The sequence below is a fragment of the Pseudomonas sp. CCI4.2 genome, assembly GCF_034350045.1.
Classification (GTDB): Bacteria; Pseudomonadota; Gammaproteobacteria; order Pseudomonadales; family Pseudomonadaceae; genus Aquipseudomonas.
On sequence record NZ_CP133781.1, the window covers coordinates 4417740 to 4475410 of the forward strand.

The following is a 57671-nucleotide window of genomic DNA, read 5'->3' on the forward strand; positions in this document are numbered from 1 at the left end:
TCTCGCCTCCACCGCATTTTGTCGAGTTATCCGCACGCTGGAATGGTCCACTGAGCAAAGCTCATCGAGCCAATGCGCTGGCGCAGGTATCTGCCTTCGGCATCCAATTTGGCGTATGCCACAGTGAATTCATCCTCACTGCCGACGGACCCATGCTGGTAGAAATCAATTACCGCAGCATCGGAGATGGCCGCGAATTCCTTCTCGACCGCTTGCTGCCACAAGGTTGGTTCGACCGCATTCTTGGTATTCACCTCGGCGAGAAACTGCTCGATGCCGAGCCGGTTCACGCCCAAGCGCTTGTTCACTATGTGGTCGCCGACACACCCGGGCGCCTGCAGCAGGCACCCGCCAGCTTCAGTGATCTGCAAGACAGCCACTGGCGCGATTACCGGGCCTTGCGAGAAGTGGGCGACGAGATTCAGCTCAGCCATTCAAATAAGGATTATCTGGGTGTTTTGCGCATGATTTCGCCTGACGCTACCAGCCTCGATGCCCGCTTCGCCGCCGCGCTGGATGACCTGCGCTGGGTGATGGCATGAGCACCTTGCCCCTCGACGCCGATCAAGCAGCCATCAGTCAGCGCATCATTGATTGCTGCCTGAGGGAAGACATTCGCGGGCTACTGAGCCAAGGTCAGGTGCAGACCTTGCCTGGCGAATTGCGCCCAATATGGCCCGAGACAATCAGTGAGCACTGGCTGCGTATCAGGCATTTGAGCGCTGCGCAATTGTGGCTACCGGTTCACCCCTTCGCGCCTTTACAAGCCTGGAGCACCTCCAGCCCTGCATGGATTTGCCGGCAGGACGGGCAGACGTTTATCGAGCACGGCTATCGACGCTGGCTCGAGCACTTGGGCAACGGGCTGGACGCTGACAGCCTTGAGTTGTTTGCAGCCTATAAAGAAGAAGCGGATTGCGCCGTGCAGCATCGCCGCCTGTGCCAAGTCGCTTATCAAGAACATGCCCCCGCGCTGGGCGCCATTCTTGACCATCCCTCCTGGGCACAACGGTTGATCGGGATCGATCAGTTGGCGAGCTACCTGGACCACCCCTTTTATCCCACCGCACGGGCAAAGAGTGGCTTTGACCGCGCAGCACTTGAACGCTATGCGCCGGAATTTGCACCGCGTTTCTCGCTGAACTGGCTAGCGGTGCCTAAAACGGCCATGACGACCAGCAGCCCACCGCCCACGCACTGGCCCAGTTTTGTCGAACTGGGCCTCAAGCAAAGTCTTAACGTAAGTCACCACTTGATGCCGGTGCATCCGCTGACGTGGCACGCGCTGGAACAGTACGGGCTTCCCGAGGGCACGATAAAGGCACCGCTCAGCGCCATGGAGGTCGAGCCCACGCTGTCGGTACGCACCGTGATGTGCGTCGAGCACCCCCACTGGCATCTCAAGTTACCGTTATTGGTCACCACACTGGGTGCGCGCAATCTGCGCTTGATCAAGCCCAGCACGTTGTACGACGGTTATTGGTTCCAGATCACCCTGCAGGCATTGGCGCAGCGGGATCCACAACTGGGCAAACGCTACTTGCACGTCGACGAAGAACATGGCGGCCATGCCGACGAAAGCCATCATCTGGCGTACATCGCCCGTCACTACCCCGCACAACTGGGGACGACTACCTTGGTGCCGGTCGCCGCATTGGCGAGTCCACTGGCAGACGGCCGACTGTTTGTTGAGCCGCTGATTGAACACTTCTACGCAGGTTCAATGCAGCATTGGCTCGACGACTATCTCGACCTGCTGTTACAGGTGCACTTGCGCCTATGGCAGGGTTACGGGATTGCCCTGGAGGCCAATCAACAAAATGCGGTACTGATTTTCGAAGCCGGACGCCCGCTACGCCTGCTAATGAAAGACAACGACGCCGCTCGCCTCTGGCCCGAACGCTTTGCAGCCGCGTGCCCGGATCTTGCGCAACGCCCTTTGCAATTGCTCGACGAGCGCATTTGTGTCAACGATCCGCAGGCGCTGGCCGAGATGTTCTGCACCATCACGTTGCAGTTGAACATTGTTGCCGTGCTCGAAGCGATCATTGGCGCAGGCCTGGCACCACGCGAAGCGCTCTACACAACCTTACGCCTGCGCCTGCTGGGCTGCCTTGAACAGCTGGAAGATGAAGGTACCGATTGCTCGCAGGCTCGACGCTGCTTGCTGGACAGCCCTACGCTGCCGGTGAAATACCTGCTGAGTGCTGGCAGTTTGTTTAGCAAAACTCACTCCGGCGCCCAAGACATCAACAAGTTTTACGGTTATAGCGCAGCAAACTTCTTACTGGAGGGAAGTTCATGCGCCGCAGATTGATCGCCAGTGTCCTGCTCGGCCATTACCTGTCGGCGTTTACCGCCCTTGGCATTCCCCTGTACTTACCTCGTATCCTTGCCGATCTGGCGCCTAACACGCCGGGGTGGAGCATTGGCGTGCTGTTTGTACTTCCCACCTTGTGTACGGCGTTGGCCGCGCCGCTTTGGGGGCGATGGGCAGATCGACGTGGTTGCCGGCTGTCGCTGCTGCGGGCCCATGCCGGTTTGTTTGCAGGCTTTTTATTAGCGGGGTTCAGCACCAACCTGCCCATGTTCGTGCTGGCACTGATGATTCAAGGCACCTTTGGCGGGGCGATGGCCGCCTCGAATGCGTATCTGTCGACCCAGTTTAAAGACGGCGACCTGTCGCGTGCCCTCAACTGGACGCAGTACTCGGCCCGTTTGGCGATGATCAGCGGCCCTATTCTATTAGGCCTGTTGACGACCCAAGGATTGGGCTTGGAGTTATACCGGTATTTGGTTTGGCTACCGCTGTTGGCGTTTGTGATGATCTTGCCTCTGCCGGCCGATACCCCGCGCCAAACAGTGCGTGCAGCGAACGCTGCAGATTCTCTGAGTCAATTGCCAACCGACCTGCCGCGCCTGCTAACGGTGCAGTTCCTTTTCAGTTTCGCCATGGTGGTGACGTTTCCCTATTTCGTCCCATACGGCGAAGCATTGGGCATTGGCAACGATGCGGTGATCGGTTTGCTCTACAGCCTGCCGCATCTGGTTTATCTGTTTGCCCTGCCGTGGGTCCAGCGGCATACCGCCAACCTGCTGCTGCCTGGGCTGGGCTTGCTTGCTGTCAGCAATGCCCTGCAATTCTGGAGCACTCAGGCTGAACCGTTGTTCGCCCTGCGGCTACTCAGCGGCGTCGGCATGCTGTTGAGCTTCGTCGGTTTGCATCGCTGCTTGAGCCTGCGCAGTCGCCAAGGCAGCGCCGGCCGTCTGTTCGGCTGGTTTGACGCCAGCGGAAAATGGGCCGGCACCGCCGCAGGTGTCACCGCCGGATGGGTCAGCCAGACCTGCGGCATCGCATCACCCTTCCTCGTTGCTTGTCTGGCCGCGGTCGCTGCAATGGCTGTGGCCCGCCCCCTACTTATGACCTCGCGGGAGATTCCAGCATGACCCTTGCTCTGACGAATGCTTCATTGCATGAACACGCACTCGATGGTGAGGCTGAACGCCATGCCATTGAATGCCTACTCAACTGTTACCTGCGCGAATACGCCTTGCCACGTAACGAAGCGAGCCTTGATGACCGCACTCAAGACCTGCCGATGAGCCTGCGACAGCATAATGGCCAATGCATCAGCATCCGCTTGCCCAGCGGTCGCCTCGCGGTACGGGTCGACCGCGCCAGTGCATTGGGCCGCTGCCACTTTGTCAGCGCCCCCTACTTTAAGGGCAGTGCTCAAAGCTGGCATCCCCTGACCGCCACTGAATTGGCCCGGCTACTGTGCGTGCCCTTAAGCAAGCCAGAACGGGTGGGTGAAATGCTGCAGCAGGTCGATAACAGCCTGCAAATCACCCGCACCTTCCTTCGGCACGCCACGCATTACTCGCCGAGACCGAAAGACAGTCTGTTGAACTCCGAACAACACCAGATATGGGGCCACGCCCTTCACCCTACCCCGAAGAGCCGCGAAGGTATTTCGCAAGCAGCCCTGTTGGCGTGCTCACCGGAAGTGGGCGCATGCTTCGAACTGCACTGGTTTCGTGTTGACCCGGCGCTGATCCAGCATCAAGGCGACGACCCACGCGCCACCCTGCAACACCTGAATGGCGGGCGAGCCGATCTTTACCCGTGCCATCCTTGGGAAGTCGAACGCATCCTCGCCGATCCGCTGGTCAAACGTGCGCAACAAAAAGGGCTGCTGGAATACCTCGGGCCGCAAGGGATAGCGTTGTACCCAACGTCCTCGGTGCGCACTCTTTACCATCCGGACCTGGCGTATTTCCTCAAGTTTTCGATGCATGTGCGCCTGACCAATTGCGTGCGTAAAAACGCATGGTACGAGCTGGACAGCGCGGTGGCCTTGACTCGACTACTTGCCCCGGTCATGGCCGAACTCGCCACTACAATGCCCGATTTTTTGCTGATGCCAGAACCCGCCGCCACTACCCTTGACCTCAGCGCATTTGGCACGCTTGAGCAGGCCCGGGAAGTGACTGAATGCTTCGGCATTCTTTACCGTCAAAACCTTGATGAAGCCACCCGCACACGCTACCAACCACAAGTCGCCATGGCGCTGTTCACCTGGGATTTACAAGGTCGCAGTGTTTGCCAACGCCTGGTTGAACAGTGTTCCAAACAACTCGGTATCAACCAGGCCGAAGCCACGCTGCGCTGGCTGGATGGTTACGCTCGGCAACTGCTCGGCGGCGTCATGCAGTGTTTATTTCGTCAGGGTGTGGTGCTGGAGCCGCACTTGCAAAATACAGTCATTGGTTTCGACAACGACGGCCTGCCTTGCCGCGTCTGGATTCGTGACCTGGAGGGCACCAAACTCGTTGCGAGCCATTGGCCCGCTGAACGTCTCGGCGAGCTAAACGAGCGCACTCGCGCCTCCCTTTACTACGACCAGGACAAGGCGTGGCAGCGGGTGGCTTATTGCGCGCTGGTGAACAATTTGGGCGAGGCTATCTTCCACCTGGCCTGTGCCGATTCGGTAGTGGAAAGCCGTCTGTGGTCACTCATCGGCACGCTCTTGGAAACGCAACAGGCACTGCTCGATAACCCTTCGCAACTGCGTGACTTATGCGCAGGAGCGCCGCTGCCCAGCAAGGAAAACTTCATGACCCGCCTAATGATGCGCGCTGACCGAGAGGCTGGTTATACCGCGTTACCCAATCCGCTGGTCAGTATCACAACGAAGGTCATTGCATGACCCTGCCCGTGCGTGTCACCACTGCCATCCGCCAACTACGAGAGCAACAGCAGTCACCGCTATGTGCTTACGTCTACGACTTAGTGGCCCTTGAACAACACGTTCAACAGATGCGCAAAACATTGCCCGCCAACTGCGAACTGTTCTATGCGGCCAAAGCTAACCCGGAGGCGCCCATTCTGCGCACGCTAGCGCCACTGGTAGACGGTTTCGAGGCCGCGTCTGGTGGGGAACTTCGTTGGCTGCACGAGCAGTGCCCGGGGCAGCCGCTGATTTTCGGAGGCCCTGGCAAGCTCGATAGCGAACTGGAAATGGCCATGGACTATCAGATATCGGCGTTCCATGTCGAAAGCCTGAACGAGTTGCGCAGCCTGGCGAGAATCGCGGCCCGTCGCGGTCGAAAAGCACCGGTACTGCTGCGGTTGAATCTGACGCTGGTTGAAGCCCCTGAGAGTCGGCTGGTGATGGGCGGCAAACCGACGCCGTTTGGCCTGGATGAAGCAGCGCTGCAAGAGGCACTGGTTCTATTGCGTAACGAGCCATGGTTGGAGTTGCGGGGTCTACATTTCCATCTTCTGTCTCATCAACTTGATGTAAATGCCCACTTACGATTGATCCGCAGCTATTTCAAAACCTTCCGCCAACTCTGTACCGACCAACGGTTTTCTCTGCCACTCATTAATGTCGGGGGTGGAATGGGCATCAATTATCAAGATCCGCAGCGGTCTTTCGATTGGCCCTTATTCTGTAAAGGCCTTGATACACTAATCGTCGAAGAAAACATGGACACTACGCAAATACGTTTTGAAATAGGGCGATTTATAAGCGCCGCGTGCGGCTATTACCTGATGCAAGTGCTAGACATTAAACGTAACCATGGTCACTACTTCGCGATTGGCCGGGGCGGCACCCACCACTTTCGGACACCCGCTGCCCAAGGCCACGACCACCCGGTCGTCATACTGCGTGGCCCGCAGCCACCACAGGTAATCAATGAGTCGGTGACCTTAGTTGGCCAACTCTGTACACCAAAGGATGTCCTGGCAAAACAGCAACCAGTAGCTGAATTAGCCGTCGACGATCTTCTAGTATTCCCATTGGCTGGGGCCTACGCTTGGAACATTTCGCACCGAGACTTTCTCATGCACGAGCCACCGCGCATGTTGTTTTTAAAAAAGTAATTTAAGTACCGGTGCCATCACTGATCTCCGCTATAAAAACAATACACATCAGAACAAGTGAGCATAAGTACCTACAGCAAGGTACAAAATAACGCATTCTTTCACTCATTATGGGAACTCAACGCGCGCAGTGGCTCTAACCCCTGTACCCTCCTACTTTGTAAACGGCAGCGGCAGGCACAACTGGCCGTTATCCTGTCGTGTAAAGTTTCCGGCGAAGCACTTCGACCACCGCGATGCTCGCTTAGCAGTTTGACCTGCATGTCGCCGTCGTCGAGGCCGCAGCAAGGGGTATCCGTATGTCATTTCTCTTTTAAATATTGACTTGCCCGTGCGCTTGAATTTACCCCTCAGCGCATAGGCACCGGTTCATGTTTCGACGATGGATGACGCATTTTCGATTTATCGCTTCGTCTCCTGGAGTCCGCGATGAAGACTGCTCCTATCGCCTATAACCGGCGCATTTTGATCATCGATGACAGCCCATCGATACATCAGGACTTCCGCAAAATTCTCTGTCCCGAACTGGACAGTGAACTGTCTCTGGCCTCCGCCGAGGCCGCACTGTTTGGTACCGTGCCCCCCCCCGTAAACTCTTTGAGCTGGATTCGGCCTATCAGGGCGAAGAAGCGTTGGCCATGGTCGAACGCGGTTTGACTGAGGGCCGTCCGTATTCCCTGGCCTTTATCGACATGCGCATGCCCCCTGGCTGGGATGGCCTGGAAACCATCGAGCGTCTATGGAACGCCGATCCGAAGTTGCAAGTCGCGTTGTGTACCGCCTTTTCTGATCACTCATTGGAAGCTATGACAGAGCGTCTCGAATTTGGCGATCAATTGCTGATCCTGAAAAAACCCTTCGACACCCTGGCCATCCGCCAAATGGCCAGTGCGCTGACCGTCAAATGGCAGTTAGCGCAGGAAGTTGCCGCGAAAATGCTTGGGTTGGAACAAACCATCGCCGAACGGGTACAAGAGGCGCTGAAAGTTTCACACCTTTTCCAATACGACGTGCTGACCGAGCTGCCAAACAGCACCCTGCTGACGGGCCAACTTGCATTGGCCCTGGCCTTATCCAAACGTCACAATTTGCAATTGGCCGTATTTTTCATTGGTCTGGATCGCTTCGAGCGAATCAATAACGCCCTCGGCTACCCTACCGGCGATGAAATGCTCAAACAGGTTGCCCATTGCCTGGTCAGTACAGTGCGCCAATCCGACGCGGTCTTTCGTTATGGCTCCGACGAGTTCGTGCTGCTATTGGCCGACATCCACCACCCGCATCAAACCACGGGCATCGCGGAAAAAATATTAGCGGCGCTACGAGTGCCGCATTACATCGCCGGACATGACCTCACCGTGACCGCGAGTCTGGGTATCAGCATTTTCCCGGACGATGGCGTGGAGCCCGTCGAGCTGATCAAAAAAGCTGAAAACGCCATGCGCAACGTCAAACTTATGGGTCCGGATAACTTCTGTTTTTTTGCCGACAACCTCAATGAACGCGCGCGGGCACATCAATCCATCGAGTCGGGCATTCGACTTGCACTGGAGCGGGATGAGTTCGTGCTGCATTACCAACCCAAACTCAATTTGAAAACCGGAAAGATAGTTGGTGCCGAAGCGTTGATTCGTTGGTTCAAACCCGACCACGGCTGGGTGTTTCCGTCCGATTTCATTCCAGTGGCCGAAGACAGCGGTTTGATCGTACCGCTCAGTAAATGGGTGTTGCGTGAGGCGTGCCGCCAAGCCTGCGCCTGGGAAGCCGCCGGATTGCCGGCCATTCGTGTGTCCGTAAACATCTCTGCCACGGAGTTCCGTCAGAAAGGTTTTCTCGAAAGTATCCGCACGGTTCTGGATGAAACCGGGTTGAGCCCTGACCAGTTAGAGTTGGAGATAACCGAAGGGGTGCTGATGCAAAATGCCGACTCAACCGTCTTGGTGCTGTTGGCCATCAAGGAAATGGGCATTCATCTGGCCATCGATGATTTTGGCACCGGCTATTCCAGCCTGAGCTATCTGCGCCGATTCCCCATCGACGTCTTAAAAATCGATCAGTCGTTTATCCGTGCGCTGGGAACCGACAGTAATGACGAGGCGTTGGTCGACGCGATCATCAGCCTGGGTGAAAGTTTGAAGCTGAATATTATTGCCGAAGGCATCGAGACCCAGGCACAACTGGACTTTCTCCGGGAGCATCAATGCGAAGAAGGCCAAGGCTATTTCTTCAGCCGCGCGATTGAACCTGCAGCCTTCGCCGAAATACTAAGCGCCGGGAAGATGGAAGCGGTCTTTCAAGGGCCTTCAACATCAAGTTGCTAGCCAGCAAGGAATCAACCGTGCGCATGATTACGGCATTGGCGTTGCTGCTGGGCCTCTGCAGGCCGGCGATATCGGCGCCGCTGAATGAGCCGCTCAAACCACTTCCGGATGTGCAAGTACATGATTCTGCCCAGGTCGAATTAGGCCGTCGGCTGTTCAATGAAAAGAGTCTCTCGGTGAACAATTCCGTGGCGTGCGCAAGTTGCCATCAACTGCAAAAAGGTGGTGCCGACGACGTTGCATATTCCATTGCCGCCAACGGCAAGCCGACGGACGTCAATACGCCCACGGTCTTGAATGCGAGTCTGAATTTCAGGCAATTCTGGAATGGCCGTGCCGACTCTTTGGAGGCACAAATTGACGAATTCATCAGAAGTCCCATGGCGATGGGAAACACCTGGGCCGCTGTTATCAACACCCTGTCCCACACCCCTGATTACCGCTCCGCGTTCAACCACGCTTACCCGGACGGTCTCACTGCCGCCAACGTACAAAACGCTTTAGCCGCCTATGAGCGAACACTGCTAACCCCCAACTCACGCTTTGATCTCTATTTAAAGGGCGACACAGACATCCTGACTCAAGACGAAAAATACGGTTATCAGCGCTTCAAACAGTACGGCTGCATCGCCTGCCATCAAGGCGTGAATATTGGCGGCAATATGTATCAGAAATTCGGCGTAATGAACGATTACATGAATGATCGTGGCCACCCGACTGAGGCTGATCTGGGGCGGTATCTGGTGACTAAGGACGAGGCAGACCGCAACGTCTTTAAAGTTCCCAGCCTGCGCAACGTGGCCCTGACGGCACCTTACTTCCACGACGGATCCGCCAAAACGTTGGATGAGGCCGTCGCAGTGATGTTTAAGTATCAGTTGGGGCGCACGCCCTCAGCGCTGGATAAAAGCCTGATCATCGAGTTCCTCAAAACCTTGACCGGGGAGCTGGCAGGTAAACCTTTATGAAGCTGTCCCGTCGACTGATCTCACTGTTGCTGGGGGGCCTGACGCTGATGCTCGCCTCTACTCTGCTGTTTCTCTATATCAAGTCCAGTACCGACAACACCACCAACTACATCGAGTCGCGGGACTTGATTAGCCAAATCAAACAGCTGAACGCCCAATGGGAAACCGCGATTTTGAAAGCGCGAATCACCGCCAATCAAAATTACGACGAACTGGTCGAGCCCTTGACTGCTATCAACCAACTCTGGGAACAATTCGTCCCGCTGGAGCTGGGTCGTACACGTCATACAGTCATTGATTGGCGTAATGCAGGTGAAGCTTATCTGGATGCAATTACCGAAAAGACCCGGCTGGTGGAGCAATTCAAGTCGCACAACGCGATCCTGCACAACTCCTTAGCCTTTCTACCCCTTGCCCAAGACGACATCCAGTTTCAATTTCAGCAATTGGACCGGAGCACACCGCTGCTGCAACCCACTTTGATCGATATGTATGATTTGCTGCTGGACTGCCTGGAGTTCTCCCAAGTTATTTCTGATGAAAAAGCAGCGGATATTCAGGTGGGACTAAACCAACTGGAAGTGGACAAGGAACGCCTGCCTCCCAAGTTGCACCTTCCGCTGGAGATATTGCTCAGCCATGTGCGATTGATTCTTCGTGAGCAACCGATGGTCAATGACCTGGTAGAACGTATCGGCGCTGTTCCGGTCGCGGCACGCCTGGACGACATTAATGTCCTGCTTAACGGTTATCAGGAGCAAGCGGCTGGCGTCGCTCGGATGTACCACCTCTGCCTACTGGTCCTTTCAGCACTGATGTTCGTGCTGATGCTGTACCTCGGGTTTCGTCTGCTGCGCAGTTACGCCGAGATCAACCGCCGCATCAATAGCGCCTTGCACGCCGCCAATGAAAACCTCGAACAACGAGTCGAAGAACGTACCCGCGAACTCAAAGACACCCAAAGCGAGTTGTTCGATACCGCCCGCCAGGCGGGCATGGCCGAAATCGCCACCAACGTGCTGCATAACGTTGGCAATGTGCTGAACAGCGTGAACATTTCCGCTGAACTGGTCAGCCGTACGGTGGCAGGCAGCAAGGTCATTGGTCTGGGAAAAGCGGTGCAATTGATCAACGAGCACGCCGACGACCTTGGCGAGTTTATTAGTCGCGACCCCAAAGGCAAGTTGCTCCCGAATTACCTCAACCAGCTGGACAAAGCCTTGCTCGCAGAGCAACAGAGCATCACCGAGGAGTTGGCGCGCCTGACCCGCAGCGTCGATCACATCAAGGACATCGTTTCAACTCAGCAGTCGTACGCGGGCATTACCAGCCTTGCCGAAAGCTTGAACATCAACGACCTGCTCGAAGACGCCCTGCGCATGAATTCGGGCGCGTTGACTCGCCATCGCGTCAAGGTCATCAAGGACTTCAGTAATGTTCCCGATATTCTGGCCGACAAGCACCGGCTGTTACTGATCCTGATCAATCTGATCAGCAACGCCAAGTACGCGATGTGCAACATGGATGAGCGCGCCAGGAATATGACCGTGGGCGTTAAATTCATCGACAACACCGTCTTGCGAATCAGCATAAGAGATGAAGGAGAAGGCATTCTTCCCGAAAACATGACCCGTATCTTTGCCCACGGATTTACCACGCGCAAAGAAGGCCACGGCTTTGGCCTGCACAGTTGCGCCCTCGCCGCCATCGAAATGAAAGGACGCCTCAGCGCCCACAGCGACGGGCCGGGCAAGGGCGCAACGTTCGTCCTTGAGCTGCCGTTAAACATTGCCTCAGATGAGAGCTGAAGCGAGGTGTGAAACCTTTATCGCCGCAGTGGTTTAAAGGCCGTCGGCAACTACGACCATCACGAGCTGCGCTGGGTCACCCATTGGCAATGCTTGGTTTCGTCAAATACTGGTATTCGTTTATACCTACCAGGACCCAGATTTCATTAGGCTGATCCCTGCCAGACAAGGCCGAACTAAAACAGTATTACGGTGAATGCCAATGAAAAATATTTACGACTTTTCCTTTGCCAAACGCGGTGCGGTAGCGCCGACCAAGGGTAAAAGGCGCATCACAATCATGCTCAACGATGCCGTCATTCACGCTGCTCGGGGCCAAGCGAATGAAAAAGGCATCGGCTACCAAACCCTCATCACAGTGTATTGCGCGACGCGTTGGGCGTTACCTCAACGAACAGCGGTGCCCGGGTTTGAGTGCAGGCTCAGCGCCCGAAGTAACCAGGTTGAGCCGTCAGAATGTTGAAGCACTTGAGGTCCAGTTGCATGCCATGGCCAAGTCGCTGCATGCGCGTCTGGACGATGACACCGATGCCTCCAGCTGAAGTTGCACGCGATTTACAGAGCCGCCAAGCGCAGTGCACAGAATGGTACACATCCCGTCATCATTTAACGTGATCATCTAAATCGTTAAATGGAATTATTTATTTGTTCGCTGACAGAGGAAGATGGCGCCCTATTTAATCGCGCGGATCTAAAGCACATGTACCTCAACCTTGCCATTGCCTGGACCATCGTCATTTCGTTTTCCATCGCATTGCTGCATCTCTGATTCACGCCGGGCAAACGCCCGCAGCCGACGTGCTAACCTTCCCGCCCCCAAAGCTCTACCGCGTAATCGACAAAACGCCTGAGTTTCGGTAATCGATAACGGTCCTGTGCGTACACCAGGTGCATCGGCCGACGCGGCAGTTGGTAATCCTGCAACAGCGCTACCAGTTTGCCGTCGCGCAGATCCTGACTGATCAGCAAGTCGGGCATCATTACCACGCCCATCCCGGCGATCGCTGCTTGGCGCAAACCGGGTGTGCTGTTGATTGCCATTGGCCCGGAAACCGGAATCACCACCTCACCTTCCGCACCTTTCAAGATCCATTGCTTTGCAGCGGAGCGCCATTCATCGCCCGCCGGATAAGCGAATGCCAGGCAGTCATGCTGCCGCAGGTCTTGGGGTTTGAGCGGCGTACCTCGGCGCTGAAGATAGGCGGCCGAAGCGCACATGGTCAGGGTGTAGTCCTGCAAAGGCCGGGCAATAAGACCTGACGGTTCCAACGTGCCCAACCGTATCGCCGCGTCGAACCCGCCGTCGATGAGATCAAGGACCTGATTGGTCAATTCCACGTCCAGCTTGACCTCGGGAAAGCGCTGCACAAAGCCGCTCATGGCCGGCGCAAGGCATTCGACGCCAAAAGCAGGCGGCGCGGTGATGCGCAATAACCCGCTCGGCACGCCCTGGGCCTGTTCGGCCAAACGCTCGGAGTCGGCCACTAACCCAAGCACTTCGAGGCAGCGTTGATAATAAGCACTGCCGAACTCGGTCAGGCTTTGGCGCCGTGTACTGCGTTTGAGCAAACTGACACCGAGACGTTGCTCCAATGCGCGCAAATGATTCCCGACCATGGTGGTGGACATCGAGCACTGCTGCGCGGCGGCGGTCATGCTGCCCGCCTCCACCACTTTTACGTAAACGGTCATCGATTGGAACAGGTCCATTATCAAGCTCAGCTTTAAATTGATTGAAATAAACACACATTTATCCAACACGCGTTATTAACGATACTGCAGATCTGAACGAATAAGGAGCTCAATATCATGACCACCGCGTGCCTGATGACCACCTACCAACCCTTACCCATCAGTTTTGTCCGAGGTCTCGGCACGCGATTGTGGGATCAAGAGAATCGTGAATATTTGGACGCTGCGGCCGGTGTCGCAGTGACCAATGTCGGTCATTCCCATCCGCGCATCGTCGCTGCAATCAGCGAGCAGGCCGGTCTTTTGCTGCACACCTCGAACCTGTACACCATCGATTGGCAGCAGTGCCTGGCGCAAAAACTGACTCGACTGTCGGGGCTTGACCGGGTGTTTTTCAACAACTCAGGGGCCGAAGCCAATGAAACCGCGCTGAAGCTGGCGCGGCTGCATGGCTGGCAAAAGGGCATTGAGCGGCCGTTGATTGTGGTTATGGATAACGCGTTTCACGGCAGGACACTGGGCACGCTGTCAGCCAGTGATGGACCCGCTGTGCGCTTGGGGTTTCACACGCTGCCGGGGGATTTTCTTAAGGTCAAGTTTGGCGACAGCGCGGCACTCGAGAAAATCGCCGAGACCTACGGTGACCGAATTACTGCCGTGTTGATGGAGCCGATTCAGGGTGAAGCTGGTGTGCAAGTAGCGCCCGCCGGTTACCTCCAGGCAGTGCGCGACCTCTGTAGTCGTCGAGGCTGGTTGCTGATGCTCGATGAAATCCAGACCGGCATCGGCAGAACAGGTCTGATGTTCGCCTTTGAGCACGAACGCATCGTGCCCGACGTGCTGACCTTGGCCAAAGGCCTGGGCAACGGCATCCCGATTGGCGCCTGCGTGGCCCGGGAAAAAGTCGCGAAACTGTTCACTCCCGGCAGCCACGGCAGCACGTTCGGTGGCAATCCATTGGCCTGCCGGGTGGGCTGCACCGTACTGGACATCATCGAAGACCAAGGGCTGTTGAAAAATGCTGAACGTCAGGGCCAACAACTACTTGCCCGCTTACGCGCAGTGTTGGGCGACCATCCAAACGTGATGGCGATACGCGGATTGGGGTTGATGATCGGCCTCGAACTGGCCACGCCCTTGCGGGATTTAACCTTGATCGCAGCGCGCGAACACAGGCTGTTGATCAATGTCACCCGTGGCCAAACCATTCGGTTATTGCCGCCGTTGATTATCAACGATGACGAAGTGGAGATGATCGTAAGCGGGATTTGCCAGGTATTGAACCGGCGCTGAAAGCCCGCGTTAAAGCGGGCTATTGAGCATTTCCAGCAGCCCTAACCCAGGGCGACGCTTGACAGGTATCAATGAGCTAGGGGACCAGGGGATAGGGCCGATCCAGGTTAACGTCTCGGCAGCATGCGCTCTAGCGTGTTGTCTTTTAATAAATAGTGATGAGCCAGACCTGCCGCAGCATGCAAGCCGATCAGCCAATAACCGGCATTGCCGAGCAGTTCGTGCCAGCCTTTGAGCTGCTTGGCAAACACCGGGTCAACCGCCACAGGCGCAGGCAAGAAAAACTCAAAATACGGCACTGGCTTCCCTGATGCTGCAAGCATCAGCCAAGCAAGTATCGGCGTCGCAATCATCAATACATAAAGTGCCAGGTGCATAAGATGAGCACTGCCTGATTGCCAGCGGGGCGGCGGAGGCGAAATGCTCGGTGCAGGACTCAAGCGTCCCAGTAAACGAATCCACACCAGCGCAAAAATCGACAGTCCAAATACTCCGTGCAGCCCCAGAAAAACGCCTCTTAGCGAGTTGCCTCTTGGGAGCAAGCCTTTGAGTTCAATACAGCCATACACACCAACAAATAACGCCAGCATTAACCAATGCAGAGTCATTGATAGCTTTCCATAACGTGGTGACACTAAGGATTGCTTCATGAACGAGACCCGTAAGTAAAATGTAAATACAGTTTAACCGCCCAGTCTTAAGGCAATCTGAAGGCAATCTTAAGGCCGCCTGAAGACCGGCCAGATCGTTTTTTCCACCTTCAGACTCCGTTAAGAAACCGCATCGATACTCCCCCTCTCGCTGGCTGTAGGGGGGAACCTTACCAATGTCTGATCTCAACTGGAATATCTGTTTGCCGCTGAATTTCGGCGGCGCCAGGGCACCCGCTCTGACACTTATCCGTGCACTGCCGCAAGAACCTTTGCGCGATGACTTCGAACTATTTATTCAGGAGCGCTTTCGCAAGGCTCACAACGCCGATGTCCAGCACTTCATGCCGGAGCTGTTCGGCCTGATCGACAGTACTGGCACGCTTTGCGCTGTCACCGGTGTCCGCTTAGCTGTTTCAGGAAAGCTATTTCTAGAGAACTATCTTGATGAGCCCATCGAACATCAAGTTCACGTCGCTGCGGGACGCCCTATTGATCGGCAAAGCATCGTCGAAGTCGGCAATCTCGCTGCCAGTAGCCTGGGCAGCGCGCGACTAAGCATTATTACCATCACTTGGTTGCTGGCGATGGGCGGACTGGAGTGGGTCTCTTTCACCGGCAACACTGGCCTTGTGAACAGTTTCAATCGCCTTGGTTTGCGTCCAGTCACCTTATGTGAGGCAGATCCATTGCGCCTTGGGGATGAACGTTACGCGTGGGGCAGTTACTACGAAACTCAGCCTTGCGTTCATGTGGGCGACATTCGGTCCGGCTTCCTGCACCTCAGCAGCATGGGCATCTTCGAACGCTTCGGTCTTCCGCTGACTCTGGAGCAACGCTGCTATGTCGCTTGAACGTGAAGCCTTCTGGCTGCGGCTGTCGAGTTTCGCCAATGAACAACCACAAAAAACCGCCTTATGGGGCGATGACCTAAAGTTGGATTATTCGGCGCTTCTGGCCGAAATCGAGTTACGTCGACAGCTGCTTCGCGATGCCGACGCGGGTGTAGTGGCGCTCATTCTGGACAACGGCCCCAACGCTTTGATCTGGGACTTGGCAATCCTGTTCGAAGGCTTGACCTGCATAGCATTGCCCATTTTTTTAGCGCCAGTCAGCGGCTGCACTGCCTGGAGCAAAGCCATGCCGACCTAGTCATAGCGGAGCGTGCCTATGACGCGGAACTTGAAGCGGCGCAATACGAAGTATCCAGGCAGTTCTGGCGGCGCACGTTTTCCAGTTCTAGAAACATGCCGCCGAAAACTGCCAAGTTAACCTTTACCTCAGGAACCACCGGTGCCCCTAAAGGCGTTTGCCTCAGTGCTGACAACCTCTTGACCGTTGCTCGGGAGCTGTACGAGGCCAGCCAGCCGGTTCGGCCGGTGCATCACGTGACACTGTTGCCATTGGCGATCCTGCTGGAAAATATCGGGTGCTACGCGGCGTTGTATGCCGGCGCCAGCATCAGCCTTGCGAGTCAGCAAACGCTGGGTATTCAAGGTGCCAGCGGTGTCGACACCCCGCGCTTACTGGCGTATCTGAACCAGCGACGTCCAGACAGTATGATTCTGGTACCGCAACTGCTGTTGCTGATGGTGACGGCCTGCGAGATGGGCGCCCTCGATTCCACGATGCTTCGCTTCGTCGCTGTGGGAGGTGCCCGTGTCAGCCTTGAATTGCTGCTGCGCGCCCAAGCGGCGGGCATCCCGATTTACGAAGGGTATGGCTTGTCGGAATGTGCGTCAGTGGTGGCCCTCAATCGTCCAGCCGCGCACCGGGTGGGCAGCGTGGGCAAACCGCTTCCCCATGTTCAGGTGCGATTGGCTGAGGATGGAGAGGTACTCATTGGTAGCGTGCCCATGCTCGGTTATCTAGGCGATACGCAACCTATACCGTCTTGGTGGCCGACAGGTGATCTCGCTGAGTTCGACGCCCAAGGTTATCTCTACTTAAAGGGTCGCAAAAAAAATCAATTTGTCACCAGTTTTGGTCGCAACGTCAATCCTGAATGGGTAGAAGCGGAACTCACCCAGGGTGGGCGAATCGCGCAGGCTTTCGTCTACGGCGAGGCCATGGCTCACAACCACGCGCTGCTCTGGCCATATCGCGCAGAAATCACTGATCTTGAGCTCGACGACGCCGTCGCCCAGGCCAATCTGACGTTGCCCGACTACGCCAGAATTCATAGTTGGACAAGACTCGAACAACCGTTCAGCACCACCAACGGCCTATCCACAGCCAATGGTCGACCGCGCCGGGACGCAATCCTGAATCAGTACGGTCATCACTTCATTTCATCGAACCCAGTCAAAGGGCTTTCATCATGAGTTTTTTTCAGACATTGCAAGACGCCACCCGCGAAGAACGTGAAACCCTGTTCAATCTGCCGATCATTCATCACGCATTACACGGCCAAGTCAGCCTGGAAAGTTACCGGGCGTTCCTGTCACAAGCCTATTACCACGTGCGTCATACCGTGCCACTGATGATGGCTTGCGGTGCGCGCTTGCCCGCGCATCTGGAATGGCTGCGCGCCGCAGTATGCGAGTACATCGAAGAAGAGTACGGCCATGAGCAATGGATACTCAATGATTTGAGCGCGTGTGGTGCTGATGCAGATGCAGTGCGTGATGGGCAACCCGGAATGCCTATAGAACTGATGGTCGCGTTCCTTTATGACCTGACCGCACGCGCAAACCCGGTGGGTCTGTTTGGCATGGTCAACGTCCTTGAGGGCACCAGCATCGCGCTGGCGACTCACGCCGCAGACAGCATTCGCCAACGACTTGAACTTCCACCTACAGCTTTTAGCTATTTAAGTTCGCACGGCAGCCTCGACATTGGCCATATGGAAACCTACCGAAAGCTGATGGACCGGGTAGACGACCCAAACGATCAAGCGGCGGTGATTCACGCGTCCAAAGTCGTTTATCGCTTATACACGCAGATGTTTCGCGAGCTGCCCGGCGCTCAGGCACACCTTCTTATGGACCCAGCTCATGCGGCTCGCTGAAACAAGGGTAGTACTCACGGGTGCCAGTGGTGGTATTGGTTTGGCCATCGCAGAAGCACTGTGCAGCGGGGGTGCCGAGGTCTTGGCAGTCTCTCGGCATAGGGAGCCGCTGCTGCCGTTGTTGGTGCTATATCCGCATCTGCTGCATTGGGTGCAAGCGGACTTATCAACTGAAGATGGCCGTAGGCACGTTCTGATGTACGCGCAAGCGCGAGCCCCACACGGCATCAATATGCTAATCAATGCAGCTGGCACCAACCAGTTCGCGATGCTGGAACAGTTGCCGGCCAGCGAGATCGATTCGATGCTGACGATCAACCTGCATGTGCCGATCCTATTGACCCGCTTGATGCTGCCCGTTCTAAAGCAAGCAAAAAAAGCCATGATCGTGAATGTCGGCTCGACCTATGGCTCCATCGGCTATGCAGGGTACGCAACTTATTGCGCCAGCAAATTTGCGTTACGCGGGTTTTCTGAAGCGCTTCGCCGTGAGCTGGCGGATACCCGCATCGGCGTTCTGTATGTGGCGCCAAGGGCTACCCGAACCGCTATGAATAGCACCGCCGCCCAAGCGTTGAATGATGCGTTGAAATCCAACGTTGATGACCCCCATCACGTCGCTAAGGCAGTTCTTCACGCGATCGCCGGTGACCAGCGAGAGCTCTATCTAGGCTGGCCGGAGCGATTTTTTGTTGGGATCAACAGCATTTTGCCAACCTTGGTCGACCGAGCACTGCGTAAGCACCTGCCTTTAATTCGTCGCCTGAGCGACGTACCGTCAAAAGAGAAATAACACCATGAAAAGAATCGCACTTGCTCTTTTAGGCATGTTTGGTCTGCCCCTTTGGGCGATGGACGCTACTGACCAACAACGTCTCGTCGCCATCCAGCAGGATTGGGCGCGTATTCAATACGAGTTGCCGCAAGAGCAACGTGTCGCTGCTTTTGAAGCACTGTCAACGCAGGCTTTGGCCTTCGTTCAGGATCGTCCGAATACAGCTGAAGCGTGGATCTGGTCCGGTATTGTCACCAGCAGTTGGGCCGGCGCTCAAGGCGGACTCGGTGCGTTGAGCAAAGCCAAGCAAGCGAAAACCGACCTGGAAAAAGCGTTGAGTCTAGACCCCAACGCTTTACAGGGGTCCGCTTATACCAGCCTCGCGGCACTGTATGATCGCGTACCTGGCTGGCCAATAGGCTTTGGTGACTCGGACAAGGCACAACAGCTTCTAGAACAAGGGTTGTTGCTCAATCCCGGGGGTATCGACACGCTTTACTTCTGGGGTGACCACCTGTTCCGTCAAGGGCATTATGCTCAAGCCCGAGACGCGTTGAACAAAGCGTTACAGGCGCCGCGCCGCCCAGGTCGTGAACAGGCGGATGCGGGCCGCAAAAAAGACATTCAGCTATTGCTAGCCGATGTGAACAAGAAGCTTAAATAACGGAGACACCATGCGTTTGCTGCTCATCGAAGACGACGTTGCACTCGGAGAAGGCATTCATCAAGCCCTCAGTCGAGAGGGCTATACCGTCGACTGGCTAAAGGATGGAAGCAGTGCACTGCACGCGTTGCTCAGTGAAACCTTTGATCTGGCGATTCTCGACCTTGGCCTGCCGAAGCTTGATGGCCTGGAGGTGTTGCGTCGCCTGCGCCATAGCGGCTCGAACCTGCCAGTGCTGATACTCACCGCACACGACGCCACCGAGGATCGGATTGCCGGATTGGACATTGGTGCTGATGACTACTTAGTAAAACCTTTTGATGTCTCTGAACTGAAGGCTAGGCTACGCGCGTTGTTGCGCCGCAGCGCTGGCCGCGCCAAGGTGCTGATTGAGCACGCAGGCATCAGCCTAAACCCGAGCACGCAGCTGGTGAGCTACAACAACGAGGCGGTCGCCCTGACGCCCAAGGAATATCAGTTGCTGTACGAACTGCTCTCGCCGCCTGGTCGCGTGATGACGCGAGATCGCTTAATGCAATTGTTGTACGGCTGGAGCGAGGAAGCCGAGAGCAACACGCTTGAAGTGCACATCCACCATCTGCGCAAAAAATTCTCAAGCGACCTGATCCGTACGATTAGAGGGGTGGGCTATCTGGTGGAAGAGCGCTCTTGAATTCGATCCGTCACCGCACCCTGACCCTGATCATCGGCCTGCTGCTGGTGGGCCTACTCATCCTGACCGTCTTCAATGTGCATGACAGCAACCACGAGATTGCCGAAGTATACGATGCCCAACTGGCGCAAAATGCGCGTCTGCTGGAGGGCGTTATGCGCATGCCCTTGGAGCATATTGAACACGAAAAACTTTATCAGGCCTTCAATCATGCGCTGGCCCACGCGGAGCCACGAGTCGACGGGCATCCTTACGAAAGCAAGATTGCCTTTCAAGTGTGGGACAAAGACGGCAAATCGGTGGTGCATACCGCCAGCGCACCGGCCTTTATCAACCCTGCGCAAGGAACCGGCTTCAGCGATTTGATTGACATGAACAAACAGAATTGGCGCTGTTTTGTGCTTATTGATGCAGAGCACGGGCTGCGAATTTGGGTGGGCGAGCGTGATGATGTACGTTCGGACATCGTCAACCGTATCGTTCGTCACACGGTCTTACCCAATATGATCGGCAGCCTGCTGCTGATCATATCTATTTGGCTGGCCATCGGCTGGGGACTCAAACCGCTGGCCAACTTTGCAAGTACCCTCAGGGAGCGTCACTCTGGCTCGTTGGAGCCTTTGCGTCTATCGCCACTGCCGAGCGAACTCGAGCCGATGCAGGCCGCGTTGAATAGGTTACTGGGGCAAATCCAGGACTTACTCAGTCGCGAACGACGATTAATTGCTGACGCAGCCCATGAGATGCGCACACCATTGGCCATTCTCAGGGTTCATGCGCAAAACGTGCTGGAGGCACGTAACGAAGAACAGCGGCGCGAATCGTTGAGCTACCTGATCATTGGTGTCGATCGCACTACCCGATTGATTAATCAACTGCTGACCATCGCCCGCTTGGAACCAAGCCCATTATCCGTCAGCAAAAAGCCTGTGGACGTGGTCAACGCTGTGCGCGAAAGCCTTGTGCAACTGACACCTTGGGTACTGAACAAAGGACTGGAATTGTCCTACGAATGCATCGATCAGACCCACGAGGTAAGCGTCGATTTTGCGGCCATCGACATCGCCCTCCACAACCTCATCACCAATGCCGTCAACTTCTCCCCTGCCGGCGGACAAGTCACCGTGGGCTTATTTTTCTCAAAAAATCACTACTGGCTGACGGTCGACGATCAAGGCCCCGGTATCGACGAGATGGAGCGCGAACGACTGTTTGAGCCCTTCTACAGTCGGGGCAATGATCAGGGGGTCGGGCTTGGGCTGGCTATCGTAAAAAAGGTTGCTCTGCTGGTCGGCGGTGAAATAAGCCTCGACAATTTGGCGTCCGGTGGGCTTCGTGCAAGCTTGAAAATACCGCTTGGTTAATTTTCAAAGCCCTAGCCACGGTGCTCCAGCCGCTCGCTGAACGCCATCACTCCGATTAGGGTCGTTACCGTTTCCGCGTAACCCGCCGAAACGGCAACGGCCCTCTTTAATATCAGAGCCGGTTTTTCAACGATGCGCGCCGGCCAATCACTTTTGCTTCGAGAGGAACTCCACCAGATCGGCACGCTCTTTAGGTTCACTTATGCCCTTAAACTTCATAGTTGTGCCCGGCAACATTGCTCTGGAGTTGGTCACGTAAGCGTCGAGCTTGTCCGGTGTCCATGTAAGGTTTGCGGTCTTCATGGCCTCGGAATACTTTCGGTAGCCAGGAACGCTACCCGCAGCCCGCCCGCTGACGCCGAAAAGCCCAGGACCTTTCTTGTTTTTCAACGGATTGGCGAGGCTGTGGCATCGCGCACAATGGGCGTCGTAGGATTTAGCCCCCGCGGTCGCGTCGGCGGCGCGTGCAACAGGCGTCAATCCCGTTGCGGCCAGACACGTAATCATCCAAATATACCTTAGGGTCGTCGTTTTGGACTTGAGCATGTTCATCCCTCTCGCAGTCATTAAAGGGCAGTCCAGACCCGCCGCCAGTGAAGCGCCTAGATTCTGGGTTTCACGAATCAAGCTACTGTTGAGGGTAAACACATGCCGACCAGTACCTAGGTACTGATAGGTGGCGTCCAGCCGTACGTCGCGATAATTGTTAGTAGTACCCGAGGTTGTGCCGGAGTGAATATCCGCGCTCAAGCCAAGCAGGCCAGCACTGAAGTTCTAACGATCGAACGTGTTCGCCCCTGGAGCGATTCATTGCGGCGAATCAAGAAGCATAGAGCGCAGCACCTGATCTTTACGCCAGAAGTGGTGCCAGAGTGCAGCGCTAATGTGCAGCCCGATTAAGGCGATAAAGACCCAGCCACCGGTTTCGTGAAGGTCGCCTAACTGGTCCGCCAGATCGCGGTTTTTAGAGACCAGCGCCGGCAGGTCGTACACCCCGAAAAGGGTGAGGGGTTCCCCTTGGGCGCTGGTTAGGAGCCAGCCGGCAAATGGCACGGCCAGCAGAAAAAAATACAGGGCGCTGTGACCCGCCTTGGCGACAATGCGAACGGATTTGGACAAGCCAGCGTTAACTCCGCTGGAATTGGTGACCAAGCGGGTCAGCAGTCGAACAACCGCCAAAAACAAAATCGATACACCCATGGAGCGATGCAGGCCAATCAACAAGCTTTGCCAATTATCGTCTTCCACCACCTCTCGCAGCAGTACAGAACCTACGGCGACAAAGATGGCTATGGCCGTCGCCCAGTGCATTGCGATGGTCAGGTCATGATACCGAGCGTTGTTATTCATACTCTTGCCTCAAAGTGCGGATCGGAATCGACGCTAAATTCGCAGCCGAACCTTAAGCGCACCTTAAGACAGTAAATTGGATTTTTACCAAGCAGCAATAAGCGTCGCTTTAATGATTCGACATTGTTGACGGCCCGGACAGTTATTGATCAAACAGGCGTTTAGCTGTCTGAAACCTGTCGAGCACCCAAGATAAAGTTTATCCAGTAGGCATACCACACCCTTTAGTTTATAGAGCATTAGTAATAGGCCAGAGACCACTTGCCAAGTGGATCGATGAGGCCTGTGAATTATGGATCAACGTTATGAATCTAAGGTCTCTCAACATCGCTCCTCGAGCCAGCCTCTGCTTTGCCCTGATTACGCTACTCGTTGTCGGTCTAGGCGTGTTTTCGTACCTTCAAATGGGAAACCTTAGAGACGCAGAACAAGCCATCGAAACAAATTGGTTACCGAGCATCAGAACCAGTGACGACATTCAGGTAGCCCTTCTGGAACTGCGGTTATCCGCCACCCGCCTGCTGAGTTCGCGCAACGGCGAGGAGCGCGCCAGCACAACTCAACAGATCACCAAGGCCCGCTCAGCGCTGGCGGAGCGCCTTGATTACTATCGCGCGAACCTGATCTCAAGCGACGCAGAACGCACACTGTTCAATGACACCGCTGCGCTGATGACACGCTACATCGAAGGCACCACTCAATTGGAGGAAGTCAGTGCTAACGACACTGAGCAAGCCGTTGCTTTTGCTAACGGTGAACTGCGTCAGCGAGCATTAGCGATACAGACCAAGTTATCTGAACTTCGTGAACTTAATGCACGAGGAGCCACTCAATCAGGTGTTTCCGCTAAAGCGGCCTATTCAAACAGCGTATTAGTTGTCGGCATTGTCGTTAGCGTCTCGGTGATCATGACCATTGTTCTGGCCTTGCTGTTAACCCGAAGTATCGTCACGCCTATTAACGAGTCGTTGCAGTTGGCACAAGGCATTGCCGAAGGCGACCTGACGCAGCCAATTACTATTAGCGGCACCGATGAAGCTTCTCGTTTAACCGCAGCCTTGGCCCAGATGCAAACAAGTCTGCGGGACACTATCCAGGAAATCGCCAAGTCTTCTACTCAATTGAGTGACGCGGCGGTTGAAATGACGACCATTACCGAAGCCGCCAGCAAAACCTTGCGCCAGCAAAACAGCGAGATTGAGCAAGCCGCCACCGCCGTTAACGAGATGAGTGCCGCGGTGGAAGAAGTGGCACAAAACGCAACGTCCACTTCTGAGGCTGCACGTGAGTCCACCGAGTCCGCCAGGACAGGAAACCTGCGCGTTGGTGATACCTTAAAGGCTATCAACACCCTGACGGCTCAAGTTGAAGTCACCTCGGAACAGATCCAAGGCCTGGCCGGTCAGGCGCAAGACATCAGCAAAGTGCTGAGTGTGATTCGTGCGATAGCCCAACAAACCAACCTGCTGGCGCTAAACGCCGCGATCGAAGCAGCACGTGCAGGCGAACAAGGACGAGGCTTTGCCGTGGTCGCCGATGAGGTCCGTGCACTGGCGCACCGCACGCACACCTCAACCCAGGAAATCGAAGAAATGATTTCTGCCATTCAGCAGCAAAGTGTTTCTGCGGTCACCGCCATGCAACTCAGCGCGGACTTGGCCCATGAGACCAAACAGGCTGCTGACGAAGCCGGGCGCTCACTGGAATCCATCACCCACTCAGTGCGCCAAATCGATGACCGTAATTCGCAAATCGCCACGGCGTCCGAAGAGCAAGCCAGCGTCGCCCGCGAGGTGGACCGCAACTTAACCAGTATCCGCGACCTGGCCATCCAGAGTGATCACGGCACCCGCCAGACCCTCCATGCCAGTAACGAGCTGTCGCGCCTCGCGGTGGGGCTCCACCAAATGGTCCAGCGCTTCAGAGTCTGATAAGGCTCGGTGAATGAGGGTTTAGAACCCTCTTCACAGGTTCTTCAGCGGATTGCCCAAGTCCTTGATGTACTGACCACCCAACGCAGCAGCGGCGATGGAGTTAAGGTGCGTGCCGTCGGTGGTGAAAATGATATTTCCGCTGACCATAGGGCTGCACTCAGGGGCGCAGAGTTCGTCGTTAGGGTCGATCAGCACCACGGCGGGGTACTTGGCTTTGATCTTGTATTCGATGCGCTGAGAATGGGTTTCGGCGGGCTTGAATCTGATGGCTTGCAGGTCCAGATGATGAAGCTTCATCAGCCGCAGTTCATTGACTTTAACCCGCCCGACTTCGGCAAACGGCTGGGCAACGATCACCACTTTCACCCCGGCCGCCAGCAATTCACCCACCGCATTGAAATAGTACTGATCCATTTTTTCGGTCAGGTCTTCAAGTTGAGTGTTATGGATGCTGTAACGCGGGTTTTGATGGTCATAGGCGTTCCAGAAGTTCGACAGAATGGCAATCCGTTGCTTCTTGGCGAACTCGAACCTGTCCGTGGAGTATTTGAGGATCGCCGCCTCCGCTTCCGGAGACAGTTGGCTTTGAATGTCCATGACAAATACCCCAGGAATAGAGGGCATCGAACTCATCGTCGTGTCGTGAATCATCAAGCCCGCATCGGCAGCCAGGGCGTTAATGAAGGGCGCATAGGCGTTGGCAAATGAGTCGCCGATCAACACCCCATCAATGGACTTTTTATTGGCGCCCAAATGGCATTCCTCAATATTGCCAATTTTCGCGGCCTCCATGCAGTTGCTGCGCATGACGTGAGATGTGTTCTGTTCCTGGAGTTCCGCCACCGCCATGTCAGCCTCTGAACGGAAACCGTCAAACCTAACCATGAGCAATGCGACCACGACAATGGCCGCCGATGGCACTAGATAAAGGGATAAGAACACTTTCTGAAACTGCCCCGACTTAATGGCCCTGAACGGTTTTTCGACCCAGTGATAACTCACACAGGACGCCGCAAAAGCGCCCGCCAGAAGCAGCGTCGAATTCAATGGCGTCAGCGCAATGCCACGGTATTCGGCGAGGATTAATACGGGCCAATGCCACAAGTACAACGAGTAAGAAATCTTGCCGACATAGGTCACAGGCGCCAGGCTTAGCCATCGATTGACGATTCCCGGCTGGGGCCCCATTGCGCAAGCAATGATCAACGCCGCGCCCAAACACACCGGCAACGCATCAATTCCCGGAAAGCCCGAACCCTCGTTCAGCATGAACGCGCTGGCGATGATCAATCCCAACCCGACCACCGAGTACAGCGTTGGGTAACGGATGTACCGAGCGATTTTGTCGGATGCGATGGACAGGTAGCTGCCAATCAATAATTCAAAGAACCGAAACGGCAGTAACAAATAGGCCGCATTTCGGTGATGGTGCGAGAACACCTCTGACAGCCCCAACGACAGCAGGAAAATTCCCGCAATAATCCACGTCGGCGAAACCCGGCGCCTGAGTTTGAACAAGACAATAAGGATGATCGGCCAGAACACATAGAACTGTTCTTCCACCGAAATCGACCACGTGTGCAGCAACGGTTCATAACCGGCCGAGCCGAAATAACCGGTGCCAAACAGAAAATACACATTGCTGAGTCCGATCAACGAATAAATGGCGCTTTTCGCAAACGAAATCAGCTCATCGGCAAACAGAAAGTGACTGCAATATAAAAATAACCAAAACAACAGAAATAAATAAGCGGGCAATAGCCGCTTGATTCGTCGTTCGTAAAAGGAACGAAATTTAAAGGTGCCAGCGCTAATTTCCGGGTGAATGATTGAGGTGATCAAGTAGCCGGAAATAACGTAAAACACATCCACCCCAACGAACCCGCCCCACACCGGGAACTTGGCGTGATACAGCGCGACAAGCACCACTGCAATAGCACGAAGGCCATCAATATCCGGTCGGTAGCCGCAGATCCGGGTTGGCTTGGTGGTTTTTGCCCCGTCGTCGTCGTCGCGCATCAATGGCATCCATTTAACTCCCTGTTGTCATAGTTATCGGTGAGTTAAAGCGGCTGCGCTGCGCAAGAGAAATTAAATATTGCTATTGTCCAACCCCGCAAGCATTGAGGGCTGGCGTCAGTTCGATGACTGCGATTAATAAACATGATCGCTTATTCGCACACGGCATTTTGTCCATTCAAACGCAATGAACTCGATCGAGATCATGCCAAATGGATACACTTGTCCATGCTGCGTTGTTGGTTATTTAATGAGGAAAATTCGAATGTCGTTTTTCAGCAAGAACACCGTTGTCATGGCGCTGAGCCTGACGGCACTGTTGGCCGGCATCAGCAGCTACGCCGCGACCCCTGCGGCTGCGGCCACCAAACTGTCGACGCTGGGGGGCAAATTCGCCTTTAGCTTGCCTAGGGGCTACATCGCCCGCCCGTTGCCGCCTGGCGATGCGAAAAACGGAACAGCCGGGGCGACGGGGACGATGTACGTCAACAAGGACGAAAAGCGCGTGATAATCGCGGCTGAAAACGCCCTCCCGAATGGCCTGAAGGCGAGCGATAACGACGATGTATTTCTCGACAACTCGGTGGCTGGCTTCGTGCGTCAGCAGAGTGAAGCCCTGCCTGGCTTCAAGCAAACCAGCGAAAACAGAATGACCATCAAAGGGCTGGGCATCCGCGAGATTGACAGCACGGCCACCATGGGCGGCGGCAACACCCTGAACACCACCTTCCTGTCCGGTTCGGGCAACCATATGTCAGTGGTTCAAGTGGTCTCGCGGGCCGATGATCAGGCCGGACATAGCGCGCTGATCAAACGAATCATCGAAGGCTTGAAAGCTCGCTGAGCTTTGGCCAACCCACTTACGATTTGGCGTTAAGCAAGGTGTAAAGCGAAGCGTCGAATTGTTCTAGCGCGTCGACCTGTACGACGCGTTGCCCATTGATCTCGGCCGCCACTTCAGGTGCAGACTTTCTAAGCGCCCACACGGGCGAGAGGTCTTTGCCGGCGTGGCCTTCGGCTTTACCGATGTAGTTCAGTTGAGCATCAAAGAACTCGGCAACAATACTGGCCTGTACGTCGGGGCTGCGGGGTGTCACGAGCACGTTGCTGGTGTCGAGTAACACGATGACATCAGGCCTGGCGGCCATCAGCGCATCCAGGTTGTCGTAGAAATTAACCGACGCGAACTGGGCCTGCAGTGAGGTCGTCAACCAGTCGATGGCCAACGCGGGGTCAGAACTGGAGACAAACGCTCGTTGTATTTCTTCATCGAGTTGTTGACTGTTTTGGGCGACCGCATGGTAACGCTTAAGGTAAGCCAGATTAGTCACAGTGTTTTCACTGAAGACAACGCCAACCGATTGGGTGTGTTTCAACGCAACGCCCGAAGCTTGGGTCGCCGCTCTGAACACGCCGTCCTTATTGTCGTAGGACTGAGCAGCACCGGTAGCACAACCGGCCAACACGACCACAAGGGCAAGCAACGCTGCAATTCGAATCTTCATGTACGTCTCCAAGGCCTCGGTTGGCAGAACGCCATCCTGAACCTTCTTTCGGAAAAGCCCCCGTCTCAAATAGTGATGGTCAGTATCGACTAAACAGATAGTGGTCAGGTTTGCAATGCGGCGCGTACGCACACTGTAAATATCCACACTGGCGCCGACGATTCAACACAACCCATCACCGCCTATTCATGCGCTGGATTGTGTGCTCATCCGCGTTTGTCTTTCGCGATCACCCGCCTAAGATCCCTGCTCCTGCCCGTCAAAAACAAGAAGAGCTGCATGAACCCAGACGCCATGCGTTGCCTGTTGATCGCCAATCGCGGCGAGATCGCCATTCGTATTGCCCGCGCGGCTGCCGAGATGGGTATCCGCAGCGTCGCGGTATACGCTGAAGATGACGCAACGTCGCTGCACTGCCAAAAAGCCGATGTCGCCGTTGCGCTCAACGGCCGTGGTGCAGCAGCCTATTTGGATCAACAGCAATTGATCGACCTTGCGCTGGCCAATGGCTGCGACGCGCTGCACCCCGGCTATGGGTTCCTTAGTGAAAACCCTGCGTTCGCCCGCCTGTGCCTTGAGGCGGGCATCTGCTTTGTCGGGCCCACGCCCGACACCCTGGCACTGTTCGGCGACAAAACCCAAGCCCGCGCCCTGGCCCAACGCTGCGGCGTGCCGCTGGCCCAAGGCAGTAACCGCGCCACCACACTGAAAGAAGCTGAAGCGTTTCTCGCCCACGGCCCGATCATGCTTAAAGCCTTGGTCGGCGGTGGAGGTAGGGGCATGCGCGTGGTGCATCAGCCCGGCGAATTGGCCCAAGCCTTCGAGCGCTGCCAATCCGAAGCGCGCTCGGCCTTCGGCAGCGATGCGCTGTACGTCGAACGCCTGATCGAAAACGCCCGGCATATTGAAGTTCAGGTACTGGGCGATGGTGAGCGCGTGGTTCACCTGTGGGAGCGCGATTGCTCGCTTCAGCGGCGCCAGCAAAAGGTCATCGAGATTGCCCCGAGCCCCGGCCTTGATCCTCTGCTGCGTCAACGTATTCTCGACGCAGCCTTGACCTTGGCCAGTGCCACGCACTATCGCGGAGTCGGTACGTTCGAATTTCTGGTGGACGACGCCACCGGCGAGTTTGTATTCATGGAAGCCAACCCACGTATTCAGGTCGAGCACACCATCACCGAAGCCATTACCGGTGTCGACTTGGTGCAAACGCAACTGCAAATAGCCATGGGCGCCACGCTGCTTGAGCTGGGTTTAACCGAGCCGGTCACACCGCGCGGCGTCGCCATCCAGCTGCGGATCAACCTGGAAAGCATGCAAGCAGATGGCAGCGTTCGCGCCAGCGGTGGGGTTATCAGGGTGTACGAACCGCCCACCGGCCAAGGCATTCGGGTCGATGGCTACGGCTATTGCGGTTATACGAGCAACCCCGGTTACGACTCATTGCTGGCCAAACTGATCGTCCACGGCGATGACTATACCGTTGCCCTGCGTCGCGCCTACCGAGCCGTGTGTGAGTTCCGTCTGGAAGGCGTGGCCAGCAATATCGGTTTTCTGCAAAACCTGCTGCGTCGACCCGAACTGGCGAGTAATCGCCTTGATACGCGCTTTATCGAGCGGCACATCGGTGAACTGCTGAACACCTCGGCCTCAGAGCATCGCACGCTGTTCTTCAGCAGTCGTGCCCTGCCCGACGCCCCACTGCACACGCAAATGACGGCGCCCGCCGGTTGCCTGTCGTTGAGTACGCCGAGCCAAGGCGTATTGGTCTGTTTTGAAGTGGCGGTGGGCGATGCCATTGCCGTCGGCGAACCCATCGCCGTTCTCGAAGCCATGAAAATGGAGTTCGTGGTCAAGGCCAGCCACAGCGGCATTGTCCATACCCTGGTCATCGCGCCGGGCGACAGCGTCTTCGAAGGCACCGCGCTGCTGTTCATCGAGCCGGCCGATGTCGACCCCGGCGCCGTCTTCACCGAAGAAAGCCTCGACCTCGATCACCTGCGCGCCGATTTGGCCGAAGTGCTCGAACGCCACGCCCTTACCGGCGACGCCCGCCGCCCCGAAGCCGTGGCCCGGCGCCGCAAGACCGGGCAGCGCACCGCCCGCGAAAACCTCGACCATTTAATCGATGCCGACAGCTTCATTGAATACGGCACCCTTGCGCTGGCCGCCCAACGCCGCCGTCGCTCAGTTGAAGACTTGATTCAGCAAAGCCCGGCAGACGGCCTGATCGCCGGAATCGGCACGGTCAACGCGCAGCAGTTTGGCAACGAAGCCGCACGCTGCATGGTCATCGCTTACGACTACACGGTGTTCGCCGGCACTCAAGGGGTGATAAATCACAAAAAAACCGACCGCATGCTCAACCTCGCCGAACAGTGGCGATTGCCGTTGATACTGTTTGCCGAAGGTGGCGGCGGACGACCGGGAGATACCGATTTCGTTGGCGTGGCCGGGCTCGATTGCCACACCTTCGTCGGCATGGCCAAGCTCTCCGGTTTGGTGCCGCTGATTGGCGTGGTCTCCGGTCGTTGCTTTGCCGGTAATGCCGCGCTGCTGGGCTGCTGCAACGTGATCATCGCCACCCGTAACGCCAGCATTGGCATGGCCGGGCCGGCGATGATCGAGGGCGGTGGGCTTGGCAGCTTCCGCGCTGAAGACGTCGGCCCGACCTCCGTGCAAGCGCCCAACGGGGTGATCGACGTGTTGGTGGAAGACGAGGCTGAAGCGGTTGAGGTTGCCCAACGTTACCTGTCGTATTTCCAGGGCACGTTGAGCCAATGGGCATGCGCCGACCAACGCGCGTTGCGACAACTGATCCCGGAAAACCGCCTGCGCGCCTACGACATTCGCGGGCTGATCGAGACCTTGGCCGACAGCGGCTCAGTGCTTGAACTTCGGCATCAATTCGCGCCGGGAATGCTCACGGCGTTGATCCGTATCGAAGGTCGAGCATTCGGGTTGCTGGCCAACAACCCCATGCACTTGGGTGGCGCTATCGACGCGCAATCCGGGGACAAGGCCGCGCGCTTCATGCAGCTTTGCGAAGCGTTCGACCTGCCGATGGTTTCACTGTGTGACACCCCCGGTTTCATGGTCGGCCCAGATGCAGAAAAACAGGCCACGGTGCGCCACGTTTCGCGCATGTTCGTCACCGCCGCGAGCCTGACGGTGCCGTTTTTCACCGTTGTCCTGCGCAAGGGTTACGGCCTCGGCGCCCAAGCCATGGCGGCCGGCAGTTTTCATTCGCCCCTGTTCACCCTCGCGTGGCCCAGCGCTGAATTCGGCGCCATGGGCCTCGAAGGCGCGGTGCGGCTGGGCTTTGCTAAAGAACTGGCCGCGCTGGAAAACCTCGAAGAACGCCAGCAACTGTTCGACAAGATGGTCGCCAAGGCCTACCAGAACGGCAAGGCGATCAACATGGCCAGCTTCTTGGAAATCGATGCCGTGATCGACCCCCAAGAAACCCGCCGCTGGCTCACACGCGGGGTCAACGCAGTGCCGGGTAAACCAGCGGCACCCATCGATAAAAAACGCGGGTTTGTGGACACTTGGTGAGGTCCACAGTTGGATCGCGGATTGCCCTGTGGGAACCGCTCCGGCTGCTGCATCTGTAGGAGCTGCCGAAGGCTGCGATGCGGTCGGAAGGACCTTCGCCAACACCTTGGCTACAGATGGCCGCCCGCCTACAGATCGCCCGTGAATTGAATATCAAATTGCGCAAAGAGGCCCCATGAAACCATGCGGCCGAACATGGATCGCGGATAATCTGTGGGACCAAATTTATTCGGGAAGGCTTCAGCGCGGTGCCGAAGACGAGGCGGCATCTCACGCGCAGTTCAACCCCCTGCAGGACCCAACGTGTTGGCGAGAGGTTTAATGCGGTGTCTCAGATTCACCGCGTCGCCACCTCCCCCAGCACAAACACGAACATCACCGCCAGCCACAACAGATACAGGCACCCAAACAACTTCACCCAACCCCGTGTCCTGCCAATCCCCAGATACACCAGCAGCAGCAAACTGAACTGAGCAACCGCCGCACTCGCCACCAGCCAGTTTTTCAGCGCCAGTGACGAACGGGCACACAGCAGTTCCAGCACTAATAAACCGATCAGCGCCGCATACACCCGCCAGGTTGTCAGTGAGTTCATGCTCAGCGCCCGATCAGGTAAAGGGACGGGTACAGCAGCACCCAGATCGCATCCACCAAGTGCCAATACAAGGTGGTCATTTCGATGCGCACGCTGGCCTGGGGCAATTCTAGCCAGCGACGTTTCAGCCCGACAAAAAGATGCAGCGCCAGACCTACCGCCACCAATACGTGAATGCCGTGCAGGAACGTCGCAAAGAAATACAGGTTCATGAACAACCGCGCCGACGGCAGTTTCAGTGGCGAATTCAGACCAAATCCCGGCAGCAGTCCTTCGTGAAATTCAAGGCTGTATTCAAGCAGCTTGCACCCCAGAAACCCCAGTCCAAGCGCCGCCGATAGCAACAGGTAACGCCGCAGTTTTTCCAGTTGCAAGCGCCCCGCCGCTTCCAATGCCAGGCTCATGCACACACTGCTGGTCAACAGCAGCGCAGTATTGCCACCGGCTAATAAGTAGTGCAGTTCGGACACCGCTTCGCCCACGCCGTCTGGATGCTCGAACCGATAAAACCAGGCGACCATGATCAAGCTGCCAAACATCATGACTTCGCTGGCAAGGAACAACCACATGCCCAGTTGTGCGGCTTCGCGTTGCTGTTTCCAGCTGACGAAGGGCTCGTCCGGATGCGGTTGCGCGTCAGAGCGGTTCACGGGACGCCTCCGGCGAATAGTCATACGCCTCGAAATCCACGGTCACCGGACCACTGAAGTTATGCGTCGGCGGCGGTGACGCAATGCGCCATTCCAGCCCCGCCGCTCCCCAGGGGTTCATCGGCGCCCGGTCGCCATAACGCAACGACGCTAACAGGTAGAAGAACGGCAACACGTAAGCGATCGCCAGGATAGAAGCGCCCGCCGAGGACAACACATTGAGGAATTGAAATTCCGCCGGGTAGCTGTGGTAGCGCCGGGGCATGCCCAAGTAACCCAGTAGAAATTGCGGAAAAAACGTCAGATTGAAACCGCAAAAAATCATCACGGCGGTGATCTTGCCCCACAGCGCGGAGTACATCCGCCCGGTGATTTTCGGCCACCAGAAGTGCAACGCTCCGAAGTACCCCGCCACCGCTGCGCCGACCATGATGTAGTGAAAATGCGCGACCACAAAATAGGTGTCGTGCACGTGCAGGTCTGCCGCCAACAAGGCTAGAAACAACCCGGTCACGCCACCGATCAAAAACAGCCCGATGAAGGTCAGCGCGAACAAAAAAGGCGCATGCAGCGTCAGGTCGCTTTTGTACAGGGTCGCAGTCCAGTTATAGGCCTTGATCGCTGACGGGATCGACACCAAAAAACTCATTAATGAAAAAAACAAACTGGCGTACATCGACTGTCCGGAGACGAACATGTGATGACCCCATACCAGAAAACCAATCACCGCAATCGCGACACTGGACCAAGCCACGAAGCTATAACCGAAAATCCGCTTGTGCCCGGACGCGGTGATCAACTCAGTGACCACACCCATGGCCGGCAGGATCATGATGTACACCGCAGGGTGACTGTAGAACCAGAACAGGTGCTGAAACAGCAGTGGATCGCCGCCCAACCGAGGATCAAACACCCCAATTCCAAACAGATGCTCAGCGGCCAACAACAGCAAGGTCACGGCCAGCACCGGGGTGGCCAATACCAGGATGATCGAGGTCGCGTACATCGACCATACGAACAACGGCAAACGCATCCAGGTCATGCCCGGCGCGCGCAACGTGTGCACGGTGGCAATGATGTTGATCCCGGTGAAAATCGACGAAAAACCGGCGACAAACACCCCACAGATCACCGACACCACGTGCCCATTGCTGAACATCGTCGACAGCGGCGTGTAGAAGGTCCAGCCAGTGTCGACCCCGCCCAGCAGCAGCGCGAGCAAGGTGAATAATCCGCCGCCGACCAGCAGGTACCAGCTCAGCAGATTGAGTCGCGGAAAGGCCATGTCCCGTGCGCCGATCATGATCGGTATCAGAAAATTGCCGAACACGCTGGGGATCGAGGGAATCAGAAAAAACCAGACCATGATCACCCCGTGCAAGGTAAACGCGCGGTTGTAGCCATCGGAACTCAACAAGTCGCCGTCGGGGGTAATCAGCTCGATGCGGATCAGGCTCGCGGCCATCCCACCGACGAAGAAAAAGAAGGTCACGGCAATCATGTACAACACCGCGATGCGCTTGTGATCCACGGTCAAAAACCAGGACAACAAGCCCTGTTTTTCATTCAGATAACTCACCGGTGCGACGCCGCTGGACGGGTTCATTTGGCCTCCTGAGGCGCGAGATCGGCGAGGGAGCGGACGTAGGCCACAAGGCGCTGGATAGCGTCTTCATCGAGCAAGTTTGAATAGGTCGGCATGATCGGCGCGTAGCCGGCCACCACCTGTTTCTGCGGCAATAAAATACTGTCGCGCACATAACCTTCGTCGGCCAGCACATGGCTGCCATCGCTCAACGCCACTTGGCGGCCGAACAGCCCTTCCAGCGGTGGCGCAATTGGCGGATTGCTCTGACTGGCGTGGCAGCCGCTGCAACCAAACTGACGAAATAACGCCTTGCCCTGGGCCGCCAGGTCCTCATGGCCACCGCTGCTCTGGAGCCAGTTCTGATAATCAGCCGGATCGAGCACCACCAGCCGCGCCAACATTGAAGCGTGATCGGCGCCGCAAAACTGCGCGCAGTACACGTCGTAGGTTCCGCTGTGCTGCGCCTCGAACCAGAGCATGGTGTAGCGACCGGGCAGCACGTCCTGTTTGATCCGCAGGCTGGGGAAGAACAGGCTATGGATCACGTCCTCGGAAATCATCGTCAACTTGACGGGACGCCGCGCCGGGACGTGCAAGGTATTGATCTCGCGCTGACCGCCTCCGTGCTGAAATTTCCACATCCACTGCTTGGCCGTCACCTGCACTTCCAGTGCGCCGGCGGGTGGCGTGCGGGCCTGAAAAAACAGGTACGCGGACCAACCAAACACCACCATCGAACCGATGAACGGCAGGATGATCCAGGCCATTTCGATGCGCAGATTGCCTTCAGGTCGATGATCGCGATCCGCTGGCCGGCCCCGGCGGTAGCGATAGATAAACACCCACAGCGCCACCAGTACCGGCAGCACGAAGAACGCCATCATCACGGTAAAGGCGATCACCAACCGGTCCACCTGCCCGGCGTACAGCGAAGCCTGCTCCGGCCACAGGCGCATGAAATGATCGTTAATCATTGGGCCGCGCCTCTGGCTGTAGACGGCGGCGCTTACGCTCGCCCAGCAAAGAGCCGCCAATGAACAGCCCCATGACCAGCACCAGACCGCTACCGGCAATTTGCAGCAAAAAAATGATTCGGCTGCTGTACAGGCCACTGCTCGGGTCGTAGTGATAACACAGCAACAACAGCTGCTCTGTAACCGCACCGAGCCGCCCCTGCCCGGCTTCGGTCAACGCCAGGCGCACGTCGCTGGCTTGATAACCCAAGCCATACAGCCAGCGCGACAGGCGACCATCGCCAGTGATTGCCGCCACCGCTGAACTGTGGGCGTATTGCTGTTGGACATCATCGAAGCGGAAACCAAAGCCCAATGCCCTGGCCAACGCCGCGCTGTTGTCAGCGGTTCCAGTGAGCAGATGCAACGCCGGGTCATGCGCCAGTTTGGGCCAGTGGCTGACCAGCTTGGCCAGTTCTTCCCGCGCCGCATCGTCGTGTTCACGGGGGTCGAAGCTGAAGGCGATGACCTGATAATCCGCGCCCAATGTGTAAGGCACGTTGGCCAACTGACTGAACAGGTTCGACAACGCCGCGCCGCACACATTGGGGCAACGGAAATACACCGGGACCAACAGTAACGGTCGTTTATCCAACAAATCGCCCACGCGTACCGACCGACCCTGCTGATCAATAAAGGCCAGGTCACGGGGTAATGCAGCGCCCACCTGCCGGATGTCAATACCGGCGGCGGCGAACGGGTCGAACGGCGTGTCGCCAAACGCCAGACACGGGCCGCAGGCAATCAACACCCCGATCAATAGCCCGCGAAAAAAGCGCAGTTCAAGGACCATCGCGCGCTCCCGTCTGCCCGGCATAGGGTTGCGGCCAGCCACGCTGCAAGATCAACTGCTGTGCTTCTTTCAGCGGGATATGGGCGATGCCCTGTTGCGGGGTGACCCAACCATAACTGTTCAGCTGTTGCTGCGCCTGCTGGCGATAACGAATGCCATCGAGCCTCGGCATCACCTCCAGTCGCGGCTCCGGTGGCAACAAACGCTCGCGTTCCAGATCGCTCATGGGCGGGCTGAACGCTGCGTGCTGTGCTTGGAGTGAGTGAATCAACCAGGCGATCACGCCGCAGCAGACCATCAACGTCAGCAACAGCACACCGACCATTGCCCAGACTTTACGAACGTCCACGGCATCGGCTTGGTAACCCTCCTCTTTACCGTTTTGCGTCCGATGCGCGTTGTCAGTCATGCATACCTCCCGACAACCCGCGCCGCCATGCGCGCACTAACCAGCCGCCGACCAGAGCGAAATAAGCCACTTGCGCCAGCAGCGCCAACACCAAGGGCGCGACTCCTGCCATGGCCGGCAACGAAGGCAACGACATCCACAGCGCTTCCAGCGCACCCAGCAGCAAAATCAACCCACAGGCCCATTGCAACGAACGGCGCCACAACCCTAACGGTGAAGCCAGCCACAGCAGGCAAAACCCTTGCGCAGACATCAAGCCAATGGTCAGCGGTGACCACGAACCCTGTTGCCGCAGCAAGTACCACTGGGCTTCGTGAGGCAGGTTCACCGACGCGATGATTAGGTAATGCACGGCATGCAGATACAACCAAAACGCCAATGCGGCCACCAGCACGCCGCGCAGAATATCCAGGCGCAAACCGGCTTGGGTCAGCAGCGCGATCAGGCCGGCGAAGGCCAGACCGTCGAGCATCTGCCGGGCGATTTGCAGCAGCCCGAACAGGCTCGAGAAGAAATCAGGCTGTAACGACATCAGCCAATCCACCGCCGCCAGACTGACAATCAGCACCTGCACGATCACCGCCACCGGATAAAAACCTTGCGGCCCGCGCACCACCCAGCGCTGCATGGCCCACCAGATGACGCCGTAAATAAAGCTGCGCAAGGAAAACCCCAGCGGCGATAACCAGACCCCACGAAACCCTGGCGCGGTGTCATCGGCCCACGGATAAATCAACCGGACACCGAACAATACCGGCAGCAGCAAGGGTACGATCAGTGGCACTCCCTTCGCCCCCAGCCTCAGACCGGGAAGCAGCAACGGTTGCCACGCACCACGGACTAGCGGCACGACCATCGCCAGCAGCAAACAACCCAAGGTCAAATTGATACAGGCCACCGCGGCGGGCAAGGTAGCCACCACCACACTCGCCGGCCACCAAAGCGCGCACAGTAATAGAACCAGCACCAACACTGCGCCGATGACCGAGCAATGACGCTGCAAACGGGACAGGTTCATCGTGCCCGCCCCACTGACTCCAGCGACTGCAGTAGTGCTGGCGGCAGTTGCGACACATCAGCATGCTGGCTGAGTTGCAGCACCCGCAGGTGCGCGACAATTGCCCAGCGGTCGGCCGCTGCGACCCGGGCCCCGTAGCCATACATCAAGCCATGACCTTGGGCGATGACTTGCAGCAGGTAGTCATCCGGCGCCGTTCGCAGGCGCTCATCGGTGAAGGCCGGTGGCGCAGAAAAGCCGCGTTGCACAATGCGCCCATCGCCCAGTCCCGACAGCCCGTGGCACGGTGTGCAGTAGATGCCATAGCGTTCCTCGCCTCGGGCCAGCAAGGCCGCGTCTATGGGTGGGCGGCTGGACAAGGTGGCCTGATCCTGCAATTGGCCACGGGCCACCGTGCCAGCGGGCGGCGCCAGTTCACGCAGGCCGGGGGTGGGTCGATTGTCCAGTGCCTTGGGCTGATGGGACATGTCATCGCAGCCGCCACACAGCAGCAGCAGCGCCACCATCAGCAGTGTTTTCATCGCGGCACCTCGCTGACCTGCAACGCCTGTTCGCGCAGCCAGTTGCCGGTGCTGAGTACCTCGAACTGCGGGTCGTCAGCGTAAATACATAAAAAAAACCGATCGTCCCCCGCACGCTCGAACGCCTCGGCCGCAAATATCGGATGATTCAAACGTGGCAAACGGCAGCCCCAAAATAACGACAGCACCACGGCGAAGGCGGCGAACAACACGCTCATCAGAAAGGTCACCACCATCAGGGACGGCACAACGATCAATGGCCTACCGCCAATGTCCAGCGGGTAAGTCAGCGCTGGCAGCACTTGCAAACCCAAGCCCAGCAGCGCGCCGAACACCGCGCCCGCACACGCAGTCCACGGCACCCGCGAGGCAGGTTGTGGCAACAGCGGTTCCAGTTCTTCAAGAGGAAACGGCGCGTAGGCCTCCATGTGTCGATAGCCCAGCGCCCAGGCCAGGCGCGTTGCGGCCACCAGTTGTCGAGCATCGGCAAATTGCGCGAGCACATCGTGAGCTGGTGGACGCTCAGTCATCCTCTGCCTCCCGTTGCTCACGCTCACGGTGCAACGATTGCTTGACCTCGAACGCCGAAACCATCGGCAGCCAACGAATGAACAAACTGAACGGCACCAGGAACACGCCGAAGCTCCCGGCAAACAGTGACCAGTCAAAAAAAGTCGGCGCGTATTGGCCCCAGGCCGAGATCAGATGGTCGCGGGTCTGCGGCGGTATCAACAGCATGTAGCGTTCGGCCCACATGCCAATCAATACTGCCAGCGCGACACTCGCCAGCGCCTTGGGATGTTGCCGAACCCGGCGCCACCACAAGGCTTGCAGCACGCCGACGTTGCACACCACGGCGAGCCAAAAACTCCAGGCATCGGGGCCGGTCATGCGCGCCATTAGCACATCGATTTCATGGGGTTCGCCGGAATAAAACGGAATAAACAGGTCTGCCAGATAGCCGTAAGCGGTCATCCACCCGGTCGCCAACATCAGCCGACCGAGCATGTCCAAGTGATGCGCAGTGATCAGCACTTCGATGCCCAACAGCCAACGCAGGCCGATGGCAATTAACGCCACCAGCGAGAAGCCGGAAAACACCGCACCGGCTACGAAATAGGGTGGGAACAGCGTCGAGTGCCAGCCGCTCTGCACACCCATGGTCATCAAGAACGAGTAACCGCTGGACACCCCGAACACCAAGGGAATCGCCAGCAGCGCCAGCACTCGAGTGGTGCGTCGCCACAATGCCCAATGCCGTTGCGAGCCGCGCCAGCCCAGCGCCAGCAAGCCGTAGAAGACCTGTGCGCCGCGCCGCTGAGCACGGTCCCGGGCCGTGGCGAAATCCGGGATCGCGCCGACGAACAGGAACATCATCGACACCAACAAATAGGTGATTACGGCGAACATGTCCCACGCCGTGGGGCTTTTGTATTGCGGCCACAGGCCCATTTCATTGGGATAGGGCATAGTCCAGTAAAACAACCAGGGCCGACCCAGATGCAGAATCGGGTACAGCGCGGCGCAGATCACTGCCATCAAGGTCATGAGCTCCGCCAACCGGTTCAGCGTGTGTCGCCATGGCCGTTCAATCAGCAACAACAGCGCCGAAATAAAGGTGCCGGCATGACCGATGCCCAGCCACCATATGTAATTGATGATGCCGAACCCCCAGTTCACCGTCTGGTTGTTGCCCCACACGCCGACCCCGCGCCAGAGCAAAGTGCCCGCCGCAACCACATACAGCATCAGCAGCGCCAGGCCGATACCAAACAACCACCACCAAGCGTTCTTGCGCACGACCTGTTGCAACGGCCCAAACACCCGGCGCGAAACCTCTTGGTCACTCAATTCCAACGCAAGAAAGTGCGCGGTGCCGGGCATCAGCGGTTCATTGGCCATGTTCAAGTTCCCGATCAAGGTCTGAGCCACGATCATCGATCTGCGCCAGATAGGTGGTGCGCGGCCGGGTGTTCAGTTCTTCAAGCAACGTGTAATGGCGCGGGGATTGGCGGGCCTGACTCACGGCGCTGGCCGGGGCGTTGATGTCACCAAACTGGATGGCTTGGCTCGGGCACGTCTGTTGGCAGGCCGTGACCACCTCGAACGTCGATTCCTGATGATCTTCACCGCCCTGCCCTGCGGCAATCCGTGAGTCAATTCGGGCGGCGCTGATGCGCTGGATGCAGTAGGTGCATTTTTCCATCACCCCACGGCCACGCACCGTGACTTGTGGGTTGCGTTGCGCCTGAATCGATGGCGCGGCATCGGCGCTCCAGTCGAACCAATTGAAACGCCGGACTTTGTAAGGGCAGTAAGACGCGCAGGTGCGGGTGCCGATGCAGCGGTTGTAAACCATCTGATTCAGGCCATCGCTACCGTGCACCGTGGCGTTCACCGGGCAGCCGGTTTCACAGGGCGCCTGTTCGCAGTGCATGCAGGGCAGCGGCTGAAATTTCGAGCGCGGCGCCTCAATGTCGCCCTGGTAATAGTGGTCGATGCGCAGCCAGTGCATGGCACGCCCGTTCGCCACCTGTTCGGCACCCACCACGGCAATATTGTTTTCCGCCTGACAGGCCACCACACAGGCGTTGCACCCGGTACAAAGGTCCAGATCAATGACCATGCCCCACTGCGGACCGCTGCCTTTTACCGGGCGAAAGAGCGCCGGGCTATCAACAGTTGAAGGGTACAGCGTGGCGGGCGCTTCCTTCACCGGCACTGTCGCCGCCCGACGCGGCACGCTGAGGATCGGCGGCGTGTCGTTCGGCGCCAAGCGGTGGTGAGTCTGGGTACTGGCCAACGCGAACTGGCCGTCGACTTTTTGCACGGTGACTGCCGATGATGAACCGGGTGCCTGGGGACGAACCCAATAGCCCAAACCGTTGCCCACATGGCCTGCACGGCTACGCCCATAACCAACGTACAGCGCAACCACCTGATCAGCTTGCCCCGGTTCGACCCAGGCAGCGCCTTTGATCGATTGCCCCGGCAGCTCGATTTGAAGTGCATCACCGTTGCTCAAGCCCATTCGTTCAGCCAGCGCGGGAGACACGCCAACTACGTTGCTCCAGGTCAATTTGCTGATGGGCTTGGGCAACTCCTGGAGCCAGCCAAGGTTGGCAAACCGGCCATCCCAGACGCAAGCGTCGGGTTTTACCACTACCTCCAAATCGTCACTGTCGGCCTGCAATTGCAGGTTGACCGCCTGAGCCGTGGGCACGCTAACCGTGGGTGCCGCCGTGCCAATCCAGCCTTGGGACAACGCTTGATTCCACTGCGCCGCGTCCAATTGCTTCCAACTGTCGAGCACTTCGTTCAGGGCGTTTGTTTCGTTGCCCGTCAGCAGCAGCCCGATAAGTTGATGCAGGGTCCGGGTGGCGTACATCGGTTCTATTAACGGCTGCACGATACAGGCGCTGCCGTCACTGCTTCGGGCATCACTCCAGCCGTCCAACGGGTGACTCAGCGGTAAATGCCAATGGCATTGCGCCGCGCTTTCGTCGTAATAAAGCCCGGCGTGCAGCCGTAGCGGCACGTGTTGCATGCGCTCAAGCAATGCCCATTCCGCTGGGGCTGTGTACAACGGATTGCAGTCGAGGAACATCAGGCATTCAACGTTGCCGGCAGCCAATGACTGCGCCAGCTCACCCAAGGTCAACCAACGGTCATCGTCGGCATAACCCAGCAACACCGGTGCTTGATACTCGACGGCCTGACTGTTGAGGGACTGATTCAAGCGCGCCACGGTGGCGTGTACATCAATCGGTGCGTGGCTGCCTGCACTGATCAAGCCGTGTCCCGGATGAGCTTTAAGTGCATTCACCGCTTGCGCAACCCACGCCTGCTGGGCGGAATCGAGGCGCGAGTCACCCCCCGGCGCTTGATTCAAACCACGGGCCAGCGCCAACGCCAAGTCAGCAATCCGCGACGGTGCTATTCGCAGGCGCTCGGTGGCGGCGGCGCCGGTCAAGCTGGGTACGCTTTGCGCCACGTACAGCAACGCGCTGCCCTGTCCTGAAGCGGCCGCCCTGCGTCGGCTCGCCCAACCGCGCTGGTGCAGCGTTTGCAACGGACCGGGACCGAGTAAATCGTCGTCGAGGCTGACAATGACCTGCGCTTGCTCCAAGTGCAAACGCGGGATCAAGGCTCGACCAAAAGCCTGGCGTGAGGCCTCGATACGCGCATCGTCAGCAAAGGGTTCAGCCTGATACAACGTTATCTGCGGCCAGCGCTGGCGTAACTCGCCAAGTTGCCGGGCCAAGGTCGGTGAGCTGCTGGCGCCACAGGCAATGTGGAAGCCGCGTCCGGCATTGGCATCCAGCGCCGATGCCATTTCGACCAGCCTGGTTTGAACATTCGCCCACGCAGTTTCGCGGCCCTTGAAGCGTGGCGCTTGGGAGCGATCCGGGTCATACAGCTGGAGAATCGCAGCTTGGGTAAACGCATCGCAGGTGCCGCCCGACAAGGGATGCTCTGGATTACCCTCAAGTTTGATCGGCCGCCCCGCCAGTGTCTTGCCTAACACCGGCTGTGCGTAACCACAAAACGCAATGGCGCTGGCGTACCACAAGGCGTTACCGGGCACCATTTGCTCCGGCTGCTCGACTCTGGCCACCGCTTCTTCCGGGGTTCGACCACACGCAGCAAGTCCGGCCATGGCCAACGACGCCGCCATCAGTTGCAGGAACCGGCGACGGTCGAGCAGTGGCGCAACACCGGGAAACTCAGCCTCGAACAAGGCCTTCGCTTGCGGGGTTTGCGCCAGGTCGTCCAGCCCCTGCCAATACGCCTGGCCACCGAGCCCGGCCAGTCGCTCACGCAAGGCGGCGAAATCAAGGGCGTCGCTCATCGGTGACAGACCCCGCAGTCCGTCAGACCGACCGGGTTGATGTGATAGGCCTTCATCAATCGCTCACCCATCTGGCGCCGGTCTTCATCGGTGGACCAGTCCATTTGGGTCACCTGTTGCCGAGGACGAAGATTCGGCGCCGGATCTCGGTGACACGCCAGACACTGCCCCATGTTCAGCGGTTCGGACTTGCTCAACAGCGGCATGCGATCGACTGGGCCATGACAGCTAACGCAGGCGACGCCCGCCTGCACATGCACGGCGTGGTGGAAGTACACGTAATCCGGGAGTTTGGCCACGCGTTGCCAGTGCAGCGGAGTCCGGTCGCGCAAACTTCTGCGCAGTGGTTCCAGTACGTCACTGTCGGACCAGATCTGCGAATGGCAGGTCATGCAGGTGTAGGTCGGTGGAAAACCAGCCTGGGCCGAGGTTTCCACCGAGGCATGGCAATAGCGACAATCGATCCCTAACTCACCGGCATGGTGGGCGTGACTAAAGGGTATGGGCTGATCAACCACCCACCCACGGTCAGTCCGGTAATCTGAACGATCCATAATCAAGGCCACGGCAAGCCCCCCTATAAGACCGACAAACGCGCTGAGTAAGCCCAGGCGCAGCCATGTATCGGCAGAACGGCTGAATACCTGCGTCATTACGCGGTTCCGTTTTCAATCCCCTAAGCATTCGTCTATAGCGCACTCATATAGTTCTAACGATGACGGTATGTTTTAGTGAGGTGGTCAATCGCAGTAGGGCCATGGGAACATTAAGGACGCGCGCGCACAACGGTGCGCTACTGTTCGGCGCGGTAAAAGCAAAAGGGAGTTATAAAATCAAATCAACAGCATGGACAAGGCGGAATATGAGTTCCGGCACTGCGTTGAAACGTTTAAGCCTGACGACAACAGAACGCGACGACCTGACACAGCTCACTGTAAAACTTATTTTCTAACGCCCTACCGCGACGTTCGCCGCACCCTCTGAAATAAAAGTATTTGACGTTCAGCAGTAGCACCATAGGTGTTCAAGCTTGGCCGTACTACGCGGATCGGCCACACTGCGCGGGTTTACCCCGCTGTCGCTTGGACGGAGATCGGCAGCTGGCTGTTGTGAGCCAAGTCGTAGCGTAATTCAGCCACGAGGTCCGATATATCTCTGCTGGTATTAAGTCTATTCAATGAGATACCTGTTACGCATAAATCCACCCGTTCGGAGTGATAATCAGATATCTGAACCGTCATTGAATAATCAGGCGCAACAGTACAGGTGCAGCGTAACGGCAAAAAAGCGCGCTCAATAATGCCGCGCAGTTCCAACGTCGAAAGCCTGTATGCAATCATCACTTCCTCCTTTAAAAAGGCAGTTAATAGTACTCACTCGCCAACCTCTAATTATAATTTTCGTGATCACGTCCAAATGCCGCCAATTAATCGGCGCCTTTTAAATGAACGTGTTTAAACTTTATACCCCACCCCCTTAGGTGATGCAACGGACACAACTGACGGGATATTTATCAAATGGACAGCACTGATGTATAGAATATATTGAAGAAACGTTTCTCCTACCGTTCCGTGCGTGATCCTTATAAACCCTATCTTTTTGGATGTGTTTTGTTTGGGAGCTGGAAAGAGCAAACGCTCTTTCCTCTCTCCATTCGTCGAGAAAACTTACCGTTGTTCCGACAAGAATTCGGGCTTCTCAACGCGCAGATTGATTAGCGCTACCCGTGCGCCGTGTTTATCGACTCGCTCTTCAATGGAGAACGGTCGAAAACCCAGCTTGGGGTAAAACAACAGCCCCGGAACGTTGTGATTGAAGCATGAGGCGGTCAGTTCATGCGCTTCATGTTTATCAAACGCAATGTCCATCATGCAGCCAATCAAGTAACTGCCGACCCCGCGGGATCGATTACCCGGTTTGATGATCACGTTGCCCAACGAGCAGCGCCCACGGAATTCCCAGCGTGAGAGATTGGCAAAGCCGACCACCTGGCCGTCCATCTCGATAACCGTGGAATCGGAGCGGCTTTCGATGGCATCGCTGAGCTGGGCAGGCGTCAATGGATAACGGGCCTTGGAGAACATGTAAAACAACTCGTCGGCGCTCTGCGGAAAATCGCAGATCACAGCGATGTCTTTTTCTTCTAGGGGGCGATGAAGAAACATGAGCGAGAAACCTCTTGAAGATCAGGAGCGGATGCTAACGGAAACTATATGCGAAAGATCAAAAAAAGCGCTGTCTCAGACTCGCTTCGCGCCGTGCACGGCGGCCTTCGGGTCAATGCGCTTCATCGACTTAAGATCGGACAGGGCTCAGCCCAGAGAATTCATGTCAGTCTTATTAAAAGATATCAAAAATCGTGCCTTTCTTAAGTGGCCCAAACTTTGAGCAATGCATATCGCCCGCAGCAATAGCCTCTTCATTGCAAAATGCATGACCAAACAATTCGTTTATTTTTTTAACCAACTGATACGTAAGGAATTATTTTTAATTTCCAGGCTGGCACGACGGCTGCATTTCTTTTTTTGGAAAGTTGTAACAATCTTATTCACGCATGGAAGAGAACAACAATGACCTTATCTTCAGGTAATTTCGCAACGGGCTCACAGGAGTCGGCAAGTGTTTCAGGCGTGTCTTGGGGCGCCATATTCGCCGGCGCGGCAGGCGCTGCGGCGCTGTCGCTGATTCTGGTCATTCTTGGGTTTGGCCTCGGTTTTTCAGCCGTATCGCCGTGGTCGGACAGCGGGATGAGCGCCAAGGGGATTGGTATTTCAACGATTGTCTGGCTAGCAGTCACCCAAATCATCGCCTCGGGCATGGGTGGCTACATCGCCGGCCGTTTGCGCGTGAAATGGGCAAATATGCACGGCGACGAAGTCTACTTTCGCGATACTGCCCACGGATTTCTTGCTTGGGCCGTGGCAACCTTGGTCGCCGCGACATTGATCGCCTCATCAGTGGGCAGCATGGTCAGTGGCGGCGTGCAGGCCGGTGCAAGTGCCGTGTCGGGGGTTGCGGGTGCGGCGACTCAAGCCGCAGGCAGTGCTGCCAGTAACAGCGGCGGCAGTGAGGATTCCGGCTACTTTATTGACAGCCTGTTCCGCGATGATCGCCCCGCCGGGGTCAGTGATGATGCTGCACATGGCGTGGTGTTTCGCATTTTCGCCAAAACCCTGAACAGCAAGGACGGCCAACTCAGTGCTGACGACCGCACGTACTTGGCGCAATTAATTGCGCAACGTACCAACCTGAGCCAGGCCGATGCTCAGGCACGGGTTGATCAGGTTTACGGCCGGGCCCGTCAAGCGGTAGAAGATGCTAAAACCGCTGCGAAAAATGCGGCCGACACCGCCGCGAAAGTTGCCGCCTGGACGTCGCTGTGGATGTTCGTTGCGCTGCTGTGCGGTGCGTTCTTCGCCAGCTTCGCCGCAACCATGGGTGGCCGCCGCCGGGACGCTGTGGTGTACCTGAACGACGCCTCAACACTGGATCGCGAAGCCTATACCTCACCCACCAACATGCCACCGGTTCGTTAAGCGACTGGATACTTTCTAGCCAAGGAGAATCACCATGCGTTCATTACTTCTGCTCTTTCTCGGTGTACCGATCCCTATCATCATTTTGATTGCGCTGTTCATGCACTGATATGTCAGGCTGAACACTCAAGGCCGCTTCTGCTGAACACGGAAGCGGCTTTATTGCGCGATTACAGACGATCTGCGGGCAGGCGGCCATCTGTAGCCAACGTGTTGGCGAAGGTCCTTCGGACCTATCGCAGCCTTCGGCAGCTCCTACAGAATCTGTGCAGCGCCAAACCGTGGGACCGAATTTATTCGGGAAGGCTTCAGTCCTGACACCCTGCACCTCAAACCACACAAAGTGCCACCCAGTTTGCTGCGCGACAGCGCGGCGTCGAAGACGTGGCCCTCCTACAGGATGGGGGTTACCGTTTCAAATCGTGGGCAATCGGCAAGTCGATGCTGCCGTCAAGGAAGCGGGTCGGGCCGTTGGCGTTGGGGTTGATATCGAACTGGAAGATCTCGGTGGGCAGCCACAAGGTGACAAATTGGGGGTGGAGACGCAGATGGCGGCGACGTCTGTGGCGATGGCGGCGATGGCGGAAGTTGGCGGGATTGCGGTGAGGCCATTTCCTAGTGATTCCTGAACCATGCATCGGGTCTGCAGGACATATCGCTCCGTGCCTGAATTTGCTGCCCCAAGGGTCCCGCCTGGTCCCGTAGCTGTTTCGACTGATCCAAAAAATTGCGAATTGCCGCCAGCAGCTGTTCGCCGGTCGTAGCCTCGCTTCTGGCGGGCCACTTCTCTGATCCGCGTGAGAATTTGCTGTGCGTGTTCGCGAATCTGCAATGCTCAATACTTCGGATTTATCGTTATACAACTGATTGGTTTAAGAGATAACTGCCTACGCCATGTAGAAGAGGGACAAACATAAGGCAACAAAAGCTCACTGCTTTGTGAGTTTTCGTATTTCGCATCTGGTCCAGAAGTCCTGTCATTGCCATGATGAAGCAGATAATGGCAAAGGTTCCAAAGAGGTCGCTGTCGGCCAAGTGCATAAGGTACATTGGAAGTTCTATCATTTATTGAATTCCATGAAATTCCATCTGTAGAACTGAAATATTTTCAGAAAGTCATTAGTTGAGGTGCCTTTTGTCGTGTTGTGGTATCGCCAGCCGTCCTCAAGTTTTTCATAATGCCCGCTCTCGATCGACATTCCTGCATATCCGTCGCTCTGAGGGTCAGCCATATTTGATCCGAGCATTCTTTTGATGGTGGTTACGGGCCTGAAACTGGCGCCGCTGGTGTTGCCTTGTTTGATGCTTATCGTATTATCTGCGCGCTCTGTCACGATTTGGATGTGGTGGGCGATGCCGGTTGTTCTGTCATGAGCCTGGGCTAAGATATCCCCTTGGAGTAAATTGTCGACATTGACAACAGACAGCGTGTTTTCTTCGACTCGCTGCATGTCGGGGGCACCAAAGGTCAGCATCACCATCTCCGAGAATCCATACATATGACTCAAGTATCGATCGTGCTCTTGCGGCGTATAGAGCTCCATGTTTCGGTAAGTGCGTACACCTGTGCGAAGCTTGACCGGTAAACCCCGAGGCGTTGCGAATTCGCACAAAATACGAATCGCAAAGTCTTCACACGTAAAGACATGATTTTTTATGGCACCGTCTTTACTCCAGTACCCCTCCTCCTCCAGTTTTTGAATGATTTTCGGGGTGCTGGTCTGGAAGTCGGAAATGAATGCGTCAGTCCAATGTCGCACAGTCTTCCAGAACACCTTCAATTTGACTTCACGTCCTTTGGTTTCAGAGGTGGGGGTCAATGCCACAGGACCCGTCTCTAAAACAGCTAGTGTCTCCAAATTCACAGCGACTCTCCATCATAGGCAATAACGCAGCGTAGGCTTTCGCCGCTGTTTCCAGATACCGTTCTCGTTCTGCCGGCAAAATCACTCCTGCCCTCGACGTTTTGACCCTCCATGGTCTTAAGCAGGTAGCGGATGTTCTGCAGCGGGTTGTCGTCCTGATCTTTGAACACGAGGTATTGATCATGCGTCTGTGCAGTCACCTTAGGCTTGTACTGATCAGGATCGTCATGAACTTGGGTCATATTGACCGGTGCGGAAGGTATTCGGATTCGGGCGGCAGCAGTTTCAAATAGTGGGCATTGAAAAACATCAGTGTCTTGTTTAATAAGTAGCCATTGTCCGGTTTTCAGTTGGTCGAGATTTTTATGCTCCATATCTACGCTCAGGGCCGCACGCATCCTTTCTAGGCCCTTAATATCGACTCCTCGATCAAGTGCTCTCTTTACCCGGCGTGCTGCAATTTCTGCTGGATAAGCATGGGGTTGATCCCATTGAGACAGCTCCTGCCGAGGAACCAATTTCATAACCAAAGCCTCGTATAGCTGAATGTGTCCAAACTCTTCGGACTCGTGTTGGATTCAAGTGTTTTTACTGACACGCCATTGATCAGCAGATTCAGTCCCCGCGATATGGTGCGTCCAAATGATTTTTCGATACGTGATGTGGACCTCTTCCGCATGACCTAAATACGCTTTGCTTGGGTCGTTGCAATGCGGCATGTTTATGTCTGCGGCAATGATCAGTGCGTCCTCCAATTCCATGGTGTAATAGTGTTCTTGTACACCCTGTGCTGCTGTCCGATAAAAGTCCAATCGGCACACTTCCAAATGTTCCGCGTTCACCAGCGCGCTGTTAATCAGGGGTGAAGATTTATCGACCATTTTGGTGATGACGAGTGGCTTGTGCATGCGATAACTCCCGTCCGGAGGTATGTACACGCCGTGGTGCAGCGCCTGCACCAAAATTTTATCGTTATGGCTGGATTGGTGAGTATTACCAACCGACTCTTTGCTCAATGCTCCAGCAGTGATTAAACCTTGGCTTGTTCCTTTGATAGTCAGGTAAGCGGGTGTAGGCATTTGTTTAATGTAAACGGTATGTTTATATTCTGTTTGTTTGCAATCAAGGTACTAAATGCGAGTGTGCTCATTGCAAGTGGAGACCATAACTTTTCAAGTTTTTCTGCTCAATGAATTTTATTTTTCTAAATGTTTCCTATTGATATACTTTATATTCTTCGGTTTTTTTAGGCCATTTCAAGCAGTACGATTGTTTCGTGTGTGAAAGTTTAACGCCGCAAGCGTTGCCAACTCGTTCAATCACTTACACACCGAAGAACCCGCCGTGTACCCCGACGTCAAACTCATCACCGCTCACAATTGATCACATACACTGAACCCACTACTGCGAGGATGATAGGCACCAGAAAGTTATGGTCGATGCGGATGAATTCGTCGACGACACGCCGGAGAACCTTGCGTTGTTGTCCGATGCCCTGGAAGACGCCGGCTACCTGGTGCTGGTGGCGCTGGACGGCAGCAGCGCGTTAAACCGCATCCAACGCCGCCGCCCGGACTTGATTCTGCTCGACGCAATGATGCCGGGGCTGGACGGCTTCGAGACCTGCCGACAGATTAAATCCCAACCTGACAGCGCCAACATCCCGGTGCCGTTCATGACTGCCTTGACCCACAGCAAGCACGTGGTCAAAGGCTTCGAAGCTGGCGCCATCGATTACGTGACCAAACCCATCGAATGCAACGAAGTCTTGGCCCGCGTCGCCTCACACCTGCGTACTGCGCGGATATTGCAGTCAGCGCGGGGGATGTTTTCCCTGATGAAAAACGAAACGAAATACACTCCCAAAATTTGGTCTGGGGTTGCCCCCAAACATAGGATCTCCCACCGTATCCCTATTTACCGCCGGAAATTTTTCTGTAGGAACCAACTCGTCGGCGACGCAGGCGACGCGGTACATCCGAAGCACCGCTGTGCTGCTGAAATAGCCAACAAGTTGGCTCCTACAGGTTTGGATCAATCCAAGTTCTTTGCCACGGCGAGACCTGTGGGAGCCAGGCTTGCCTGCGAAGGATTCGGCGCGGTATCAACGATTGAGCGGCGCTGCTTTCCCGAACAAGTTCGGTCCCACGGCCTTCGGCCAGAAACAGGCAGGCGACCAACACAGCCGCTGGACGCACAATTGCCTTTGACCCTAGTTTGAACCAGCTAGACCGCAGGGACTTCATTGATGGTGCGGTTGCTGTTAACTCCCTACAGCCCCCAACCCATTAGGCCACGCCAGCGACACCAACAGAATCGAAAGCCATAACAACATTGCGTTGGTTTTTTTGCATTAAAACAGGACTGCCTGTTATTTCGGTTAAAAATCACATCTATACCGAAACATTCTAGTGCTTTTCTTGCCTACTTTCGGGGCTGTGCTTGACTGACATAAATTACAAGGATTTTTGGAGTTTTAAATGTCTCGGTTAATTAAAGCAGTATTAATTTCTGCGCTGTGCCTTGGCGTTGCCCCTGCTGTATCTATTATCACTGCAACAAAGGCACTGGCAGAATGTTATCCATCTTATGACCTAGAAGACGAAGGGTGCGATGAAGAAGAAGCAGCAAAGGAGGGTTTTACCTCGCCCTACGAAGCACATGACCCGCAGTGCCTATCCGCTTGGAACCAGAGCCCCGCCAAAGCCACGTGTCGTAGCTCGGAATGGTTTGAGCGAAAAGATAGTCAGTGCCGTATCTTAGTTGAATGCACATCGAGCAATAGAACTTATGACGCTCTTGGAGTTGAACATACCGTTCCCTCACCCGGAGGAGGAGTTTTTGAGTTGCGGGACTTGAGCAAACTTTCTAATTGTAAAGGTACCCTAAAGATAGGGAATTGTTAGTTTCCAAACAGTAAACTTCACACCCTCAGCCTAAAAGCGGCGTGGTCGCGTGTCGTAAACTTTCTCTGCCGATTTGAAAGCTATCGGAGTTTGGAAAATTTACGCCATGCAATCAGCAGCCACACTTAGAGTCAGCGCTACTGCGGCGCTCACGCTATCAAGGCATCCCCAACCAATTCGGCAACGCCAGCGATATAAACGGTACGTAGGTCACCAGCACCAGGAACGCCAACAAGATCGTCAACCACGGCAACGCCGCGCGGATGGTTTCGCCCAGGGTCAGGCCAGTCACCGCCGAGGTCACGAACAGGTTGAGCCCCACGGGTGGGTGGACCAAACCGATCTCCATGTTCACCACCATGACAATGCCAAGGTGGATGGGGTCGATGCCGAGTTTCATGGCGATGGGGAAGAAGATCGGCGCGAGGATCAGCACGATGGCCGACGGTTCCATGAAGCTGCCTGCGACCAGCAGCACGATGTTGACCATGATCAGGAAGCCAACCGGCGTCAGACCTTCGGACACCACCCAATTGGTGATTTGCTGGGGGATCTGTTCGGTGGTCAGTACGTGGGCGAAGAGCATGGCGTTGGCGATGATAAACATCAGCATCAGCGTCAGCCGCCCTGACTCAACCAGCACCCGTGGGCAGTCGCGAATTTTCATGTCTTTGTAAATAAACAACGAGACGAACGCCGAATACACCGCTGCCACCGCGGCCGCTTCGGTGGGGGTGAACATGCCGCTGTAGATACCGCCAAGGATGATCACCAGCAACAGCAATCCCCAGAACGCCCGTCGCGCAGTGCGCAGCCATTCGCGGAAGGTTACCCGTGGCTGGGCCGGCAACTTCTTGACCCGCGCGACGATGTAGATCACCACGATCAAGGCTAAGCCGAGGAGGATGCCGGGAACGATACCGGCGATGAACAGCTTGCCGACCGAGGTTTGGGTGGCAGACGCGTAGACCACCATCACAATTGAAGGCGGGATCAGAATGCCCAGGGTACCGGCGTTGCAAATAATCCCGGCGCCGAACGCTTTCGGGTACCCGGACCGGACCATACCTGCGACGGCGATGGAACCGACTGCCGCCACGGTGGCTGGCGAAGAACCGGATAACGCGGCGAACAACATGCACGCCAGCACGGCAGCAATCGCCAGCCCGCCACGAATGTGCCCGACACAGGCATTGGCAAAATCGATCAGCCGTTGTGCCACACCGCCGGTGGTCATGAACGCACCGGAAAGCAGGAAGAATGGGATAGCCAATAGGGTGTAAGCGTCAGACGTTTCGAACAGCTTGATCGCCAGTGAACTCAAGGAGTCAGGGCTGAACAGCAGGATCGACAGTGCCCCGGACAAACCCAACGAAATAGCAATGGGTACGCCGAGAAACATGAATACAAACAGAAGCAGGAATAGACAGAGGATCGTCATCAGTGTTGCTCCTGGTCAGGACTGGCCAGTTTGCTGGCTTCTGCGGCCTCATCTGCGAGTCCAAGACCGATTTGGCGATGGGTGAACAGGCGCCAAAATATTTCCAGATAGCGGATCACTACCATGGCAAAACCGATGGGCACTATGACTGCGATATCGGACAGTTTGACCCCGAATTGATCAAGGTCTTCGGCACCGATACTGGCGATAAACAACGCGTTCAACCATTTGAAACTGGCCACCACGAACAAACCGGAATAAGCCAGGCAGCACAGGCAGGCAATCATCGCCAGCCAGCGTTGAACCCGGTGCGGGGTCAGTTTGACCAATGCGTCCAAGCCCAAATGCCCGGCCGTGCGCACGCCATAGGACATGCCAAAGAAAATCAGCCAGCCAAACATCGCTTTGGTCAGTGCCACGCTCCAGGTCATATCCTGGGCGTAACCCATCATGTGATCGCCGGCGCTGGCGAAGAAATCGCGGCTGAAGGCCCACTTGTCGCTCAACGCGTAAAACAGCGTGTAGACGTTGTTGAGCATCACGTAAACGAATGTCACCAGCGTCATGGCGGCCAGCAGGAAGGCGATAAAGGCTTCCTCCAGGTGCTCCCAGAGTCGCATCAGTGATTGCATAAAAGTGCTCCGAACGTAGAGAAGGCGGCCACTCTGATCCGAGCGGCCGCGCAGACATCACTGCCTGATGAGGCTTACGGCGCTTTGTTGGAATCGTCGGCAGCCTTGATCAGATCCGGGCCGATTTCCGCCGAGAACTTGTCCCACACTGGGCGCATGGCTTCGCGCCAGGCGGTCCGTTGTTCTGGGGTCAGCTGAATGATTTCGCTGGTGTGGGCGTCGATGATTTTTTGCTTGGCGGTTTGGTTCAGCGCTTCCGCCTGCTTGTTCACCTCGACGGTGACCTCAGCCATGATTTTTTCAAGTTCGGTACGAATGTCCGGTGGCAGGCCGTTCCAGAACTTGACGTTGGTGATCACCATGTAGTCGATCAAACCGTGGTTGGATTCAGTGAAGTACTTCTGCACTTCATTGACCTTCTGGCTTTCATAGTTCGACCAAGTGTTCTCGGTGCCATTGACCGTGCCGGTCTGCAAGCCCTGATAAACCTCGTTGAAACCCATTTTTCGCGGGTTGGCGTGCAATGCGACAAACTGCGCTTCCAATACACTGGACGCCTGAACACGGAACTTCAAACCACGGGCATCTTTGGGATCATGCAGCGGTTTGTTGGCAGACAGTTGCTTCAAGCCGTTGTGCCAATACGCCAGGCCGTGAATACCCTTGTCGTCCATTGAGCTGAGCAAGGCGACACCTTGAGGACCGTGTTGAAAACGGTCGACAGCGGCCAGATCGGTGAACAGGAAGGGCAGATCAAAAACTTGGGTTTTTTTGGTGTATTGCTCGAACTTGGCCAAGGACGGCGCCAGCATTTGCACGTCGCCCAGCAACAGCGCTTCCATTTCTTTGCCGTCACCGAACAATGAGGAGTTGGGGTAGACCTCGACTTTCACTTTGCCCGCCAGACGTTCTTCGACAAGCTTTTTGAAGAGCAAAGCGCCGTGCCCTTTAGGGGTATTTTCCGCCACGACGTGGGAAAACTTGATGACGATGGGGTCGGCTGCCTGGGTCAGGCTGGCCATGGTCATTGCGGCGGCGCATAGCAGCGCCCGAGACACCTTGAACATCGAATTCACCTTTTTATTGTTGTGATTATTCTTCTGAGAAACGGTGCGGCATGTGGTCTGAAACTGGGTTGCGGTGGGAGCACCATGCACAAAACCGAGCGTTTATGGAATCCGCATTTTCGTAAGCCAGCATTCGGCTTTGGTTAACGCGAGGGCGTTACCACCAACGCCAGCAATCGCTGGGCGCGCAATAACACTGGCGCATCGACCATTTGGCCATCAATTTGAAACGCGCCAACACCGTGTGCGCTGGCGTCGACCACCCGCTGGGCCCAAGCCAAAGTTGGAGCATCCGGGGCCAATGCCTGATGGATCACTGCGATTTGTTTTGGGTGAATGCACAAAGCGCCAGCGAAACCCATTTCGTAGGCGTGGCGAATGGAGTCGTGCAAGCCTTGCGGGTCATTAATGGCGGGGTGTACGCCGTCCAGTGGCGGCAACAAATGTGCACTGCGCGAATGCAGTAGTAAGGCAACGCGGGCCTGATCAAGGACAAACTGCGCCGCGTGAGAGCCGCTGTGCAAGTTCAGGTCGAGCGCCAAATCCAATGCACCGAATGACAAACGCTGAACCCCTAGAGCGGCGGCAATGTCTGCCAGTGCCAAAAGCCCGCGAGCACTTTCGATGATCGGCCAAATGGCTTTGCCCGCAGCGGCTACGGCAGCGACCTGAGCAGCGCTTTCGACTTTCGGCAGCAGTACACCGGCCACGCCCGCTTGCTGTTGGCAGAACAGGATATCGGCGCCATGTTGCGCGTGCTCGGGTGCGTTGATCCGCACCCAGACCGATGCCGAGGGCGTGGCGTGCAGAAATGCCGCGAGGTTGTCCCGGGCCTGGCGCTTGAGGGGTTCTTCTACCGCGTCTTCAAAATCGACGATCACGGCATCGGCGCCCGCCGCCAACGCCTTGGCAAAACGCTCGGGTCGGCTACCGGGCACGAACAGCGCGGAGCGAATAGTGGAGCCGGACATGGGGGGTTCCTCGTTATTATTCGGTATTCAATTCACAAAAATCTAAAGGCCAAACCCGGTCCCCTGTGGGAACGAATTCATTCGCGAAAGGCCCCGACGCGGTAGGTCAGAAAAAACTCCGTCAACCGCTTCCCGAATAAATTCGGTCCCACAGATTTTGGCGATGTCCCTGTGGGAGCTGGCCTGCCAACGAAAGCGTCATTGCAAGCGACCCAGGTTTCAGGATCTACAACTGCTCGCTGTCTTCAAATCACGCCGTTAGCCTGCAATCGCGCGTGGTCTTCGGTGGAGAATCCCAGTTCGGCCAGTATCCCCACGGTGTGTTCACCCAACCCCGGCACGGCATCCATGCGCGGAGTGAAAGCGCTATTGCGCCCCGGCGGCAATAGCGCAGGCAACTTGCCGGCTGGGCTGTCGACTTCACGCCAACTGTCGCGAGCCTTGAGTTGCGGGTGGTCCCATACGCCTTGCATGTCGTTGACCCGAGCGCTGGCAATTTGCGCAACTTCCAGACGGGCCACCACTTCATCGGCGGTCAATTGGGCGAAGCCGTCAACAATGATCTGTCGCAACTGCACACGGTTCTCCGAGCGTTTGAAATTCGCCGAGAAGCGTTCGTCAGTGACCAGCGCCGGATCCAGCAAAACTTTTTCGCAAAACAGCGCCCATTCACGCTCGTTCTGCAGACCCAGCATGACCGTGTCGCCGCCCTTGGTGGGAAACGGGCCGTAAGGGTAAATCGTTGAGTGAGCCGCGCCCGCCCGAGGGGGTGGCGCGGCACCGTCGAAGGCGTAATACATCGGGTAGCCCATCCACTCGACGAGGCTTTCCAGCATGCTGACATCGATCCGACTGCCAACGCCCGACTTATCGCGCAGCATCAGCGCTGACAAAATCCCGCTGTAGGCGTACATGCCGGCGGCGATATCGGCGATGGAGCAACCGGCCTTGGCCATTTGCTCTTCACCCGGCCCACCGGTGACTGACAAAAAACCGCCTTCGCTCTGAATCAACAGGTCGTAGGCCTTCTTCTTTTCATACGGACCGCCTTCGCCGTAGCCGGAAATGTCACACACGATCAGCCGTGGAAAACGCTCATGCAGTGCTTCAAACGATAAGCCCATGCGCGCCGCCGCACCGGGTGCCAGGTTTTGCACCAGCACGTCGGCCTTGCCGAGCAAGCCCATGAGAATATCGCCGGCTTCGTCCTGTTTCAGGTCCAGGGTCAGGCTTTCTTTGGAGCGATTGGTCCAGACAAAATGCGAGGCCAAGCCGTTTACTCGCTCATCGTAACCACGGGCGAAATCACCGCTACCGGGACGCTCGATTTTCACCACCCTGGCGCCGAGATCGGCCAATTGGCGGGTGCAAAACGGCGCGGCAATTGCGTGTTCGAGGCTGATGACGGTGATGCCGTCCAATGGACGCGGGGGGTGTTGGGTAGTCATGTTTCTGTACCTCAGATGACACCAATCTGTAGGAGCCAACTCGTTGGCGAGAGGCCCGTAAGCAGGAACCTCGCTTCGCCAACAAGTTGGCTCCTACAGAGGTCTGTGTCAGATCAAGTTATTCAATGATTGGGCATCGCGCAGCTGCCAGACTTTCTCGATCAGCGCCTTGCCCTGCTCCACCGTCCGCGCCCCAGAGAAGGCCAGCAGGCGCTGGAATTTGTCTTCCAGTTCCGGCCGCGAAAGCGTGTTGCCCGGATCGCCTTTTGGCTCGTCGATGGCCGCCGTCAAGCTGCGACCGTCGGTGGTGGTGACCACGACCCGGCCCAGCCAGCGCGCGGGGTAGGCGCCGTCAACTTCGCTGTCGAGTTCCATGCTGACTTTTTCGCGA

General features: G+C 56.4%; 49 protein-coding genes and 3 pseudogenes (2 of these 52 cut by a window edge). 23 read left to right on the forward strand and 29 right to left on the reverse strand.

Features of this window, described 5'->3' with window-relative positions; genetic code table 11:
* The 8 genes and pseudogenes from RHM65_RS19995 to RHM65_RS20030 form a co-directional block, all read left to right on the forward strand.
* On the forward strand, positions 1-542 hold the final stretch of the coding sequence (locus RHM65_RS19995; RefSeq protein WP_322169789.1) for a siderophore biosynthesis protein PvsA. It extends 658 nt beyond the left edge of the window; 542 of the gene's 1200 nt are visible here — the last part of the coding sequence; the start codon falls outside the window, past its left edge; it ends in the stop codon at positions 540-542.
* Positions 539-2317, forward strand: a complete 1779-nt coding sequence (locus tag RHM65_RS20000) for an IucA/IucC family protein (protein WP_322183932.1) — start codon at positions 539-541, stop codon at positions 2315-2317. Before RHM65_RS19995 ends, RHM65_RS20000 begins: the two co-directional genes overlap by 4 nt.
* The gene (locus RHM65_RS20005) at positions 2302-3447 is read left to right on the forward strand and encodes an MFS transporter (RefSeq protein WP_322169785.1); all 1146 of its coding nucleotides are present in this window, start codon (positions 2302-2304) and stop codon (positions 3445-3447) included. Before RHM65_RS20000 ends, RHM65_RS20005 begins: the two co-directional genes overlap by 16 nt.
* Positions 3444-5210, forward strand: a complete 1767-nt coding sequence (locus RHM65_RS20010) for an IucA/IucC family protein (RefSeq protein ID WP_322169783.1) — start codon at positions 3444-3446, stop codon at positions 5208-5210. Before RHM65_RS20005 ends, RHM65_RS20010 begins: the two co-directional genes overlap by 4 nt.
* Positions 5207-6391 (forward strand): type III PLP-dependent enzyme, encoded by a 1185-nt coding sequence (locus RHM65_RS20015; RefSeq protein WP_322169781.1) that lies wholly within the window; start codon positions 5207-5209, stop codon positions 6389-6391. The genes RHM65_RS20010 and RHM65_RS20015 overlap by 4 nt, the downstream gene beginning before the upstream one ends.
* A 429-nt stretch (positions 6392-6820) precedes the next feature.
* Positions 6821-8712 (forward strand): annotated as a pseudogene (locus tag RHM65_RS20020) (putative bifunctional diguanylate cyclase/phosphodiesterase).
* A gap of 23 nt (positions 8713-8735) precedes the next feature.
* Complete coding sequence (locus tag RHM65_RS20025; RefSeq protein WP_322170903.1) at positions 8736-9680, forward strand: cytochrome-c peroxidase; 945 nt, start codon at positions 8736-8738, stop codon at positions 9678-9680.
* Positions 9677-11488, forward strand: coding sequence for a DAHL domain-containing protein (locus RHM65_RS20030; protein ID WP_322169777.1), 1812 nt, complete (start codon positions 9677-9679; stop codon positions 11486-11488). The genes RHM65_RS20025 and RHM65_RS20030 overlap by 4 nt, the downstream gene beginning before the upstream one ends.
* An 801-nt stretch (positions 11489-12289) precedes the next feature.
* On the opposite strand, the gene RHM65_RS20035 is transcribed toward RHM65_RS20030, so the two are convergent.
* Positions 12290-13198 (reverse strand): LysR family transcriptional regulator, encoded by a 909-nt coding sequence (locus RHM65_RS20035; protein ID WP_322169774.1) that lies wholly within the window; start codon positions 13196-13198, stop codon positions 12290-12292.
* A 99-nt stretch (positions 13199-13297) separates the two neighbouring features.
* Here RHM65_RS20035 and RHM65_RS20040 point away from each other — a divergent pair, with 99 nt between their 5' ends.
* Positions 13298-14473 (forward strand): aspartate aminotransferase family protein, encoded by a 1176-nt coding sequence (locus RHM65_RS20040; RefSeq protein ID WP_322169773.1) that lies wholly within the window; start codon positions 13298-13300, stop codon positions 14471-14473.
* Between the two features lie 107 nt (positions 14474-14580).
* Here the strand turns inward: RHM65_RS20040 and RHM65_RS20045 are convergent, their stop codons facing one another.
* Positions 14581-15123, reverse strand: a complete 543-nt coding sequence (locus RHM65_RS20045; RefSeq protein WP_322169771.1) for a cytochrome b — start codon at positions 15121-15123, stop codon at positions 14581-14583.
* A gap of 176 nt (positions 15124-15299) precedes the next feature.
* Here RHM65_RS20045 and RHM65_RS20050 point away from each other — a divergent pair, with 176 nt between their 5' ends.
* The 7 genes and pseudogenes from RHM65_RS20050 to RHM65_RS20080 all read left to right on the forward strand — a co-directional run bounded on the left by RHM65_RS20050 (position 15300) and on the right by RHM65_RS20080 (position 21609).
* Positions 15300-15977, forward strand: coding sequence for a thermostable hemolysin (locus RHM65_RS20050; protein ID WP_322169769.1), 678 nt, complete (start codon positions 15300-15302; stop codon positions 15975-15977).
* Positions 15967-17447: pseudogene (locus RHM65_RS20055) on the forward strand (AMP-binding protein). The gene RHM65_RS20050 and the pseudogene RHM65_RS20055 overlap by 11 nt, the downstream one beginning before the upstream one ends.
* On the forward strand, positions 17444-18133 hold the full coding sequence (locus RHM65_RS20060) for an iron-containing redox enzyme family protein (RefSeq protein ID WP_322169767.1): 690 nt from the start codon (positions 17444-17446) through the stop codon (positions 18131-18133). Before RHM65_RS20055 ends, RHM65_RS20060 begins: the two are co-directional and overlap by 4 nt.
* Positions 18120-18926, forward strand: coding sequence for an SDR family oxidoreductase (locus RHM65_RS20065; RefSeq protein ID WP_322169765.1), 807 nt, complete (start codon positions 18120-18122; stop codon positions 18924-18926). Before RHM65_RS20060 ends, RHM65_RS20065 begins: the two co-directional genes overlap by 14 nt.
* A 4-nt stretch (positions 18927-18930) precedes the next feature.
* Positions 18931-19572 (forward strand): hypothetical protein, encoded by a 642-nt coding sequence (locus RHM65_RS20070; RefSeq protein WP_322169763.1) that lies wholly within the window; start codon positions 18931-18933, stop codon positions 19570-19572.
* 10 nt (positions 19573-19582) lie between these two features.
* The gene (locus tag RHM65_RS20075) at positions 19583-20245 is read left to right on the forward strand and encodes a response regulator (RefSeq protein ID WP_322169761.1); all 663 of its coding nucleotides are present in this window, start codon (positions 19583-19585) and stop codon (positions 20243-20245) included.
* Positions 20242-21609: an ATP-binding protein gene (locus RHM65_RS20080; protein ID WP_322169758.1), complete on the forward strand. Its 1368-nt coding sequence runs from the start codon at positions 20242-20244 to the stop codon at positions 21607-21609. The genes RHM65_RS20075 and RHM65_RS20080 overlap by 4 nt, the downstream gene beginning before the upstream one ends.
* Before the next feature lie 147 nt (positions 21610-21756).
* On the opposite strand, the gene RHM65_RS20085 is transcribed toward RHM65_RS20080, so the two are convergent.
* Positions 21757-22359: a c-type cytochrome gene (locus RHM65_RS20085; protein WP_322169756.1), complete on the reverse strand. Its 603-nt coding sequence runs from the start codon at positions 22357-22359 to the stop codon at positions 21757-21759.
* A 57-nt stretch (positions 22360-22416) separates the two neighbouring features.
* Positions 22417-22959 carry a cytochrome b gene (locus RHM65_RS20090; protein WP_322169754.1) on the reverse strand — a complete coding sequence of 181 codons (543 nt, stop codon included), beginning with the start codon at positions 22957-22959 and terminating at the stop codon, positions 22417-22419.
* Between the two features lie 305 nt (positions 22960-23264).
* Between RHM65_RS20090 and RHM65_RS25495 the strand changes: the two are divergent.
* Positions 23265-24035: pseudogene (locus tag RHM65_RS25495) on the forward strand (MCP four helix bundle domain-containing protein); the annotation flags it as partial.
* Positions 24036-24101: 66 nt separating this feature from the next.
* The gene (locus tag RHM65_RS25500; protein WP_416195144.1) at positions 24102-24890 is read left to right on the forward strand and encodes a methyl-accepting chemotaxis protein; all 789 of its coding nucleotides are present in this window, start codon (positions 24102-24104) and stop codon (positions 24888-24890) included.
* Positions 24891-24923: 33 nt separating this feature from the next.
* Here RHM65_RS25500 and RHM65_RS20100 read toward each other — a convergent pair whose 3' ends face one another.
* On the reverse strand, positions 24924-26912 hold the full coding sequence (locus RHM65_RS20100) for an acyltransferase family protein (RefSeq protein WP_322169750.1): 1989 nt from the start codon (positions 26910-26912) through the stop codon (positions 24924-24926).
* A 265-nt stretch (positions 26913-27177) separates the two neighbouring features.
* Between RHM65_RS20100 and RHM65_RS20105 the strand changes: the two genes are divergently transcribed.
* Positions 27178-27756, forward strand: coding sequence for a hypothetical protein (locus RHM65_RS20105; RefSeq protein WP_322169748.1), 579 nt, complete (start codon positions 27178-27180; stop codon positions 27754-27756).
* Between the two features lie 16 nt (positions 27757-27772).
* Here RHM65_RS20105 and RHM65_RS20110 read toward each other — a convergent pair whose 3' ends face one another.
* Positions 27773-28429, reverse strand: coding sequence for an ATPase (locus RHM65_RS20110; protein ID WP_416194794.1), 657 nt, complete (start codon positions 28427-28429; stop codon positions 27773-27775).
* Positions 28430-28696: 267 nt separating this feature from the next.
* On the opposite strand from RHM65_RS20110, the gene RHM65_RS20115 reads away from it, so the two are divergent.
* Positions 28697-31975: an acetyl-CoA carboxylase family protein gene (locus RHM65_RS20115; protein WP_322169744.1), complete on the forward strand. Its 3279-nt coding sequence runs from the start codon at positions 28697-28699 to the stop codon at positions 31973-31975.
* A 337-nt stretch (positions 31976-32312) separates the two neighbouring features.
* Here RHM65_RS20115 and RHM65_RS20120 read toward each other — a convergent pair whose 3' ends face one another.
* The 14 genes from RHM65_RS20120 to RHM65_RS20185 all read right to left on the reverse strand — a co-directional run bounded on the left by RHM65_RS20120 (position 32313) and on the right by RHM65_RS20185 (position 45579).
* Positions 32313-32570: a hypothetical protein gene (locus tag RHM65_RS20120; protein WP_322169741.1), complete on the reverse strand. Its 258-nt coding sequence runs from the start codon at positions 32568-32570 to the stop codon at positions 32313-32315.
* Between the two features lie 2 nt (positions 32571-32572).
* Positions 32573-33220: a cytochrome c oxidase subunit 3 gene (locus RHM65_RS20125; RefSeq protein WP_322169739.1), complete on the reverse strand. Its 648-nt coding sequence runs from the start codon at positions 33218-33220 to the stop codon at positions 32573-32575.
* Positions 33207-34826, reverse strand: a complete 1620-nt coding sequence (locus RHM65_RS20130) for a cytochrome c oxidase subunit I (protein ID WP_322169737.1) — start codon at positions 34824-34826, stop codon at positions 33207-33209. Before RHM65_RS20130 ends, RHM65_RS20125 begins: the two co-directional genes overlap by 14 nt.
* A complete protein-coding gene (gene coxB, locus RHM65_RS20135; protein WP_322169734.1) occupies positions 34823-35782 on the reverse strand; it encodes a cytochrome c oxidase subunit II in 960 nt (319 codons plus the stop codon). The genes RHM65_RS20130 and coxB overlap by 4 nt, the downstream gene beginning before the upstream one ends.
* Entirely contained in the window at positions 35775-36614 is an 840-nt protein-coding gene (locus tag RHM65_RS20140) for an SCO family protein (protein ID WP_322169732.1), read from the reverse strand. Before RHM65_RS20140 ends, coxB begins: the two co-directional genes overlap by 8 nt.
* Entirely contained in the window at positions 36604-37023 is a 420-nt protein-coding gene (locus tag RHM65_RS20145; protein ID WP_322169730.1) for a hypothetical protein, read from the reverse strand. Before RHM65_RS20145 ends, RHM65_RS20140 begins: the two co-directional genes overlap by 11 nt.
* Positions 37016-38041 carry a hypothetical protein gene (locus RHM65_RS20150; RefSeq protein ID WP_322169728.1) on the reverse strand — a complete coding sequence of 342 codons (1026 nt, stop codon included), beginning with the start codon at positions 38039-38041 and terminating at the stop codon, positions 37016-37018. The genes RHM65_RS20145 and RHM65_RS20150 overlap by 8 nt, the downstream gene beginning before the upstream one ends.
* The gene (locus RHM65_RS20155) at positions 38038-38562 is read right to left on the reverse strand and encodes a cytochrome c (RefSeq protein WP_322169726.1); all 525 of its coding nucleotides are present in this window, start codon (positions 38560-38562) and stop codon (positions 38038-38040) included. Before RHM65_RS20155 ends, RHM65_RS20150 begins: the two co-directional genes overlap by 4 nt.
* Positions 38559-39092: a DUF3341 domain-containing protein gene (locus RHM65_RS20160; RefSeq protein ID WP_322169724.1), complete on the reverse strand. Its 534-nt coding sequence runs from the start codon at positions 39090-39092 to the stop codon at positions 38559-38561. Before RHM65_RS20160 ends, RHM65_RS20155 begins: the two co-directional genes overlap by 4 nt.
* Complete coding sequence (gene nrfD / locus RHM65_RS20165; protein WP_322169721.1) at positions 39085-40464, reverse strand: NrfD/PsrC family molybdoenzyme membrane anchor subunit; 1380 nt, start codon at positions 40462-40464, stop codon at positions 39085-39087. Before nrfD ends, RHM65_RS20160 begins: the two co-directional genes overlap by 8 nt.
* Positions 40454-43414 carry a TAT-variant-translocated molybdopterin oxidoreductase gene (locus RHM65_RS20170; RefSeq protein WP_322169719.1) on the reverse strand — a complete coding sequence of 987 codons (2961 nt, stop codon included), beginning with the start codon at positions 43412-43414 and terminating at the stop codon, positions 40454-40456. Before RHM65_RS20170 ends, nrfD begins: the two co-directional genes overlap by 11 nt.
* Positions 43411-44067 (reverse strand): cytochrome c3 family protein, encoded by a 657-nt coding sequence (locus RHM65_RS20175; RefSeq protein WP_322169717.1) that lies wholly within the window; start codon positions 44065-44067, stop codon positions 43411-43413. The genes RHM65_RS20170 and RHM65_RS20175 overlap by 4 nt, the downstream gene beginning before the upstream one ends.
* 414 nt (positions 44068-44481) lie before the next feature.
* Complete coding sequence (locus tag RHM65_RS20180) at positions 44482-44754, reverse strand: DUF1652 domain-containing protein (RefSeq protein WP_322169715.1); 273 nt, start codon at positions 44752-44754, stop codon at positions 44482-44484.
* Positions 44755-45081: 327 nt separating this feature from the next.
* A complete protein-coding gene (locus tag RHM65_RS20185; protein ID WP_322169713.1) occupies positions 45082-45579 on the reverse strand; it encodes a GNAT family N-acetyltransferase in 498 nt (165 codons plus the stop codon).
* Positions 45580-45984: 405 nt separating this feature from the next.
* On the opposite strand from RHM65_RS20185, the gene RHM65_RS20190 reads away from it, so the two are divergent.
* Both RHM65_RS20190 and RHM65_RS20195 read left to right on the forward strand, forming a co-directional pair.
* Entirely contained in the window at positions 45985-46950 is a 966-nt protein-coding gene (locus RHM65_RS20190) for a hypothetical protein (protein ID WP_322169711.1), read from the forward strand.
* Positions 46951-47372: 422 nt separating this feature from the next.
* Positions 47373-47579, forward strand: a complete 207-nt coding sequence (locus RHM65_RS20195) for a hypothetical protein (protein ID WP_322171319.1) — start codon at positions 47373-47375, stop codon at positions 47577-47579.
* Positions 47580-48011: 432 nt separating this feature from the next.
* On the opposite strand, the gene RHM65_RS20200 is transcribed toward RHM65_RS20195, so the two are convergent.
* Genes RHM65_RS20200 through RHM65_RS20210 form a run of 3 tightly spaced genes read right to left on the reverse strand, consistent with a single transcriptional unit; the run spans position 48012 to position 49894 of the window.
* The gene (locus tag RHM65_RS20200) at positions 48012-48815 is read right to left on the reverse strand and encodes a hypothetical protein (RefSeq protein WP_322169709.1); all 804 of its coding nucleotides are present in this window, start codon (positions 48813-48815) and stop codon (positions 48012-48014) included.
* Complete coding sequence (locus RHM65_RS20205; RefSeq protein ID WP_322169708.1) at positions 48812-49339, reverse strand: hypothetical protein; 528 nt, start codon at positions 49337-49339, stop codon at positions 48812-48814. The genes RHM65_RS20200 and RHM65_RS20205 overlap by 4 nt, the downstream gene beginning before the upstream one ends.
* A gap of 54 nt (positions 49340-49393) precedes the next feature.
* Positions 49394-49894, reverse strand: a complete 501-nt coding sequence (locus RHM65_RS20210; RefSeq protein ID WP_322169706.1) for an Hcp family type VI secretion system effector — start codon at positions 49892-49894, stop codon at positions 49394-49396.
* A gap of 353 nt (positions 49895-50247) precedes the next feature.
* Between RHM65_RS20210 and RHM65_RS20215 the strand changes: the two genes are divergently transcribed.
* Positions 50248-51036, forward strand: coding sequence for a response regulator (locus RHM65_RS20215; protein ID WP_322169705.1), 789 nt, complete (start codon positions 50248-50250; stop codon positions 51034-51036).
* An 842-nt stretch (positions 51037-51878) separates the two neighbouring features.
* On the opposite strand, the gene dctM is transcribed toward RHM65_RS20215, so the two are convergent.
* The 6 genes from dctM to RHM65_RS20245 all read right to left on the reverse strand — a co-directional run.
* Entirely contained in the window at positions 51879-53162 is a 1284-nt protein-coding gene (gene dctM / locus RHM65_RS20220; protein WP_322169703.1) for a C4-dicarboxylate TRAP transporter large permease protein DctM, read from the reverse strand.
* Positions 53162-53794 carry a TRAP transporter small permease gene (locus tag RHM65_RS20225; protein ID WP_322169701.1) on the reverse strand — a complete coding sequence of 211 codons (633 nt, stop codon included), beginning with the start codon at positions 53792-53794 and terminating at the stop codon, positions 53162-53164. The genes dctM and RHM65_RS20225 overlap by 1 nt, the downstream gene beginning before the upstream one ends.
* Before the next feature lie 74 nt (positions 53795-53868).
* Complete coding sequence (locus tag RHM65_RS20230; RefSeq protein ID WP_322169699.1) at positions 53869-54861, reverse strand: TRAP transporter substrate-binding protein; 993 nt, start codon at positions 54859-54861, stop codon at positions 53869-53871.
* A 143-nt stretch (positions 54862-55004) separates the two neighbouring features.
* Positions 55005-55832 (reverse strand): CoA ester lyase, encoded by an 828-nt coding sequence (locus RHM65_RS20235; protein WP_322169697.1) that lies wholly within the window; start codon positions 55830-55832, stop codon positions 55005-55007.
* 245 nt (positions 55833-56077) lie between these two features.
* Complete coding sequence (locus RHM65_RS20240) at positions 56078-57280, reverse strand: CaiB/BaiF CoA-transferase family protein (RefSeq protein WP_322169696.1); 1203 nt, start codon at positions 57278-57280, stop codon at positions 56078-56080.
* Between the two features lie 108 nt (positions 57281-57388).
* Positions 57389-57671: the 3' end of an MmgE/PrpD family protein gene (locus RHM65_RS20245; protein WP_322169693.1), read on the reverse strand. Its footprint extends 1067 nt past the window's final position; only the last 283 of its 1350 coding nucleotides appear in the window; the start codon falls outside the window, past its right edge; the stop codon is at positions 57389-57391.

Coding starts and splice junctions, on each gene's coding strand:
- RHM65_RS20000 (WP_322183932.1), top strand. CDS start 539: ATGAGCACCTTGCCCCTCGACGCCGATCAAGCAGCCATCAGTCAGCGC.
- RHM65_RS20005 (WP_322169785.1), top strand. CDS start 2,302: ATGCGCCGCAGATTGATCGCCAGTGTCCTGCTCGGCCATTACCTGTCG.
- RHM65_RS20010 (WP_322169783.1), top strand. CDS start 3,444: ATGACCCTTGCTCTGACGAATGCTTCATTGCATGAACACGCACTCGAT.
- RHM65_RS20015 (WP_322169781.1), top strand. CDS start 5,207: ATGACCCTGCCCGTGCGTGTCACCACTGCCATCCGCCAACTACGAGAG.
- RHM65_RS20025 (WP_322170903.1), top strand. CDS start 8,736: ATGATTACGGCATTGGCGTTGCTGCTGGGCCTCTGCAGGCCGGCGATA.
- RHM65_RS20030 (WP_322169777.1), top strand. CDS start 9,677: ATGAAGCTGTCCCGTCGACTGATCTCACTGTTGCTGGGGGGCCTGACG.
- RHM65_RS20035 (WP_322169774.1), bottom strand. CDS start 13,198: ATGGACCTGTTCCAATCGATGACCGTTTACGTAAAAGTGGTGGAGGCG.
- RHM65_RS20040 (WP_322169773.1), top strand. CDS start 13,298: ATGACCACCGCGTGCCTGATGACCACCTACCAACCCTTACCCATCAGT.
- RHM65_RS20045 (WP_322169771.1), bottom strand. CDS start 15,123: ATGAAGCAATCCTTAGTGTCACCACGTTATGGAAAGCTATCAATGACT.
- RHM65_RS20050 (WP_322169769.1), top strand. CDS start 15,300: ATGTCTGATCTCAACTGGAATATCTGTTTGCCGCTGAATTTCGGCGGC.
- RHM65_RS20060 (WP_322169767.1), top strand. CDS start 17,444: ATGAGTTTTTTTCAGACATTGCAAGACGCCACCCGCGAAGAACGTGAA.
- RHM65_RS20065 (WP_322169765.1), top strand. CDS start 18,120: ATGCGGCTCGCTGAAACAAGGGTAGTACTCACGGGTGCCAGTGGTGGT.
- RHM65_RS20070 (WP_322169763.1), top strand. CDS start 18,931: ATGAAAAGAATCGCACTTGCTCTTTTAGGCATGTTTGGTCTGCCCCTT.
- RHM65_RS20075 (WP_322169761.1), top strand. CDS start 19,583: ATGCGTTTGCTGCTCATCGAAGACGACGTTGCACTCGGAGAAGGCATT.
- RHM65_RS20090 (WP_322169754.1), bottom strand. CDS start 22,959: ATGAATAACAACGCTCGGTATCATGACCTGACCATCGCAATGCACTGG.
- RHM65_RS25500 (WP_416195144.1), top strand. CDS start 24,102: ATGACGACCATTACCGAAGCCGCCAGCAAAACCTTGCGCCAGCAAAAC.
- RHM65_RS20100 (WP_322169750.1), bottom strand. CDS start 26,912: ATGCGCGACGACGACGACGGGGCAAAAACCACCAAGCCAACCCGGATC.
- RHM65_RS20105 (WP_322169748.1), top strand. CDS start 27,178: ATGTCGTTTTTCAGCAAGAACACCGTTGTCATGGCGCTGAGCCTGACG.
- RHM65_RS20115 (WP_322169744.1), top strand. CDS start 28,697: ATGAACCCAGACGCCATGCGTTGCCTGTTGATCGCCAATCGCGGCGAG.
- RHM65_RS20120 (WP_322169741.1), bottom strand. CDS start 32,570: ATGAACTCACTGACAACCTGGCGGGTGTATGCGGCGCTGATCGGTTTA.
- RHM65_RS20130 (WP_322169737.1), bottom strand. CDS start 34,826: ATGAACCCGTCCAGCGGCGTCGCACCGGTGAGTTATCTGAATGAAAAA.
- coxB (WP_322169734.1), bottom strand. CDS start 35,782: ATGATTAACGATCATTTCATGCGCCTGTGGCCGGAGCAGGCTTCGCTG.
- RHM65_RS20140 (WP_322169732.1), bottom strand. CDS start 36,614: ATGGTCCTTGAACTGCGCTTTTTTCGCGGGCTATTGATCGGGGTGTTG.
- RHM65_RS20145 (WP_322169730.1), bottom strand. CDS start 37,023: ATGACTGACAACGCGCATCGGACGCAAAACGGTAAAGAGGAGGGTTAC.
- RHM65_RS20150 (WP_322169728.1), bottom strand. CDS start 38,041: ATGAACCTGTCCCGTTTGCAGCGTCATTGCTCGGTCATCGGCGCAGTG.
- RHM65_RS20155 (WP_322169726.1), bottom strand. CDS start 38,562: ATGAAAACACTGCTGATGGTGGCGCTGCTGCTGCTGTGTGGCGGCTGC.
- RHM65_RS20160 (WP_322169724.1), bottom strand. CDS start 39,092: ATGACTGAGCGTCCACCAGCTCACGATGTGCTCGCGCAATTTGCCGAT.
- nrfD (WP_322169721.1), bottom strand. CDS start 40,464: ATGGCCAATGAACCGCTGATGCCCGGCACCGCGCACTTTCTTGCGTTG.
- RHM65_RS20170 (WP_322169719.1), bottom strand. CDS start 43,414: ATGAGCGACGCCCTTGATTTCGCCGCCTTGCGTGAGCGACTGGCCGGG.
- RHM65_RS20175 (WP_322169717.1), bottom strand. CDS start 44,067: ATGACGCAGGTATTCAGCCGTTCTGCCGATACATGGCTGCGCCTGGGC.
- RHM65_RS20180 (WP_322169715.1), bottom strand. CDS start 44,754: ATGATTGCATACAGGCTTTCGACGTTGGAACTGCGCGGCATTATTGAG.
- RHM65_RS20185 (WP_322169713.1), bottom strand. CDS start 45,579: ATGTTTCTTCATCGCCCCCTAGAAGAAAAAGACATCGCTGTGATCTGC.
- RHM65_RS20190 (WP_322169711.1), top strand. CDS start 45,985: ATGACCTTATCTTCAGGTAATTTCGCAACGGGCTCACAGGAGTCGGCA.
- RHM65_RS20205 (WP_322169708.1), bottom strand. CDS start 49,339: ATGAAATTGGTTCCTCGGCAGGAGCTGTCTCAATGGGATCAACCCCAT.
- RHM65_RS20210 (WP_322169706.1), bottom strand. CDS start 49,894: ATGCCTACACCCGCTTACCTGACTATCAAAGGAACAAGCCAAGGTTTA.
- RHM65_RS20215 (WP_322169705.1), top strand. CDS start 50,248: ATGGTCGATGCGGATGAATTCGTCGACGACACGCCGGAGAACCTTGCG.
- dctM (WP_322169703.1), bottom strand. CDS start 53,162: ATGACGATCCTCTGTCTATTCCTGCTTCTGTTTGTATTCATGTTTCTC.
- RHM65_RS20225 (WP_322169701.1), bottom strand. CDS start 53,794: ATGCAATCACTGATGCGACTCTGGGAGCACCTGGAGGAAGCCTTTATC.
- RHM65_RS20230 (WP_322169699.1), bottom strand. CDS start 54,861: ATGTTCAAGGTGTCTCGGGCGCTGCTATGCGCCGCCGCAATGACCATG.
- RHM65_RS20235 (WP_322169697.1), bottom strand. CDS start 55,832: ATGTCCGGCTCCACTATTCGCTCCGCGCTGTTCGTGCCCGGTAGCCGA.
- RHM65_RS20240 (WP_322169696.1), bottom strand. CDS start 57,280: ATGACTACCCAACACCCCCCGCGTCCATTGGACGGCATCACCGTCATC.